Below are 42,290 nucleotides of genomic sequence, written 5' to 3'. Positions count from 1 at the left end.
TATTTCGCTTTCCTCTCGCTGACCCGGCGGCTTGTCAGTCGTTGTTCCCGGTCAGTGGAGGCGCATTATAGGGAGTTATCGGCGGGCCGCAACCCCTAAATGCAAAAAACTTTTCAAGCGCGCTTTTTTTCAACAAAAGGGCGAAAAAGCGACGAATTTATGTCACTTTTTCCGGCAAACAGCCATAAAAGCTGGCGATCGCTGGAGTAAAATAGAAATAACGATGTCAGTAAGGACCCGCAGCCATGCCGCTAAATGCACAACAACAGGCCGCCCAACGCAATCTTTCTTATCTGCTTGCAGAGAAACTCGGCCAACAAATTCTGGCGGGCGATTATCAGGCCGGCAGCATCCTGCCCGGTGAAATGGAACTGGGCGAGCAATTCGGCGTCAGCCGCACCGCAGTACGCGAAGCGGTAAAGATGTTAGCCGCCAAAGGCATGTTGTTGCCGCGCCCGCGCATCGGCACCCGCGTGATGCCGCAAAGCCAATGGAATTTTCTCGACCAGGATTTACTGACCTGGTGGATGACGCGGGAAAACTTCGATCAGGTGATGCAACACTTCCTTATCCTGCGCACCTCGCTGGAGCCGCAGGCCTGCGCGTTGGCGGCAAACCACGCCAGCCAGCAGCAAACCAAGCTGCTGGCGGAGCTGATGGCGGAAATGCGCGCGCTGCATACCCAGTTTGATCGCGAGCGTTGGATCCAGGTCGATACCCAATTCCACCAGCTCATCTACGAGGCCAGCGGCAACCCGTTCCTGACCTCGTTCGCCAACCTGTTCAGTTCGGTGTACCAAAGCTACTTCCGTGCCATCACCGGCAATGAAGTGATCAAGCTGCGCCATCATCAGGCTATCGTCGATGCGATACTCGCCGGAGACAGCGCCGGCGCGCTCGTCGCCTGCCAGGTGCTGCTGAAAGAGAAAGACTAGACACGCTCCCCGCTTATATATAGAAGAAAGAGACGAGGGACAGACGACCATTTAACCAGGACCGACCATGACCCAATCCGCGCGCAGTATGGCAGGACTACCGTGGATCGCCGCAATGGCGTTCTTTATGCAGGCGCTGGACGCCACCATCCTTAACACCGCGCTGCCGGCGATCGCCCAAAGCCTAGGGCGTTCACCGCTGGCGATGCAATCAGCCGTCATCAGCTACACGCTGACGGTGGCGATGCTGATCCCGGTCAGCGGCTGGCTGGCGGACCGCTTCGGCACCCGCCGCGTGTTCATCTTCGCCGTGACGTTATTCACCCTCGGCTCGCTGCTGTGCGCCCTGTCCCCTACGTTAAGCGTGCTGGTCGCCTCTCGCGTGCTGCAAGGCATCGGCGGCGCGATGATGATGCCGGTTGCACGGTTGGCGCTGCTGCGCGCCTACCCGCGCAGCGAACTGCTGCCGGTGCTGAACTTCGTCACCATGCCCGGCCTGGTCGGGCCGATTCTCGGGCCGCTGCTGGGCGGCTGGCTGGTCACCTACGCCACCTGGCACTGGATTTTCCTGATCAATATCCCTATCGGCCTGCTCGGCATCTTCTATGCGCGCAAGTACATGCCGGACTTCACCACGCCCAAGCGCCGCTTCGATTTCCTTGGCTTCATACTGTTCGGCCTGAGCCTGGTGCTGATCTCTACCGGGCTGGAGCTGTTTGGCGAGCGGGTGCTGGCGAGCTACGTTTCGCTGGGCATTCTGCTCAGCGGCTTCGTGATGCTGTTCGGCTATATCGCGCACGCACGCCGCCATCCTCAGCCGCTGATCGGTCTCGACCTGTTCAAAACCCGCACCTTCTCGGTCGGTATCGCAGGCAACGTCGCCTCCAGGCTGGGAACCGGCTGCGTGCCGTTTTTAATGCCGCTCATGCTGCAGGTGGGATTCGGTTATACGGCGATCGTCGCCGGCTGCATGATGGCGCCGACCGCCATCGGTTCGCTGATGGCGAAATCCACCGTCACTCAGGTGCTGCGCTGGTTCGGCTACCGTAAAACGCTGGTCGGCATCACCGTTATTATCGGGGTGCTGATCGCCCAGTTCGCCCTGCAAAGCCCGGGCATGCCGCTGTGGCTGATGATCCTGCCGCTGTTCGTGCTGGGCATGGCGATGTCCACCCAGTTCACCGCCATGAACACCATCAGCCTGGCGGATTTGAACGACGCCAACGCCAGCGCCGGCAACAGCGTCCTGGCGGTCACCCAGCAGCTGTCCATCAGCTTCGGCGTGGCAATCAGCGCGGCGGTGCTGCGTTTTTACGAATCCCTGTCGTTAGGCACCATGATCGACCACTTCCATTACACCTTTATCACCATGGGGATCGTCACCGTGGCGTCGGCGCTGGTGTTTATGTTGCTGAGAAGGAAGGATGGCCGCAATTTGATCAGCGGCCAGGAAAGCAAGAAAGAAGCGAAGGCGGCCAGTTAACGGCGGCCCACCGAGGCGCGTTCCACCAGCTCGGGCGTCAGCACCAGCACCTGGGGCGCGCGCTCCGGGTTTTGCAGGCGATTGATCAGCGCATCGATCGCCAGTTCGCCCAGCGAATCCTTCGGCTGATGAATGGTGCTCAGCGGCGGCGCCAGATAACGCGCCAACTCAATGTCATCGTAGCCCATCACCGCCATATCCTGCGGCACGGAAAGCCCGGCCTGATATAGCGCCTGATAAACGCCCACCGCCACCGCGTCGTTACCGGCGAACACCGCATGCGGCGGCTCGTCCAGCGCCAGCAGTTGGCGCATGGCGTTCACGCCGCCCTCAAACTCAAAGTCGCAATGCACTTCATACCCTGGCGGAACCGGCAATCCGGCGCGCCGCATCGCGTTGCGATAGCCTTCCAGTCGGTGACGGGCGGTGGTTTTATCCTGCGGGCCGGCGATGCAGGCGATCTTGCGGTAACCGCAGGCGATCAGATGATCGGTCGCCATCTCGCCGCCCAGCAGCGAGTTATCCTGAATAATGTCGTTGGCGCCCTCGAACGGCGCCCAGTCCATCATGACGATCGGCAGTGACGGGTAGCGGCTCAGGGCATCTTGCGATGGCCGGTGGTTTTCGGTGCACATCAGCAGCAAACCGTCGACGCGCTTTTGCAGCAGCGTCTCCATACTGCGGTTCATGCGCGCGGCGTCTTCTTCGGTGTTGCACAGGATCAGGCTGTAGCCGCGTTCATAGCAGCTGCGCTCCACGCCACGCACCACTTCGGCATAAAACGGGTTGTTACTGGCGGTCACCAGCATGCCGATGGTGCGCGTCTGATTGAGCTTCAGGCTGCGCGCCAGCGCGGAAGGCGCATAGTTCAGCTGTTCCACGGCCGCCATGACCTTGTCGCGCACGCTGTCGCTGACAAAGCGATTGTTGTTGACCACATGCGAAACGGTAGAGGTTGAAACGCCCGCCAGGCGGGCGACATCTTTCATGGTGGCCAAAGGATCACCCCTGCTGCTGCAAGAAGGCGTCGATCTCTTCACGCCACGGCACCGAAGGCTGCGCGCCAGGGCGGGTCACGGCGATCGCCGCCGCCGCATGGGCGAAACGCACCGCGTCGGCCATGATCTTGCCTTCCAACAGAGCTGTGACCAGCGCACCGTTAAAGGTATCGCCGGCGGCGATGGTATCCACCGCTTGCACCTTGAAGCCGGGCACCAGTTTGCCGTTGCCGTTTTCGCTCAGCCACACGCCGCGGCTGCCAAGGGTGATGATCACCGTCGCGATGCCCTTGTCGTGCAGCGCCTGCGCCGCGCGCGCCGCATCGGCGTCGTTGTCCACGGCGATGCCGGTCAGGCGCTGGGCTTCGGTTTCATTCGGAGTGATCATATCGATCATGCCCAGCAGCTCGTCCGGCAGCTCACGCGCCGGGGCCGGGTTGAGGATCACTTGCGTGTGATGCTGCTTCGCCAGGCGGGCGGCGGCGATCACCGTATCCAGCGGCGACTCCAACTGCATCAGCAAAGCGTCGGCATCGATCACTTTTTGTTGGTAGCGCGCCAGGTAATCCGGCGTCACCGCGGCGTTGGCGCCGGCATCGATGCCGATCACGTTCTCGCCTTCGGCGTTGACGAAGATCAGCGCCACGCCGGTGGTGCTGTCGGCGATGGCTTCAATCGGTTGGGTATCAATGCGATCGCTCGCCAGCTGCCGGCGGACACGTTCGCCGATGTCGTCAGCGCCCACGCAGGCGATAAAGGCGATCTCCGCCCCGCTGCGCCCGGCCGCCACCGCCTGATTCGCGCCCTTGCCGCCAAACGCCACCTTATACTGTTTCCCGATCACCGTTTCGCCCGGGTGGGGGAACTGTTCAATATTGAGGATATGGTCGGCATTGATGCTGCCAAGAACCACCAGCTTACCTGTTTCCATCGCATTGATTCCTGAATTGCGCGCCATCGTAAACGCCCCGTTCCGATGGCGCTGGTATGACTTACTGAGTGACCAGTTTCAAATCGACCGGGATGGTCGCCGGCACTTTTTCGCCTTTCAGCACTTTATCGGCGGTTTCCACACCGATCACGCCGATCTGATCGGGACGCTGCGCCACGGTCGCCGCCAGCTTACCGCCTTCGACCGCTTTCACGCCGTCAGCGGTGCCGTCGAAGCCTACCACGATCACGTCGGTTTTACCGGCGGTTTGCAGCGCGCGCAGCGCACCCAGCGCCATTTCATCGTTCTGAGCGAACACCGCCTGCACATCCGGGTGCGCAGTCAGCAGGTTCTGCATCACGTTCAGGCCCTTGGTGCGATCGAAATCGGCCGGCTGGCTGGCCAACAGTTTGAATTTATTCTGATCCAGCGACTGTTTGAAGCCTTCACCGCGTTCACGCGCGGCGGAAGTGCCGGCGATGCCTTCCAGCTGAATCACCTTGGCATCGGCACCCACTTTCTTGGCGATGAAGTCGCCGGCCATTTTGCCGCCCACGCGGTTATCCGAAGCGATGTGGCTCACCACGTCACCCTTGCTCGCCACGCGGTCCAGCGTAATGACCGGGATCTTAGCCTGGTTGGCCATCTTGATGGCGTTGCCTACCGCGTCGGAGTCGGTCGGGTTGATCAGCAGCAGCTTGGGCGCGCGCACCATCAGATCCTGCACGTTGGCCAGCTCTTTCGCCGGGTTGTTCTGGGAATCCAGCACCACCAGGTTGTAGCCCAGCTTGTTGGCCTCTTGCTGCGCACCGTCCTTCATCGAGACGAAGAACGGGTTGTTGAGGGTGGACACCACCAGCGCGATGGTGTCTTTGGCCATGGCATTGGCGCTCAGGGTGGCGCTCAGCGCGATGGCGGAAGCTAAGGTTGCCAGTTTTTTCATTTTCATCATCGTGATTCCTGTAGGGGGAGGTTACTTGTTGCTTTTGTTATCTACCAGAACCGCCAGCAGTATCACCACTGCCTTCACGATCATTTGGTAGTAGGAAGAAACACCCAGTAAATTCAGGCCGTTGTTCAGGAAGCCGAGGATCAGCGCCCCGATCAGCGTGCCGACGATGCGGCCCTTGCCGCCGGCCAGGCTGGTGCCGCCCAGCACCACGGCGGCGATGGCGTCCAGCTCATAGCCGGTGCCGGCGGTCGGCTGCGCCGACGACAGGCGCGCCACTTCGATCACCCCGGCCAGCGCCGCCAGCAGGCCGCACAGCGAGTAGACGATAATCTTCACTTTATCGACGCTGATGCCGGAGAGGCGGGTCGCCGCTTCGTTGCCGCCCAGGGCATAAATATAGCGGCCCAGGCGCGTATGATGCAGCATATACCAGGCGGCGATGAACACGATCGCCATGATCCAGATCGGCGTAGGCACGCCCAGCGGGCGGCCGATGCCGAACCAGCCGAAGGTGTCGGCCACGTCGGTGAAACCGGTGTTGACCGGGCTGCCATTGGTGTACACCATGGTGACGCCGCGCAGCAGCAGCATCATCACCAGCGTGGCGATAAAGGCCTGCACTTTGCCTTTGGCGACGATCACCCCGGTGCAGGCGCCAACCGCGGCGCCCAGCGCCAGTGCCGCCGCCACCGCCACCAGCGCGTTGACCTCAAAGCCGACGATCGACGCCGCCACCGCGCCGGTCAGCGCCAGCAGCGATCCTACCGACAGATCGATGCCGGAGGTGAGGATCACCAGCGTCATCCCCACCGCCATGATGGCGTTCACCGAGGTCTGCTGCAGAATATTGAACAGGTTGTTCAGGGTGAAGAAGTTCGGGCTCATGGAAGAGACCACGGCGATCAGCACCAGCAGCGCAATCAACGACTTCTGCTCTAACAGCCACTCTTTACTGAACCAGCGCTTAGCTGCGATAGTCTGGGAACTCATATCTGATTACTCCTGCTTTACGCCGTATTGCTTGCCGACGGCTGCCGCCATCAACGCTTCCTGGGTGGCCTGTTCAATCGGGAACTCGCCGCTGAGATGCCCTTCGTGCATCACCAGAATGCGATCGCTCATGCCCATCACCTCCGGCATTTCCGAAGACACCAGAATGATGCTCAGCCCTTCCTGCTTGAACTGGTTGATTAACTGATAGATCTCTTTTTTGGCGCCAACGTCGACGCCGCGCGTCGGCTCATCGAGGATCAGTACCTTCGGCCGGGTCATCAGGCCGCGGGCGATCGCCACTTTTTGCTGATTGCCGCCGGAAAGCAGACCGATCGGCTGCTCCATCGACGGCGTTTTGATATTGAACAGCCGGATGAAATCCCCCACCGCCTGCCGCTCGTCGGCCTGTTTCAGGCTGCCGTCGGCGCGGCTGAAATAGCGCAGCGCGGTCAGCGACATGTTTTCCTTCACCGACATGCCCAGCACCAGGCCGTCGCGTTTGCGGTCTTCCGAGATATAGACGATGCCGTTCGCCAACCCGTCCTGCGGCGAATGGGTGACCACGTCGCGACCGTCCAGGCTGACGGAGCCGGCCTTGCGCGGGGCGGCGCCGTACAGGATTTTCATCAATTCTGTGCGCCCGGCGCCCATCAGCCCGGCCACGCCGAGGATCTCGCCGCGGTACAGCGTAAAGCTGACGTCTTCAACGCCGGGGCCGGAAAGGTGGCTGACGTCCAGCCGTTTTTCCCCGCGCGGCAAATCCAGGCGCGGGTACTGCTCTTCCAGCTTGCGGCCGACCATCATCTCAATCAGCGAATCTTCCTGCAGCTCGCTCACCGGCCGCTCGGCGATAAACTGCCCGTCGCGGAATACGGTCACGTCGTCGCAGATTTCAAAAATCTCTTTCAGGCGGTGCGAGATATACACGATGCCGCGCCCTTCGGCCTTCAGCTCGTTGATCACCTTGAACAGCGAGGCAGTTTCGGTGTCGGTCAGCGCATCGGTCGGTTCATCCATGATGATCACTTTCGATTCGAAGCTCAGCACCTTGGCGATCTCCACCATCTGCTGATCGCCGATCGACAGTTCGCCCACCAGTCGGTGGCTGCTGTAGCGCAGATTGAGACGCGCCAACAAGCGATCGGCCTCGGCGTACATGCGCTTCCAGTCAATGCGGCCGAAACGGTTGACGAACTCGCGGCCGAGGAAGATGTTTTCCGCAATCGTCAGCTGCGGGATCAGGTTCAGCTCCTGATGGATAATGCCGATGCCCGCTTCCTGCGAATCCTTAGGCCCGTTGAACGCCACCTCTTTACCGAGAAAATACTGGCTGCCGGCGTCTTTCTGGTAGATGCCGGTCAGCACTTTCATCATGGTGGACTTCCCGGCGCCGTTTTCTCCCACCAGCGCCATCACCTTGCCGGGATAGACGCTGAGGGCAGCGCCGGAAAGCGCCTTCACGCCGGGAAAGGCTTTATCAATCCCTTTCAGTTGCAGTAAAGGTTGCATACGCGCCTCAGAAAGTTACGCCGGCGCACAGGATCACGTTCGCATAAGGCGAACACTCCCCGCTGCGGATCACCGCCCGGCTGTGCCCGGTTTGCGCTTTAAACGCCTGATGGCTGATATAGCGCACGCTGATGGTATTGCCCTGGCGTTGACCCAATGCGGTCAGTTCAGCCAACAGTGCCTCGTGGAGCGACGGATTCTGTTTCACGATCTCTTCCGCCAGGATGGCGCTTTCTACCTGCATCTCTTGCGTGACCGCCGCGAACACCTGCATGAAGGTCGGCACGCCCTGCGTCAGCGCCAGATCGATGCGCTGCGTTTCCGTCGGTATCGGCAGGCCCGCATCGCACAGGGTGAGCTGGTCGGTATGCCCCAGCCGGGCAATCACGGCAGACACGTCGGAATTCAGTAATACGCCTTTTTTCATCTTCTCACTCCGCTAGCGAAACGTTTCGCTCTCTGGGGGAGTTTAAAAAAACGGCAGGGGAAGGCAACCGGGACAATGCAGAAGTGTGATCGCTATCGAAACGTTTCGTTCACGCCCGGACAATGCACAAACAAAAGGGGCTCAGCCATGCTGAGCCCCTTATCAGGCGGGTTAAATCTCGACCTGCGTGCCGAGCTCGATCACCCGGTTCGGCGGGATCTCAAACTGATCCGGCGCGCGCAGCGCGTTGCGGCTCAGAGCGACGAACAGTTTACCGCGCAAATAGAGGTACCACGGCCGCTTGGTGAGGATCAGCGATTCATGGGACATGAAGAACGAGGTCTCCGACATGCGGCACGGCAACCCTTCCAGCCCGCAGCGGTGGAACACTTCCTCGACGTTCGGCGTTTCACGCCAGCCGTAGCTGGCCACCACCCGCCAGAAGGTCGGCGACAGCTGTTCGATGGTCACCCGGCGCACGTTGTGCACGTAAGGCGCATCTTCGGTGCGCAGCGTCAGCAGCACCACCCGCTCATGCAGCACCTTGTTGTGCTTCAGGTTGTGCAGCAGCGCAAAAGGAATGACGTTGGTGGCGCGCGACATGAACACCGCGGTACCCGGCACCCGCACCGGCGGCGATTTCTCCAGCGAGGCAATCATCGCCTCCAGCGAGTTGCCGTGTTCATGCAGGCGGCGTAGCAGGCGGAAGCGCTCGCTCTTCCAGGTGGTCATAATGATGAACATCACCAGCGCCAAGGTCAGCGGCAACCAGCCGCCGGAGAACAGCTTCAGGGCGTTGGCGGAGAACATCGGCACGTCGATGATCAGCAAGATGGTCACGATGCCGATCGCCAGGAAGCGATTCCAGTGCCAGTTGTTGATCGCCACCGAGGTGACCAGAATGCTGGTCAGCACCATGGTGCCGGTGACGGCGATGCCGTACGCCGCCGCCAGATTGCTGGAGTGTTCGAAGCCGATGATCACCAACACCACCGAGATGTACAGCGTCCAGTTGATCACCGGAATATAGATCTGGCCGGATTCCATTTCCGAGGTGTGAATGATACGCATCGGCGACAGATAACCCAGACGCACCGCTTGGCGGGTCAGCGAGAAGACGCCGGAAATCACCGCCTGCGAGGCGATAACCGTCGCCAGGGTCGCCAGAATCAGCAGCGGGATCAGCGCCCAGTCGGGCGCCAGCAGGAAGAACGGGTTTTTGATCGCCTCCGGGTTTTTCAGCAGCAGTGCGCCCTGGCCGAAGTAGTTGAGCACCAGCGAAGGCAGCACCACGGTGAACCAGGCCAGGCGAATCGGGAACTTGCCGAAGTGCCCCATATCGGCATACAGCGCCTCGACGCCGGTGATCGACAGCACCACCGCCCCCAGCGCGAAGAACGACACCTTCTTATATTCCATGAAGAAGTTGAGCGCCCATTTGGGATTCAGCGCCTGTAGCACTTCCGGATTCGAAATGATGCTGCGCGCGCCCAGCACCGCCAACACGATGAACCACAGCAGCATCACCGGAGCGAACAGCTTGCCGACGCTGCCGGTACCGTGCTTTTGAATGGCAAACAGCAGCGTCAGTACCAGAATGGAGAGCGGCACGATATAGGCGTCAAGCGCAGGCGCGGCGATTTCCAGCCCCTCGATCGCCGACATCACCGAGATAGCCGGGGTGATCACCACCTCGCCATAGAAGAAGCTGCCGCCGATCAGGCCCAGTATCACCAGCACCGCGGTAGTGCGCGCCGAGGTGTTGCGCCCGGCCAGCGACATCAGCGTCAGGATACCGCCCTCGCCGGCGTTGTCCGCGCGCATCACGTAGGTGAGATATTTGAGGGAAACGATCACGATCAGCATCCAGAAGATCAGCGACAGGAAGCCGAAAACCACGTCTGGACGAACATCGAAGCCGTAATGGCCGGAAAAACACTCTCTCAGCGTATAGAGAGGGCTGGTGCCGATATCACCGTAGACCACGCCGATGGCCGCCAGGGTTACCGCCGATAAGGACTGCTTATGCTCTGCGCTCATAATTCGTTTCTTTATCAGAACATCCGTTAGCGATGCATCCGCATCAGGCAAAATACGGGCTCAAAGATCCGTCACGCCCACCAGAAAGCCGCACAGTATGCACCATTTATACGCCTTGCCTACCCTTATATCAGAGCCGAAAAATAAACAAAATGTGAATCGGATATCCGGCACAGCTTAGAAAAATATTACTAATCAATAAGCTATACCACTAAAAATAATGGTGGTGTATCATCGGATTATCGACCAAGATTGGCTAACTCTCGGACAATGCGACAATTATATGACGCCATCATCCCTTCTGGCAGAACGAATTTCCCGCCTCAGCAGCGCGCTGGAGAGCGGTCTTTATGAGCGGCAAGAAGCGATCCGCCTGTGCCTGCTCGCGGCGCTGAGCGGCGAAAGCGTATTCCTGCTCGGCCCGCCCGGCATCGCCAAGAGCCTGATCGCGCGCCGGCTGAAGTTTGCCTTCCGCAACGCCCGTTCCTTTGAATACCTGATGACGCGATTTTCCACGCCGGAAGAGGTCTTCGGCCCGCTCTCTATTCAGGCGCTGAAAGATGAAGGGCGCTATCAGCGCCTGACAACCGGCTACCTGCCGGAAGCGGAGATCGTGTTTCTGGACGAAATCTGGAAGGCCGGCCCGGCGATCCTCAACACCCTGCTGACGGCGATCAACGAACGGCGCTTTCGCAACGGCAACAGCGAAGAACCGATCCCGCTGCGCCTGCTGGTCACCGCCTCCAACGAACTGCCCGAAGCAGACAACAGCCTCGAAGCCCTGTATGACCGCATGCTGATCCGCCTGTGGCTGGACAAGGTGCAGGATAAACAGAATTTCCGCTCGCTGCTGGTCAACCGCCAGAACGAGAGCCAAAACCCGGTGCCGGCGGCGCTGAGCGTCAGCGATGAAGAGTTTCTGCAGTGGCAACCGCAGATCGACAAGGTGGCGCTGCCGGAAGCCTGCTTTGAGCTGATTTTCCAGCTGCGCCAGCGGCTGGACGCGCTGGAACAGGCGCCGTACGTCTCCGACCGACGCTGGAAAAAGGCCCTGCGCCTGCTGCAGGCCTGCGCCTTCTTCAGCGGGCGCGACGCCATCGCCCCGCTCGACCTGATGCTGCTGAAAGACTGCCTGTGGCACGATCTCACCTCGCTGAAACTGCTGCAACAGCAGATCGATCAGCTGCTGACCGAATCGGCCTATCAGCAGCAGTCGATGTTGATCCAACTGCAACAAATCCACACCCGCTGGCTGCAGGATCAGCAACAACAAAGCGACCGGCAGGCCATCAGCCTGGTGAAAAAGGGCGGCATGTTCAGCCGCAAACCGCAATACGCGCCGGCCACGCCGTTCGCCGGCGGCACTCTCACTCTGCTGCTGCAAAAACCGCTGCAGCTGCATGACATTCAGGTCAACCATCTGAGCATCGAGAGCAGCGTGCTGGATAACTGGCTGCAAAAAGGCGGCGACGTGCGCGCCAAGCTGAACGGCATCGGCTTCGCGCAGCCGATCGATTTGGAGGTCGACGACCAACTGCACCTGACGGTGCTGGACGTCAGCCGCCAGCCTTCGCTGCTGGCGCTGCCGGGCAAACAGGCCACCGCCACGCCGCAGGCGCTGCTGGATGAAATGGACGCGTTGGCCCAGCGCCTGGCGGAGCAGCGCCGCGCCTTCAGCCAGCATCAGCCCTGTCTGTTCACCCCCGCCGCCGGCCTGGCCAAGATCGAAGCCAGTCTGCTGCAGGTGGCAGAGCAGGTTAAACAGCAACTGCAGCAAATGCGCGGCCAGTAACCATGCTCAGTCTGGAGACGCTCGATCTGCTGCTGGCGATCACCGAAGGCGAGATGATCGAGGAGATGATCGTCGGCATGCTGGCGGCGCCGCAGCTGTCGGTGTTCTTTAAAAAGTTTCCGGCCATTCGCCGGGCGCTGGATCGCGATCTGCCACGCTGGAAACTGCAGCTCAAGGAGCGTCTGCAGGAGGCCATGGTGCCGCCGGCGCTGGCGCAGGAATTTTACCGCTACCAACAGTGCCAGCTGGAGAATAACACCCAGTTCTATCACAACCTCAACGACACGATGGAGCTGCTGCGCCAGCTGGTCTCGCCGTTTTATGAACAGGCGCGCGCGCTGGTGGACGCCGCCGATCTGCCCAATCATCCGCTGGACGACAGCTTCCAAACCCTATTCTTGCAGCGCTGGCGCATCAGCCTGACGCTGCAGGCCACCATGCTGCACCACCAGCTGCTGGAACAAGAGCGCGAGCAGCTGATGGCGGAACTGCAGGAGCGCCTGGCGCTGAGCGGCGCGCTGGAGCCGCTGCTGTCGGAGAACGACACCGCCGCCGGCAGGCTGTGGGACATGAGCAAAGGCCAGCTGCAGCGCGGTGATTACCAACGGCTGGTAGAGTACGGCAACTTTTTGCAGCAGCAGCCAGAGCTGAAAAAGTTGGCGCAGCAGCTGGGCCGCAGCTATCAGGCCAAGGCAGTGCAGCAACAGGACGCGCAGCCCGAACCGTTCAGGGTCATGGTACAGGTGCCGGCCACGCTGCCGGAAGAAGTGAGCGGCATTCATCAAAGCGATGACATCCTGCGCCTGCTGCCGCCGGAGCTGGCGACGCTGGGGATTGAAGAGCTGGAGTTCGAGTTTTATCGCCGCCTGTTGGAAAAGCGGCTGCTGAGCTACCGCCTGCAGGGCGACGTTTGGCAGGAACAGATCCTGATCCGCCAGGTCACCCACCAGCAGCAGGATCAACAGCCGCGCGGGCCGTTTATCGTCTGCGTGGACACCTCAGGATCGATGGGCGGCTTCAACGAACAGTGCGCCAAGGCGTTCTGCCTGGCGCTGCTGCGCATTGCGCTGGCGGACAACCGCCGCTGCTACATCATGCTGTTCGCCAACCAGATCGTGCATTACGAACTCACCGCCGCCAGCGGCATCGAACAGGCGGTGCGCTTTCTCGGCCAGCAGTTTCGCGGCGGCACCGATCTGGCGGCCTGCCTGAACGCCACCGTCACCAAAATGGCGGAAAGCGGCTGGTTCGACGCCGATGCGGTGATCATTTCCGATTTTATCGCCCAGCGATTGCCGGAGGAGGTAATAAAGAAGGTAAAACAGCAGCAGCAAAGCCACCAGCAGCGTTTCCATGCGGTGGCGATGTCCGCCTACGGCAAACCCGGCATCATGCGCATCTTCGATCATATCTGGCGCTTTGATACCGGGCTGAAAAGCCGTTTGATGCGCCGCTGGCGGCGCTAGGCGGTTAGAGCAGGCCTTCGACCGCCCCGCGCACTTCCGGCGACCACACGCCGCACTGCACCTGGCCGATATGCGACAGTTGCAACAGTAGCATCACCAAACGCGACTGGCCGATACCGCCGCCGATGGTCTGTGGCATATCGCCGCGCAACAACGACTGGTGCCACTCCAGCTTCATGCGCTCTTCGTCACCGGTCAGCGCCAGCTGATGTTTCAGCGCGGCGGCGTCGACGCGGATGCCCATAGAGGACAGCTCGAAAGCGTCCTGCAGCACCGGGTTCCACACCACGATGTCGCCGTTCAGGCCCGCCAGGCCATCCGCCGCCGGCGTGGTCCAGTCATCATAATCCGGCGCCCGCACATCGTGCGATTTGCCGTGCGACAGCTTGCCGCCGATGCCGATCAGGAATACCGCGCCCAGCTCTTTGGCGATCGCCCGCTCGCGCCCTTTGGCGTCCAGATCCGGGTAGCGCTGCAGCAGGGTTTCGCTGTGCACAAAGTGGATCTGTTCCGGCAGGAACGGAGTCAGACCATGCTCGCGGCTGACTTCCGCCTCCGTCGCCTTGATGGCGGCGTAAATGCTGCGCACGGTGCTTTTCAGGTAGTCCAGGCTGCGCTCACCATCGCCCATTACCCGCTCCCAATCCCACTGATCGACGTACACCGAGTGGATAGGCGTCAGGCGATCTTCATCCGGGCGCAGCGCCTTCATATGGGTGTACAGGCCTTCGCCGGCGCCGAAATCGTAACTCCCCAGGGTTTTGCGTTTCCATTTCGCCAGTGAATGCACCACTTCGAAGGTGGCGTCCGGCAGGGTTTTGACCTTAACCTGCACCGCTTTCTCGCTGCCGGAGAGGTTATCCTGCGTGCCATCGCCCAAACGGCTGAGGATCGGGGCCTGCACTTCGATCAGACCGAGCTGTTGCTCCAGCTGGCGGGAGAAGAAGGATTTGACCTGGCTGATTTGTTGTTGTTTTTGGATAAACTGTTTATTCATTGCCGTATCTCTTGTAAACCTGTCTCTGTTGCCATCGATTAAGCAACAAAATGATACGCCAATTCAATATCCACTAATCAATATTGCCTTTTCACTTTTAATCGTTCATTTTTACCCGGACAGAATTCAACAATCGTTAATTAATGGGGGATTAAATGGCGGAAATTTATCAGATCGATAATCTCGATCGCGGCATCCTCAACGCACTGATGGACAACGCGCGCACACCGTACGCCGAACTGGCGAAAAACTTCGCCGTCAGCCCCGGCACCATTCATGTGCGGGTAGAGAAGATGAAACAGGCCGGGATCATCACCGGCGCGCGCATCGACGTCAGCCCCAAACAGCTGGGCTATGACGTGTGCTGCTTTATCGGCATCATATTAAAGAGCGCCAAAGACTATCCTTCGGCGCTGAAGAAGCTGGAAAGCCTGGAAGAAGTGGTGGAAGCCTATTACACCACCGGCCACTACAGCGTCTTTATCAAGGTGATGTGCCGATCGATCGACGCGCTGCAACAGGTACTTATCAACAAGATCCAGACCATCGACGAGATCCAGTCTACCGAAACGCTGATCTCGCTGCAGAACCCCATTATGCGCACCATCGTGCCGTAACCCGCCAAATTGCATACCCACATTATCCACAGGTAGATCCCAGCCGATTCACAGCGTACAATGCAGCCACTTTGAGTGAGAAGGTTGGGATCGTTGGTTCATGGCAGACATTACTCTGATCAGTGGCAGTACGCTTGGCAGCGCCGAATACGTGGCTGAACATTTGGCTGAAAAGCTGGAAGACGCGGGTTTCTCTACCGAGATGCTGCACGGCCCTGAACTGGATGAGCTGCCGTTGACCGGTCGCTGGCTGGTGGTCTCTTCCACGCACGGCGCCGGCGAACTGCCGGATAACCTTCAGCCGTTGCTGGAGCAGATCGCCGAACAACAGCCGGATCTTTCCGAGGTGCAGTTCGGCGCCGTCGGTTTGGGCAGTTCGGAATACGACACCTTCTGCGGTGCGATCAAACAGATCGACGATCTGTTGATCGCCAGAGGCGCGAAAAGGATCGGCGATCGTCTCGAGATCGACGTGACCGAACATGAAATTCCCGAGGATCCGGCCGAGGAATGGGTAAAAAACTGGATTAATTTACTCTAATTCGCCTAAAGATCGTGCGAATGATTGTGGATAACTATACTTAAAAGCAGGGTAAAAGCCGTAGTTATCCCAATAACAACCGTAGTGCGCTTTTTGTCCTGTGCATAACAAGCCTTTTAGATCCCAGCTTATCTGCGTCGGGATCACCGATCATTCACAGCAAACGATCCTCCTTAATCTGCTGATCTTCATCGTGAATAGTCACTTATCCACAGAGGATCGCGATCCTAATAAGAGATCTAATAAAGAGATCTTTAAATAAAAAAGATCTTCTTTTAATTACCTACGATCCTGACCACTTGGTCGATCGTCTAAACTTGAGTAGAATCCCCCACCCCAGGGCAAATAACGATCGTTCGCAATACGGCGAGGTGCAGTTCCATGTTTTATCCAGATCAATTTGACGTCATCATCATCGGTGGTGGCCATGCAGGGACCGAGGCCGCCATGGCCGCGGCACGCATGGGACGTCAGACTTTATTATTGACACACAATATCGATACGCTGGGACAGATGTCCTGCAACCCGGCGATTGGCGGTATTGGTAAAGGGCATCTGGTTAAGGAAATTGATGCACTCGGCGGCCTGATGGCCACGGCGATCGACCATGCCGGCATCCAGTTTAGGATACTAAACGCCAGCAAAGGCCCGGCCGTTCGCGCCACGCGCGCTCAGGCGGATCGCGTACTGTATCGCCAGGCGATCCGTACCGCGTTGGAGAACCAACCCAACCTGATGATCTTCCAACAACCCGTTGAGGATCTGATCGTCGAAAACGATCGCGTAGTGGGCGCCGTCACCCAAATGGGCCTGAAATTCCGCGCCAAGGCGGTGGTATTGACCGTCGGCACTTTCCTGGACGGTAAGATCCATATTGGCCTGGAGAATTACAGCGGCGGCCGCGCCGGGGATCCTCCTTCAATCTCGCTGTCGCAGCGCCTGCGAGAACTGCCGCTGCGCGTTAACCGCTTGAAAACCGGTACGCCGCCGCGCATCGACGCTCGCACTATCGATTTCAGCGTACTGGCGCCACAACACGGCGATACGCCGGTGCCGGTATTCTCGTTCTTGGGCGATGCTAGCCAGCACCCGGAACAAATGGCGTGCTACATCACCCATACCAATGAAAAAACCCATGACGTGATCCGCAATAACCTCGATCGCAGCCCGATGTATGCCGGGATCATCGAAGGGATCGGCCCACGTTACTGCCCGTCGATCGAAGACAAGGTCATGCGCTTTGCCGATCGCAACGCGCACCAGATCTTCCTCGAACCGGAAGGCCTGACCAGCAACGAGATTTACCCTAACGGGATCTCCACCAGCCTGCCGTTCGACGTGCAGATGCAGATCGTCCGTTCGATGGAAGGCATGCAGAACGCGCGTATTATTCGCCCTGGTTACGCCATCGAGTACGATTTCTTCGATCCGCGCGATTTGAAGCCGACGCTGGAAAGCAAATTCATTCAGGGGCTGTTCTTCGCCGGCCAGATCAACGGCACTACCGGGTATGAAGAAGCCGCTGCGCAGGGCCTGCTGGCCGGTTTGAACGCCGGGCGCTTCGCCGACGAACAGGAAGGCTGGGCGCCACGTCGCGATCAGGCTTATCTGGGCGTGCTGGTGGACGATCTCAGCACCCTCGGCACCAAAGAACCGTACCGGATGTTTACCTCACGCGCCGAGTATCGTCTGATGCTGCGCGAAGACAACGCCGATCTCCGCCTGACGGAAAAAGGCCGTGAACTGGGCCTGGTGGACGATGTGCGTTGGGCGCGTTACAGCGAGAAGCTGGAGCGAATCGAACGCGAACGTCAGCGCCTGCGCGACATCTGGATGCACCCGCACGCCGAGAACGTCGAACAGGTCAATGCGCTGCTGAAAGCGCCGTTGTCGCGTGAAGCGAACGGCGAAGAGCTGCTGCGCCGCCCTGAGATGGATTACGTGCAGTTGACCGGCACCGACGTCTTCGCGCCGCCGCTGGACGACGTACAAGCTGCCGAACAGGTCGAGATCCAGGTCAAATACGAAGGCTACATCGCTCGCCAGCAGGAAGAGATCGAAAAACAGCAGCGCAACGAGAATACCGTGCTGCCGTTGGATCTCGATTACCGTCAGGTTTCGGGGCTGTCGAACGAGGTGATCGCCAAGCTGAACGATCACAAACCGAACTCCATCGGCCAGGCTTCGCGTATCTCCGGCATTACGCCGGCGGCGATCTCGATTTTGCTGATCTGGCTGAAAAAGCAGGGACTGCTGCGCCGCAGCGCATAAATCTCGCATCCAGGCGGCCGTTTGTTCATCCCGTAGCCAAACGGCCGCTGACATCACTTGCGCCCTGAATTATCATAGTCGCCTCATTGCGCCAGCTAACCATCCGCTGGTCGTTCAGCGCCTGCCAGAGGATCCGTTGTGCAAAAAAAATTAGACTCGCTGCTTGCGGCAGCAGGCATTGAGCTGCCCGATCAGCAGAAACAGCAGCTGCTGGGCTATGTCGGCATGCTGGATAAATGGAACAAGGCTTATAACCTCACGTCGGTGCGCGATCCGCAGCAAATGCTGGTGCGCCACATCCTCGACAGCATCGTGGTCAACCCGCATCTGCAGGGCTCGCGTTTTATCGATGTCGGCACCGGCCCCGGGTTGCCGGGCATTCCGCTGGCGATCGTGCGCCCGGACGCGCATTTCACGCTGCTCGACAGCCTGGGTAAGCGTGTGCGTTTCCTGCGTCAGGTGCAGCATGAGCTGGGCCTGAACAATATCGAGCCGGTGCAGAGCCGCGTTGAGGAGTTTCCGGCCGAGCCACCGTTCGATGGCGTGATCAGCCGCGCGTTCGCTTCGCTGCAGGATATGCTGTCCTGGTGCCATCATCTGCCGGCGAAAGGGCAGGGGCGTTTTTACGCGTTGAAAGGCGTGCGCCCGGATGAAGAGCTGACGCAGCTGCCTGCAGGCGTTAGCCTGGAGTCTATCGTGCGGCTGCAGGTGCCTGAACTGGAAGGCGAACGCCATCTGGTGATTCTTAAGGCAAACTGAGTTTGCTTTTGATCAAACAAGCGTGAATTAAAGGCAGTACCAGGCAGAAAGGTAAGCAGGCTAATTAGTTGGCCGCTTTTTTTAGTTAATTTACTTCCTATTAACACAAAAAACGCGGCTAATTAGCGACAATAGAGTAATTGCATTTGGAAATAGTCACGTTAGCAATCATGTGCGAAAGATTGGCGTTTGCTGCTAATGTTAATTGGCTGTTGGAATATTGCCCCGCTGCTTGTCAATAAAAGGTTTTCATCGGGTATACGGATTGTTTTTGAACAGTTAACTGATAATGTTTTGATTTATATAATCTTTTGATCGCTCAAATTGCTAAAGACGGTTTGGTTGACCATCGGCTATAAATCAGGAAGGGACATTACTGTGATCGGCTTCGCGTTTCTAAACGCAACGCTGGAATAATCAGACAATTAAATGCGCCCTATTATTCCGACCGTTTTCTTGTGAAAATAGGCTGGAATAGGGAAATTTAAATAATTGTTCACCTTTTCGCTACTTATCGATTGAATTCGTTGGTATGCCCCGTATAATTTGCTCGTTTTTTGCTGCTTGACTCAGGACAGCAAAAACAGTTGTATACGTCACTCAGCATACCCCCTCTGGGGTACGGAGAGAACAAACGTCATGTCTGTGTCCCTTTACAGCGGGAAAGTCGCACGCAAACTGCTGTTTTTGCAGTTAATGACTTTTGTTTTGATCAGCGTTGCTTTCTGGCTGAAAAGCCCGGAATGGAGCGCTTCGGCGCTGGCAGGCGGTCTCGCCGCCTGGTTGCCGAGTGCAATGTTTATGCTGTTTGCCTTGCGCCATCAGGCGCAAACGCCGGCGCCCGGTAGGGTTGCCTGGTCGTTCGCCATCGGCGAGGGGCTAAAGGTCGTGATCACCATCGTTTTGCTGATCGTGGCGCTGGGGGTGTTCAAGGCGGAGTTTATACCGCTTGGCCTGACCTATTTAGCGGTGTTAGTGGTGCAGATAGTGGCACCGGCCGTGATTAACAGTTACCGAAATTAACTAAATAAAGGGTAGAGGCATCATGTCTGCAGAGGGATACAACAGTCCACAGGAGTATATCGGTCACCACCTGACGCAGCTTCAGGTCGGGACTGGGTTTTGGTCGATTAACCTCGACTCGATGTTTTTCTCCGTCGTCCTCGGGGTTCTGTTCCTAGTTATTTTCCGCAAAGTGGCCAAAAACGCCACCAGCGGCGTGCCGGGTAAACTGCAAACCGCCGTGGAGCTGGTGGTCGGTTTCGTCGACAGCAGCGTGCGCGACATGTACCACGGCAAGAGCAAAGTGATTGCGCCGCTGGCGCTGACCGTGTTTGTCTGGGTGTTCCTGATGAACCTGATGGACCTGATTCCGGTAGACTTCCTGCCGTTCATCGGGGCTCATCTCGGCTTGCCTGCGCTGCGCGTCGTGCCTACCGCCGACGTGAACGTCACGCTGTCGATGGCGCTGGGCGTGTTTATCCTGATTCTGTTCTATAGCATCAAAATGAAAGGCGTTGGCGGGTTCGTTAAAGAGTTGACCATGCAGCCGTTCAACCACCCTGTATTCATTCCTATCAACCTGATTCTTGAAGGTGTCAGCCTGCTGTCCAAACCTGTTTCACTGGGTCTGCGACTGTTCGGCAACATGTATGCGGGTGAGTTGATCTTCATCCTGATTGCCGGCCTGTTGCCGTGGTGGTCACAGTGGGTCCTGAGCTTGCCTTGGGCTATCTTCCACATCCTGATCATTACGCTTCAAGCCTTTATTTTCATGGTTCTGACGATCGTCTATCTGTCGATGGCGTCTGAAGAGCACTGATTTTCTTAAAACACTTGCACTTTTAAACTGAAACAAACTGGAGACTGTCATGGAAAACCTGAGTATGGATCTGCTGTACATGGCTGCCGCTGTGATGATGGGTTTAGCGGCAATCGGTGCTGCGATCGGTATCGGCATCCTGGGTGGTAAATTCTTGGAAGGCGCTGCTCGTCAGCCTGACCTGATTCCTCTGCTGCGTACACAGTTCTTTATCGTTATGGGTCTGGTCGACGCCATCCCGATGATCGCTGTAGGTCTGGGTCTGTACGTGATGTTCGCCGTCGCGTAAGTAGAGTAACCCTCTACGACGTAACCAAACTATTAACTTTTAAAGAGGCATTGTGCTGTGAATCTTAACGCAACAATCCTCGGCCAGGCCATCGCGTTCGTTCTGTTTGTCTGGTTCTGCATGAAGTACGTATGGCCGCCGATCATGGCTGCCATCGAGAAACGTCAGAAAGAAATCGCTGACGGCCTCGCTTCTGCAGAGCGTGCCAAAAAAGATCTGGACTTAGCGCAAGCCAATGCGACCGACCAGCTGAAAACTGCTAAAGCAGAAGCTCAGGTGATCATCGAGCAAGCGAACAAACGCAAAGCTCAGATCATGGATGAAGCGAAAGCCGAAGCCGAGCAGGAACGTAACAAAATCGTGGCGCAGGCTCAGGCTGAGATCGAAGCCGAACGTAAGCGCGCTCGTGAAGAGTTGCGTAAGCAAGTCGCGATGCTGGCAATTGCCGGCGCCGAGAAGATCATCGAACGTTCCGTGGATGAAGCTGCTAACAGCGACATCGTTGATAAACTGGTCGCTGAACTGTAAGGAGGGAGGGGCTGATGTCTGAATTTGTAACTGTAGCTCGCCCCTACGCCAAAGCAGCTTTTGACTTTGCCGTTGAGCACCAAAGCGTAGAGCGCTGGCAGGAAATGCTGGCGTTTGCGGCTGAAGTCACTCGCAATGAACAGATTTCTGAACTGCTGTCTGGCGCGGTCGCGCCAGAAACGCTGTCCAAGACGTTCATCGCGGTTTGTGGCGATCGGCTCGACGAACATGGCCAGAACTTTATCCGTGTAATGGCCGAAAATGGACGTTTACTGGTTCTTCCTGCCGTGCTGCAGCAGTTCATCGAACTGCGCGCCTCGCTGGAATCCACCGTCGAAGTCGAAGTGCTCTCTGCGAGCGCGCTGAGCGACGAACAGCAGGCGAAAATCGCCGCTGCGATGGAAAAACGTCTGTCACGCAAAGTTAAGCTGAATTGCAAAATTGACAAGTCTGTACTGGCCGGCATCGTTGTTCGCGCCGGCGATATGGTGATTGATGGCAGCGTTCGCGGTCGTCTTGAACGCCTGACAGACGTCTTGCAGTCTTAAGGGGACTGGAGCATGCAACTGAATTCCACCGAAATCAGCGAACTGATCAAGCAGCGCATTGCTCAGTTCAATGTAGTGAGCGAAGCTCACAATGAAGGTACTATCGTTTCCGTCAGCGACGGGATCATCCGCGTACACGGCCTGGCCGAAGTTATGCAGGGCGAAATGATCGCGCTGCCTGGCAACCGTTACGCAATCGCATTGAACCTGGAGCGCGACTCCGTAGGTGCCGTGGTTATGGGTCCGTACGCGGATCTGGCCGAAGGCATGAAGGTTAAATGCACCGGCCGTATCCTGGAAGTTCCAGTCGGTCGTGGTCTGCTGGGTCGCGTAGTTAACACCCTGGGCGCACCAATCGACGGCAAAGGCCCGATTGAGAACGACGGCTTCTCTCCGGTAGAAGCTATCGCACCAGGCGTTATCGAGCGTCAGTCCGTTGATCAGCCGGTTCAGACTGGCTACAAATCCGTTGACGCCATGATTCCAATCGGCCGTGGCCAGCGTGAGCTGGTGATCGGTGACCGTCAGACCGGTAAAACCGCGCTGGCGATCGATGCGATCATCAACCAACGCGACTCCGGCATCAAATGCGTTTACGTGGCTATCGGCCAGAAAGCGTCCACCATCGCTAACGTGGTGCGCAAACTGGAAGAGCACGGCGCACTGGCCAACACCATCGTGGTGGTGGCGACCGCTTCCGAATCCGCTGCACTGCAATACCTGGCGCCATACGCCGGTTGCGCAATGGGCGAATACTTCCGTGACCGCGGTGAAGATGCGCTGATCGTGTACGATGACCTGTCCAAACAGGCCGTTGCTTACCGCCAGATTTCCCTGCTGCTTCGTCGTCCGCCAGGTCGTGAAGCTTACCCAGGCGACGTATTCTACCTGCACTCCCGCTTGTTGGAGCGGGCAGCGCGCGTTAACGCCGAATACGTTGAAGCCTTCACCAAAGGTGAAGTTAAAGGCCAAACCGGTTCACTGACCGCTCTGCCGATCATTGAAACCCAGGCGGGTGACGTTTCCGCGTTCGTTCCGACCAACGTAATCTCGATTACCGATGGTCAGATCTTCCTGGAATCCAACCTGTTCAACTCCGGTATTCGTCCGGCAGTTAACCCGGGTATCTCCGTATCCCGTGTTGGTGGCGCCGCGCAGACCAAGATCATGAAAAAACTGTCCGGTGGTATCCGTACCGCGCTGGCGCAGTATCGTGAATTGGCTGCGTTCTCCCAGTTCGCCTCCGATCTGGACGACGCGACCCGCAAACAGCTGAGCCACGGTCAAAAAGTGACCGAGCTGCTGAAACAGAAACAGTATGCGCCGATGTCGGTTGCACAACAGTCTCTGGTGCTGTTTGCCGCAGAACGCGGTTACCTGAACGACGTCGAAGTCGCCAAAGTGGTGAGCTTCGAAGCCGCGCTGGTCGCCTATGCGGACCGCGAGCACGCCGAACTGCTGAACCACATCAACCAAACTGGCAACTTCAATGATGAGATCGAGGGCAAGTTGAAAGACATCCTCGAGACCTTCAAGAAAACCCAGTCCTGGTAACGCCGAACGGTCCTGCTGTTGAAAGACAGCAGGCCGTCTGGCACTGAGGAGAAGCAGAGATGGCCGGCGCAAAAGAGATACGTAGTAAGATCGCTAGCGTGCAAAACACGCAAAAGATCACTAAAGCGATGGAAATGGTCGCCGCCTCCAAAATGCGTAAATCGCAGGATCGCATGGCGGCCAGCCGTCCTTATGCAGAGACCATGCGCAAAGTGATTGGTCACCTTGCGTTAGGGAATCTGGAGTACAAGCACCCGTACCTGGATGAGCGTGACGTTAAGCGCGTCGGGTATCTGGTGGTGTCTACTGACCGTGGTCTCTGCGGCGGCTTGAACATCAACCTGTTCAAAAAGCTGCTGGCGGAGATGAAAGCCTGGTCCGAAAAAGGCGTCGAAACCGATTTGGCGCTGATTGGCTCTAAAGCGGCCTCTTTCTTTGGTTCCGTGGGCGGCAACGTGGTTGCCCAGGTGACCGGCATGGGGGACAAACCTTCCCTGTCGGATCTGATCGGGCCGGTGAAAGTGATGCTGCAGGCCTACGACGAAGGTCGTTTGGACAAGCTGTACATTGTCAGCAACAAATTTGTTAATACGATGTCCCAAGAGCCACAGGTGCTTCAGCTGCTGCCGTTACCGCCAGCCGATGACGAAGAGCTGAAGAAAACGCCTTGGGATTACCTGTATGAACCCGATCCAAAAGTGCTGCTTGATACCTTGCTGCGCCGCTATGTGGAGTCGCAGGTTTATCAGGGCGTCGTGGAAAACCTGGCCAGCGAGCAGGCCGCACGAATGGTCGCGATGAAAGCCGCAACCGATAACGGCGGTAGCCTGATCAAAGAGCTGCAGTTGGTATACAACAAGGCGCGTCAGGCCAGCATCACTCAGGAACTCACCGAGATCGTTTCGGGAGCCTCCGCGGTTTAAGCTAGGTTTACGAATTACGTAGAGGATTCAAGATGGCTACTGGAAAGATTATCCAGGTAATCGGCGCCGTGGTGGACGTCGAGTTCCCTCAGGATGCCGTACCAAAAGTGTACGATGCCCTTGAGGTAGAAAACGGCACCGAAAAACTGGTGTTGGAAGTTCAGCAACAGCTGGGCGGTGGCGTGGTTCGCTGTATCGCAATGGGGACTTCCGACGGTCTGCGTCGCGGTCTGAAAGTGAACAACCTGGACCACCCGATTGAAGTGCCGGTGGGTAAAGCTACCCTGGGCCGTATCATGAACGTATTGGGTCAACCGATCGACATGAAAGGCGACATCGGCGAAGAAGAGCGTTGGGCGATTCACCGCGCGGCGCCAAGCTACGAAGAGCTGTCCAGCTCCCAGGAACTGCTGGAAACCGGTATCAAGGTAATGGACCTGATTTGTCCATTCGCCAAGGGCGGTAAAGTCGGTCTGTTCGGCGGTGCGGGCGTGGGTAAAACCGTAAACATGATGGAGCTGATCCGTAACATCGCGATCGAGCACTCCGGTTATTCCGTGTTTGCGGGCGTGGGCGAGCGTACTCGTGAGGGTAACGACTTCTACCACGAAATGACCGACTCCAACGTTCTGGACAAAGTATCCCTGGTTTACGGCCAGATGAACGAGCCACCAGGTAACCGTCTGCGCGTTGCGCTGACCGGTCTGACCATGGCGGAGAAATTCCGTGACGAAGGCCGTGACGTTCTGCTGTTCGTTGACAACATCTACCGTTACACCCTGGCCGGTACCGAAGTGTCCGCACTTCTGGGCCGTATGCCATCCGCGGTAGGTTATCAGCCAACGCTGGCGGAAGAGATGGGCGTTCTGCAAGAACGTATCACCTCGACCAAGACCGGTTCCATCACTTCCGTACAGGCCGTTTACGTTCCTGCGGATGACTTGACTGACCCGTCACCAGCCACCACCTTTGCGCACTTGGACGCAACCGTGGTACTGAGCCGTAACATCGCTTCTCTGGGTATCTACCCGGCCGTTGACCCGCTGGATTCCACCAGCCGTCAGCTGGATCCGCTGGTTGTTGGCCAGGAGCACTACGACGTAGCGCGTGGCGTGCAGTCCATTCTGCAACGCTACCAGGAACTGAAAGATATCATCGCGATCCTGGGTATGGACGAGCTGTCTGAAGAAGACAAACTGGTCGTATCCCGTGCGCGTAAGATCCAACGCTTCCTGTCTCAGCCGTTCTTCGTGGCAGAAGTCTTCACCGGTTCTCCGGGCAAGTTCGTATCGCTGAAAGACACCATCCGTGGTTTCAAAGGCATTATGGACGGCGACTATGACCACCTGCCGGAGCAGGCGTTCTACATGGTTGGCACCATTGAAGAAGCAGTGGAAAAAGCCAAGAAACTGTAACGCCTTGAGAGGAGGGTGATATGGCTATGACTTACCATCTGGATGTAGTCAGCGCGGAAAAACAGATGTTTTCCGGCCTGGTGCAGAAGATCCAGGTGACAGGCAGCGAAGGTGAACTGGGGATCTTCCCTGGCCATGCGCCGCTGCTGACTGCCATCAAGCCTGGCATGGTGCGTATTGTTAAGCAGCACGGTGAAGAAGAGTTCATCTACCTGTCCGGCGGCATCCTAGAGGTGCAGCCGAGCGTGGTTACCGTGCTGGCGGACACTGCTATCCGTGGTACTGACCTCGACGAAGCGAGAGCGTTGGAAGCTAAGCGTAAAGCTGAAGAACACATTCGCAGCTCTCATGGCGATGTCGACTATGCTCAGGCATCCGCTGAACTGGCGAAAGCGATCGCAAAACTGCGCGTTATCGAGCTCACCAGAAAAGCGATGTAATGTTTGGGTGCCTGGCACCCAACTTTAAGAAAGCGGCCTATAGGGTCGCTTTTTTTTTACTTTAAAATAAGCATTTCAGCCCGGCGGACAGTGTGGTGTATAACCCCTGATATTGGGAAGGAAACGTCGCCGATCGCCGACAGTTTTTTCGTCCTGAAGCCGAATCGGCCATGATGGCGGCAGGCCAAGAGCCGTGCGGCCTGTGCCGGGTTCGTGATGAGAAATATGTAGTAATATCGTCGCTAAACGGTTTTACTTTCGTCTATCAAAATGGAGTTATCAGGTTGCTTATGTCGAACAGCGCAATGAGCGTGGTCATCCTCGCCGCGGGCAAGGGTACGCGCATGTATTCCGATCTTCCCAAAGTGTTGCATCCGTTGGCCGGCAAGCCGATGGTGCAGCACGTCATTGATGCCGCGATGAAACTGGGCGCGCAACATGTCCACCTGGTATACGGCCACGGCGGCGATCTGCTGAAGAGTACGTTGACTGACGGCGCGCTGAACTGGGTGCTGCAGGCCGAGCAATTGGGTACCGGCCATGCGATGCAGCAGGCCGCGCCGCACTTTGCCGACGATGAAGACGTGCTGATGCTGTACGGTGACGTGCCGTTGATCTCCGTGGATACGCTGCAACGCCTGCTGGCGGCCAAGCCGCAGGGCGGTATCGGGCTGCTGACGGTCAAGCTGGACGATCCGAGCGGTTACGGCCGCATCGTGCGCGAGCAGGGCAACGTGGTGGGCATCGTCGAACACAAGGATGCCAGCGAGGCGCAGCGCCAGATTAACGAGATCAATACCGGCATCCTGGTGGCGAACGGGCGCGATCTGAAGCGCTGGCTGGGGATGTTGAATAACGACAACGCACAGGGTGAGTTCTACATCACCGATATCATTGCGTTGGCCCATGCCGACGGCAAGAAAATCGAAACCGTGCACCCGTTGCGCCTGAGTGAAGTGGAAGGCGTGAACAACCGCCTGCAGCTGGCGACCCTGGAGCGCGTCTTCCAGTCGGAACAGTCTGAAAAGCTGCTGTTGGCCGGCGTGATGTTGCTGGATCCGGCGCGTTTCGATCTGCGCGGGGAACTTGTTCACGGCCGCGACATCACTATTGATGCGAATGTGATTATCGAAGGTCACGTCAAGCTGGGCGACCGGGTGAAAATCGGCGCCGGCTGCGTGCTGAAAAACTGCGTGATTGGCGATGACTGCGAGATCAGCCCTTACAGCGTGCTGGAAGACAGCGTGCTGGAGGCTGACTGCACCGTGGGGCCGTTCGCCCGCCTGCGCCCAGGCTCGGAGCTGGCGGCAGGGGCTCACGTCGGCAACTTCGTGGAAATGAAAAAGGCGCGTCTGGGTAAAGGCTCCAAGGCCGGCCACCTCAGCTATCTGGGCGATGCCGAAATCGGCGATGACGTGAATATCGGCGCCGGCACCATCACCTGCAACTACGATGGCGCCAACAAGCACAAGACGGTGATCGGCGACGGCGTATTCGTCGGTTCCGATACACAGCTGGTGGCGCCGGTGTCGGTCGGCAAAGGCTCCACCATCGCCGCCGGCACCACGGTGACGCGCGATATAGCCGAGAACGAACTGGTGCTGAGCCGCGTCAAGCAGGTGCACATTCAGGGCTGGCAACGTCCGGTGAAGAAGAAGTCATAGTGTGTTTTGCGTTGGGCTCCGTTCACGAGCCCAATACAAAACATAATAACCCCCACCATCTACAGGCTCGGGGGACGCACGGTAAAAACCGGCAAAAATCAGGTCAAGGCATCGAAAGCGCCCATGAAGGGCGTTCATTAGGAATATAACTGATGTGTGGAATTGTAGGCGCAGTAGCGCAACGTGATATCGCAGAAATCCTGTTGGAAGGTTTACGTCGTCTCGAGTACCGCGGTTATGACTCCGCCGGTCTGGCAGTGGTCGACGAAAAAGGCAACGTCAGCCGCCTGCGCCGCGTAGGCAAGGTGCAAAAACTGGCCGAAGCGGCGGAGCAGACCGATCTGCACGGCGGTACCGGCATCGCTCACACCCGTTGGGCAACGCACGGTGAACCGACCGAGGCGAACGCGCACCCGCATGTTTCCGACTACATTACCGTGGTGCATAACGGCATCATCGAAAACCACGAACCGCTGCGCGAACTGCTGATCGAACGCGGTTATCGCTTCAGCTCCGAAACCGACACCGAAGTGATTGCGCACCTGGTGCACTGGGAACAACTGCAGGGCGGTACGCTGCTGGAAGTGGTTCAGCGCGTGATCCCTCAGCTGCGCGGCGCCTACGGCACCGTGGTGATGGACAGCCGCGATCCGAGCGTATTGGTCGCGGCGCGCTCCGGCAGCCCGCTGGTTATCGGCCGCGGCGTCGGGGAAAACTTCATTGCTTCCGATCAGCTGGCGCTGCTGCCGGTCACCCGCCGCTTCATCTTCCTAGAAGAAGGCGACGTGGTGGAAGTGACGCGCCGCACCGTCAACATCTTCGACAAGCAGGGCAACGCCATCGAGCGCCCTGAAATCGAATCCCAGGTGCAGTATGACGCCGGCGACAAGGGCGCTTACCGTCACTACATGCAAAAAGAGATCTACGAACAGCCGCTGGCGCTGAAAAACACCCTGGAAGGGCGTTTCAGCCATGGCCAAATCAACCTGAGCGAGCTGGGCCCGCGCGCCGATGAGCTGTTGGCCAAGGTGCAGCACGTGCAGATCATCGCCTGTGGCACTTCTTACCACTCCGGGATGGTGGCGCGTTACTGGTTCGAAGCGCTGGCCGGCGTGCCGTGCGACGTCGAGATCGCCTCCGAGTTCCGTTACCGCAAATCGGCGGTGCGCCCGGGCAGCCTGATCATCACCCTGTCGCAGTCCGGCGAAACCGCCGACACCCTGGCGGCGCTGCGCCTGTCCAAAGAGCTGGGTTATCTCGGTTCGCTGGCCGTTTGTAACGTTGCGGGCTCTTCGCTGGTGCGCGAATCCGATCTGGCATTGATGACCAAGGCCGGCACGGAAATCGGCGTAGCCTCGACCAAAGCCTTCACCACGCAGCTCACCGTGCTGCTGATGCTGGTGGCGCGCTTGGGCCGCCTGAAAGGCATGGCGGAAAGCGTGGAGCAGGAGATCGTGCACGGCCTGCAGGCGCTGCCGGCGCGCATCGAGCAGATGCTGTCGATGGATAAAGAGATCGAAGCGCTGGCGGAAGGCTTCTCCGACAAGCACCATGCGCTGTTCCTCGGCCGCGGCGATCAGTATCCGATCGCCATGGAAGGGGCGCTGAAGCTGAAAGAGATCTCCTATATTCATGCCGAAGCTTATGCGGCGGGCGAGCTGAAACACGGCCCGCTGGCGCTGATCGACGCCGATATGCCGGTGATTGTGGTGGCGCCGAACAACGAACTGCTGGAAAAGCTGAAGTCCAACATTGAAGAAGTGCGCGCGCGCGGCGGCCAGCTGTATGTGTTCGCCGATCAGGACGCTGGCTTCGTCAGCAGCGAAGGCATGACCATCATTCCTCTGCCGCACGTCGAGGAAATCGTGGCGCCGATCTTCTACACCGTGCCGTTGCAGCTGCTGTCTTACCACGTGGCGCTGATCAAAGGCACCGACGTTGACCAGCCGCGCAACCTGGCGAAGTCTGTCACCGTAGAGTAATCTGCCGCAGGTAAACTGCAAAAGCCGGCCTTAGCGCCGGCTTTTTTCATGAGTAACGCGAAAGATGACAGCGGCGCCGATTCAGGGATAAACGTTGTCATATTCAAGCGGATAGGGCGTGGCCAAACGGTTTTTTTATTGCTTGGCTATTGCGCTGTTTTTTATTTAACAAGTTGATTTTTATATAAATCATCACCCCTTAAATGCATTGTAATATAACTGTCATATTGCGTACATTTTTCTGTCACCAAACTGTCCTATTTTCCCTCCTGCAGCAATACTTACTCTGATTAAAACGACTCGAAGTCGATTTTAAATATCCCATTAGGAGGGATTATGAAACTGATGCGTACCACCGTCGCCAGTATTGTGGCAGCGACCTTCTCCCTGACCGCCGTGTCCGCGTTCGCTGCTGCCAGCCTGACCGGTGCAGGTGCGACATTCCCCGCTCCGGTTTACGCCAAGTGGGCAGATTCTTATCAGAAAGAAACCGGCAACAAAGTTAACTATCAGGGCATCGGCTCCTCTGGCGGCGTGAAGCAAATCGTGGCCAACACCGTTGACTTTGGCGCCTCCGACGCCCCGCTGTCTGACGACAAGCTGGCGGCCGACGGCCTGTTCCAGTTCCCGACCGTGATTGGCGGCGTGGTGCTGGCCGTGAATATCCCGGGCATTAAATCCGGCGAACTGACTCTGGACGGTAAAACCCTGGGCGATATCTACCTGGGCAACGTCAAAAAATGGAACGACCCGGCTATCACCAAGCTGAACCCAGGCGTGAAACTGCCTGACCAGAACATCGCCGTGGTGCGCCGCGCCGATGGTTCCGGCACCTCGTTCGTGTTCACCAGCTATCTGTCCAAGGCCAACGCGCAGTGGAAAGAAAAGATTGGCGCCGGTTCTACCGTTAACTGGCCGACCGGTCTGGGCGGCAAAGGCAACGACGGCATCGCCGCCTTCGTTCAGCGTCTGCCAGGCTCTATCGGCTACGTAGAATACGCTTACGCCAAGCAGAACAACCTGGCTTACACCAAGCTGGTTTCCGCCGACGGCAAACCGGTCAGCCCGACTGAAGAGAGCTTCAGCAACGCGGCCAAAGGCGTGGATTGGAGCAAGACCTTCGCTCAGGATCTGACAGACCAGAAAGGCGACAACGTGTGGCCAATCACCTCCACCACCTTCATCCTGGTGCACAAAGAGCAGAAAAACCCTGCTCAGGGCGCCGAAGTGTTGAAGTTCTTCGACTGGGCTTACAAAACCGGCGGCAAACAGGCTAACGAGCTGGATTACGCCACCCTGCCGAAAGAAGTGGTTGAGCAGGTGCGCGCGGCCTGGAAAACCAACGTAAAAGACAGTTCAGGTAAAGCGCTGTACTAACAACGCAGGGGCGCGGGCTCGCCGCGCCCCACACAGTTCTTCAGGCTCCGATCCCGGTTGGGGCTGCCAGGGTTCAAACAGAGAGTAATCTATGGCTGAGTACAAGCCGACCATCAAAGCACCGGGCAAAAACGGTGACATCATTTTCAGCGCGCTGGTGAGACTGGCTGCGCTGATTACCCTATTGTTGCTGGGCGGCATTATCGTTTCGCTGATCTTCGCCTCCTGGCCAAGCATGCAGAAATTCGGCTTCGCTTTCCTGTGGACCAAAGAGTGGGACGCGCCGGCGGAGCAGTTCGGCGCGCTGGTGCCGATCTACGGTACCGTGGTCACCTCGCTTATCGCGCTGATCATCGCCGTGCCGGTGAGTTTCGGCATCGCGCTGTTCCTGACCGAACTGGCGCCGAACTGGTTGAAGCGGCCGCTGGGCATCGCCATTGAGCTGCTGGCGGCCATCCCGAGCATCGTCTACGGCATGTGGGGCCTGTTCGTGTTCGCCCCGCTGTTCGCCGAATATTTCCAGACGCCGGTGGGCGAAGTGCTGTCGGGCATTCCGATCGTCGGCGAGCTGTTCTCCGGGCCGGCCTTCGGCATCGGCATTCTGGCCGCCGGGGTGATTCTGGCGATCATGATCATTCCTTACATCGCCGCGGTCATGCGCGACGTGTTCGAACAGACGCCGGTGATGATGAAAGAGTCGGCCTACGGCATCGGCTGCACCACTTGGGAAGTCATCTGGCGCATCGTGCTGCCGTTCACCAAAAACGGCGTCATCGGCGGCGTGATGTTGGGCCTGGGCCGCGCGCTGGGGGAAACCATGGCGGTGACCTTTATCATCGGTAACACCTACCAGCTCGACAGCGCTTCGCTGTACATGCCAGGCAACAGTATCACCTCGGCGCTGGCCAACGAATTCGCCGAAGCCGAGTCCGGCGTGCACACCGCCGCGTTGATGGAGCTGGGTCTGATTCTGTTTGTTATCACCTTTATCGTGCTGGCGCTGTCGAAACTGATGATCATGCGTCTGGCCAAGAATGAGGGGCGTTAACATGGCGACGATGGATATGCAAAACGCAGTCGTTCTGGCGGAAAGCCGCCGCAAAATGCAGGCCTGGCGCCGGCAGAAAAACCGCCTCGCGCTATTCCTGTCGATGGCGACCATGGCGTTCGGGCTGTTCTGGTTGATCTGGATCCTGATCGCCACCGTCACCAAAGGCTTCGACGGTATGTCGCTGGCGCTGTTCACCGAAATGACCCCGCCGCCGAATACCGCGGGCGGCGGCTTGGCCAACGCCATCGCCGGCAGCGGCCTGTTGATCCTGTGGGCGACCATCTTCGGTACGCCGCTGGGCATCATGGCCGGCATCTACCTGGCGGAATACGGCCGTAAATCCTGGCTGGCGGAAGTGATCCGCTTTATCAACGATATCCTGCTGTCCGCACCGTCGATCGTGGTGGGCCTGTTCGTTTACACCATCGTGGTGGCGAAGATGGAACACTTCTCCGGCTGGGCCGGCATCGTGGCGCTGGCGCTGCTGCAGGTGCCGATCGTCATTCGCACCACCGAAAACATGCTGAAGCTGGTACCGGATACGCTGCGCGAGGCCGCGTATGCCCTGGGTACACCGAAATGGCGCATGATTTCTGCCATCACGCTGAAGGCGTCGGTGTCCGGCATCATCACCGGCGTGCTGCTGGCGATTGCGCGCATCGCGGGGGAAACCGCACCGCTGCTGTTCACCTCGCTGTCGAACCAGTTCTGGAGCACCGACCTGATGCAGCCGATCGCCAACCTGCCGGTGACCATCTTCAAATTCGCCATGAGCCCGTTCGCCGAATGGCAACAGCTGGCCTGGGCCGGGGTGCTGTTGATCACCCTGTGCGTACTGTTACTGAATATCCTGGCGCGCGTGATTTTCGCCAAGAAAAAGCATTCATAAAATTTTGAGCGCCGCTTTGGCGGCGCTGATGAAAAGAGAGAAGTCTTGATGAGTATGGTTACTGACGCTTCCAGCAGCAAAATTCAGGTACGCGATCTGAACTTCTACTACGGCAAATTCCATGCGCTGAAGAACATCACGCTGGATATCGCCAAGAACAAGGTCACCGCGTTTATCGGCCCGTCCGGCTGCGGCAAATCCACCCTGCTGCGCACCTTCAACAAGATGTATCAGCTGTACCCGGAACAGCGTGCGGAAGGCGGCATCCTGCTGGACGGCCAGAACATCCTCACCGACAACTCGGATATCGCGCTGCTGCGCGCCAAGGTCGGCATGGTGTTCCAGAAGCCGACGCCGTTCCCGATGTCGATTTACGACAACATCGCCTTCGGCGTTCGCCTGTTTGAAAAGCTGTCGCGCGCCGATATGGACGAGCGCGTGCAGTGGGCGCTGACCAAGGCGGCGCTGTGGAACGAAACCAAGGACAAGCTGCACCAGAGCGGCTACAGCCTCTCCGGTGGCCAGCAGCAGCGTCTGTGCATCGCCCGCGGCATCGCCATTCGTCCGGAAGTGCTGTTGCTGGATGAGCCTTGCTCGGCGCTGGATCCGATCTCCACCGGCAAGATTGAAGAGCTGATCAGCGAGCTGAAGGCCGACTACACCGTGGTGATCGTGACGCACAACATGCAGCAGGCGGCGCGTTGCTCCGACTCTACCGCATTTATGTATCTGGGCGAGCTGATCGAGTTCAGTGATACTGATAACCTGTTCACTGCGCCGCAGAAAAAGCAGACTGAAGACTACATCACTGGCCGTTATGGTTGATAGGAAGCATCATGGATAACCTGAATTTAAATAAACACATTTCCGGCCAGTTCAACGCAGAGCTTGAGCATATCCGCACCCAGGTGCTGACCATGGGCGGGCTGGTGGAGCAGCAGCTGACCGACGCCATCACCGCGATGCACAATCAGGATGGCGAGCTGGCCAAGCGCGTGATCGAAGGCGACGCCAAGGTCAACATGATGGAAGTGGCGATCGACGAAGCCTGCGTGCGCATCATCGCCAAGCGTCAGCCGACCGCCAGCGATCTGCGCCTGGTGATGGCGATCATCAAAACCATTTCCGAGCTGGAGCGCATCGGCGACGTGGCGGACAAAATTTGCCGCACCGCGCTGGAAAAGTTCTCGCACCAGCACCAGCCGCTGTTGGTCAGCCTGGAATCGCTGGGGCGCCACACCGTGCAGATGCTGCACGACGTGCTGGACGCGTTTGCGCGCATGGATCTGGACGAGGCGATCCGTATCTACCGTGAAGATAAAAAGGTCGACCAGGAGTATGAAGGCATCGTGCGTCAGCTGATGACCTACATGATGGAAGACTCACGCACCATTCCCAGTGTGTTGACCGCGCTGTTCTGCGCCCGTTCCATCGAGCGCATCGGCGACCGCTGCCAGAACATCTGCGAATTTATCTTCTATTTCGTCAAAGGGCAGGACTTCCGTCATTTGGGTGGTGATGCCCTGGAAAAGCTACTCTCTCCGGGCGGTAAAGACGAAAAGGCCGACTAACCCTTTCCGGGTAATATCCTTCAAAGGCGCGGTTTCCCGCGCCTTTATTCCATCTTAAGCGCGTAAAGATAAAAAGGTTATAAATATAGCTTTTTATATTATTTCCTGACCTATGTGGCGCTTGCTAGCTTATCCGCCAGCAGGACATCAACCACTTAGGAGCTTTCTATGAAACATCGCGCTTTGGCCTTAACGTTGTTAGCCAGTCTGACCGGCCTCGCCGCCGGCGCCGCGCACGCGGACAAACTTGACGATATCAAGCAAGCCGGCGTGGTGCGTATCGCGGTGTTCGACAGCAACCCGCCGTTCGGCTACATCGATCCGCAGAGCAAGAAGCTGGTGGGCTACGATGTGGACGTCGCCGATGCGATCGGTAAAGCGCTGGGCGTGAAAGTGGAGCTGCGCGCCACCAACCCGGCCAACCGCATTCCGTTGCTGGTGTCGAAGAAGGTTGACCTGATCGCCGCCAACTTCACCATTACCGACGAGCGCGCCAAGGAAGTGAACTTCAGCGTGCCATATTTCGCTACCGGCCAGAAATTCATCGCCCGCAAAGGCGTGCTGAAAACCCCGGAAGACATCAAGAAGCTGCGCATTGGCGCGGACAAGGGCACGGTGCAGGAAATCACCCTGCGCGAACGTTTCCCGACGGCGAAGGTGATCTCTTACGATGACACCCCGCTGGCGTTTGTGGCGCTGCGCAACGGCAACGTGCAGGCGATCACTCAGGACGACGCCAAGCTGGTCGGCCTGCTCGGCAACCTGCCGGCGGCGCAGAAGGCGGAGTTTGAAATTTCACCGTTCAGCCTGACCAAAGAGTACCAGGGCGTCGGCATTCCCAAGGGCGAAGATCGCCTGACCGCCGCGGTGAACGAGACGTTGATCAAGCTGGAAAAAGACGGCGAAGCGGTTAAGATTTACGATCGCTGGTTCGGGCCGGAAACCCAATCCGCCCAACCGCGCGGTGATTTCAAAATCGCGCCTTTGGATCAGCAACCGAAAGCCTGATTTAACCGCTCGCGCTGAGATCGGCACGGAGGGGCGCAGCTTGCTGCGCCCCTGATGCATTCTGCAAGACAAGGATTGAACATGAACCTGGACTGGCTGCTGGCGCCGCAATACCTGAGCTGGCTGTGGCACGGCTTTCTGCTGACGCTGTGGCTTTCCGCCTGCGCGGGCCTGGCGGCCACGCTGCTGGGCTTTGTGCTGGCGGCGATGCGGGACAGCAGCCTGCGGCCGTTGCGCTGGCTGGCGATGGGGTACAGCTCGCTGTTTCGCAATACGCCGCTGCTGGTGCAGCTGTTCTTCTGGTACTTCGCCGCCGGGCAGATCCTGCCGTCCGCCGCCATGCAGTGGCTGAACAGCTCGCATCAGGTCGGCCCGCTTGAGTGGCCGTCGTTCGAGTTTCTCGCCGGTTTCTTCGGCCTGACGCTCTACTCCACCGCCTTTATCGCCGAAGAGATCCGTTCCGGTATTCGCGGCGTCGCCGGCGGGCAGAAATATGCCGCCCAGGCGCTGGGGCTGACCGGCTGGCAGGCGATGCGCTACGTGGTGCTGCCGCAGGCGCTGAAAATCGCGCTGCCGCCGCTGCTCGGGCAATACATGAACGTGATCAAGAACTCGTCGCTGACCATGGCGATCGGCGTTGCCGAACTCTCTTACGCCTCGCGTCAGGTCGAAACCGAAACGTTGCGCACCTTCCAGGCGTTCGGCGTGGCGACGGTGCTGTATATCGCCATCATCGCGCTGCTGGAAGGCTGGGGCATGTGGCGCCAACAGCGTAAACCGCTGGGAGGGCATTGAGATGGATTTCAGCGTAATTCACGATAACCTGGGCTACCTGCTGTGGGGCACCTGGCCGGACGGGCCGCTGGGCGGCGCGGCGCTGACGTTGGCGATCAGCCTGATGGCCGGCGTGGCTTCGGCGGTGCTCGGCACGTTATTCGGCGTGGCGCTGGCGATGTCACGCGGCGTCGCTGCCGGATTGCTGGCGGCGGTGCTGGGCTTTTTCCGCGCCATTCCGGTCATCATGCTGATCTTCTGGACCTATTTCCTGCTGCCGATGGTGTTTGGCGTCGAGATCCCGGAAATCACTACCGTGGTGTGCGCGCTGGCGCTGATCGCTTCGGCCTATTTGGCCCATGCGGTGAAGGCCGGCATCGCCGCGATCGGCCCCGGCCAGTGGCAGGCCGGGCTTTCTCTGGGGCTGACCCGTTGGCAGACGCTGCGCATGATCGTGCTGCCGCAGGCGCTGCGCATGATGGTGCCGTCGTTCATTAACCAGTGGATCTCCCTGATCAAAGACACCTCGCTGGCTTATATCGTCGGCGTTGGTGAACTGACCTTCCTGGCGACCCAGGTCAACAACCGCAGCATGGTTTACCCGATGGAAGTGTTCCTGTTCGTGGCGCTGGTCTATTTCGTGTTCTGCCTGGCGCTCGATCTGCTGGCCAACGCGGTTAACCGCCGCTTCGGCGCGCAAACCCGCGCGCTGAAACGGTCCTGGCGCTGGTGGCGCAACAAGCCGCCGTTGCCGGCCAGTTAATCGGCCGTGAGCCGCCAGCCGCGTTCGCGCCACAGCGCGGGCAGCTGGGCCAGGTCGTCGAACGTCGTCACCAGCGGGTGGTCGATCGGCGGGTTATGCGGATCGGCGCAGAAGTAAAAGACCGGGATGCCGGCGTTGATGCCGGCCTGGGCGCCGGCGGGCGAGTCGTCCACCAGGATGCAGCGCGCCACCGGCACCTGCATCCGTTCGGCGGCGTGAAACACGATCGCCGGATCCGGCTTCCAGCGCTGAATGTCATAGCCGCTGAACAACCGGTCATCAAAATAAGGCAGCATGCCGGTCAGGCCGAGCGAGTGCTGCATCTTGCTGACCGGCCCGTTGGAGACGGTGCAGACAGGCACCGTCACCTGCGCCAGCAGCTCGCGGGCGCCGGCAATCTGCTGTAATTCGCTGTCGAACAGCCGCGCCACCTCCTGCCGATACAGCGGTTCCAGCGCCTCTTTTGCCAGGTTAGTGCCCTGCTCGGCGTTGACCCGATCGATGATCTCGTACAGCTTCACCCCTTTGTATTTCTTGAACACCTCTTCCAGCGACAGGTGAATGCCGTAGCGGGCGAACATGTGCACATAGGCTTTGCTGCACAGCACTTCGCTGTCCACCAGCGTGCCGTCGCAGTCGAACAAAATGCAGTCAATCTGATTCATGCGGGACAGGTTCCTTCGGGTTAACGCCGCTGAGGCCGCTCAGCGATCACTTGATCAGGTTACGCGCCTTAAGATCGTGCAAAATCAGCGCGGCGACGTGTGAGCAGTGCGGTAAATCGCGGCTGTCGCACCACCTGAGTTCGGCGATTTCGGCGGCCGGCTGCAGCTGCCCGGTAAAGTCGGCCTGATAGCAGCGAATGCGCACCTGGGTGCCGTCCTGCTTGCCGTCCGCCGGGCCGGTGAACTCGCCGTAAAACGCGATGGAGCTCGGCAGCAGCGCAACGGTCAGCTCTTCGTCGATTTCGCGGCACAGCGCCTGTTCGTCGGTTTCACCCGCTTCGCGTTTTCCGCCTGGGACATAAAACAGCGTCTTATTGTGTGAACGCACCAGCGCCACTTTGTCATCTTTCAGCGTAATTAACGCGAGCTTATCGATAAAGGTCGAAGACATGCGGATTCCTGTTTTTTTTAGCGGGTAGGGTAAGAGATGCGATAGGCCATTTTATCGGCCGTGCCGGCAAACGGCAACGCAGCGGGCGGGAACGGGGGATGAAAGCCTGTAAATACAAGCCGTTGACGCGTTTAGCCGTAAAGACGGCGAAAAAAACCTGTGACCGGCGTCAAAAGCCCCACTTTTTGTTATAGGATAGCCGGCGACTGTCCATTCCCATTTTCGGAATTCTGATAATGACCAAACCAGTATCTGGCCTTGACGCTGAGCAAGGCTTGCTTGGGCGCGTGTTTAAACTCAAGCAACATGGCACGACGGCGCGTACGGAAACGATTGCCGGTATCACCACCTTCCTCACCATGGTGTATATCGTGTTCGTTAACCCTCAAATTTTGGGCGCGGCGGGCATGGATACCCAGGCGGTATTTGTCACTACCTGTTTGATCGCCGCCTTCGGCAGCATCTTTATGGGCCTGCTGGCGAACCTGCCGGTGGCGCTGGCGCCGGCGATGGGCCTGAACGCCTTCTTCGCCTTCGTGGTGGTCGGGGCGATGGGCATCTCCTGGCAGGTGGGCATGGGCGCCATCTTCTGGGGAGCGGTCGGCCTGCTGCTGCTGACCATTTTCCGCATCCGCTACTGGATGATCGCCAACATTCCGGTCAGCCTGCGGGTCGGCATCACCAGTGGCATCGGTCTGTTCATCGGCATGATGGGGCTGAAAAACGCCGGCATCGTGGTGGCCAACCCGGACACGCTGGTGACCATCGGCAGCCTGACCTCGCACAACGTGCTGCTGGGCGCGCTCGGCTTCTTCATCATCGCCGTGCTCTCTTCGCGTAACTTCCACGCGGCGGTGCTGGTGTCGATCGTGGTCACCACCCTTATCGGCTGGATGCTGGGCGACGTGAAATACGGCGGCCTGTTCTCCCTGCCGCCGAGCATCACCTCGGTGGTGGGCCAGGTCGACGTGGCCGGTGCGCTGAACATCGGGCTGGCCGGGGTTATTTTCTCGTTTATGCTGGTGAACCTGTTCGACTCTTCGGGCACCCTGATCGGCGTTACCGATAAAGCCGGCCTGACCGATAGCCAGGGCAAGTTCCCGCGCATGAAGCAGGCGCTGTACGTCGACAGCATCAGCTCGGTGGCCGGTTCGCTGGCGGGCACCTCTTCCGTGACCGCTTACATCGAAAGCTCTTCCGGCGTCGCCGTCGGCGGCCGCACCGGTTTGACGGCGGTGGTCACCGGCCTGCTGTTCCTGCTGGTGATCTTCCTGTCGCCGCTGGCGGGCATGGTGCCGGCTTACGCCGCCGCCGGCGCGCTGATCTACGTCGGCGTGCTGATGACCTCCAGCCTGGCGCGGGTGAAGTGGGACGATCTGACCGAAGCGGTACCGGCGTTTGTTACCGCGGTGATGATGCCGTTCAGCTTCTCGATCACCGAAGGTATCGCGCTCGGCTTTATCTCCTACTGCGTGATGAAGCTCGGCACCGGCCGCTGGCGTGAAATCAGCCCGTGTGTGGTGGTGGTGGCGCTGCTGTTCGTGCTGAAGATCGTCTTCGTCGACGGCCATTGACCGCCAAAGGGCCGGCGCCTGCCGGCCCTGAACCCCTAGACGCCCGGCGTCGCATCCGGCGCCCGATCCAACACCCACTGCAACGGCCGCCTGAAGCGCGCCTGCCAACTGCCGGCGGCATCCTCTCCTTGGGCGAAGTGCAGCGTCTGCACCTGATTATCCTCCCCGAACAGATTGGCGAAGTGCAATGCCAGCGCCTGCTCGCTGAAGTTCTGCCGATCGTAATACGCCATCACGATTTTCTTTTGCGCCGCCAGCGACTGCTGGGCCGGCTTGATCTCCCCGTTGGGGGCGATCAGGAGTGCACCGGCGTAAAACTGCGGGTACTTCGCGATCAGGTTGGCGGCGTGCAGTGCGCCCTGGCCGCGGGCGCTGAGGTAAATCCGTTGGGTATTCAGCTTTAGCTGGGGAGCCAGCTGTTGCAGCGTACGCTGAATGGCGGTGTGGGTGCTCTCGTCGCTGTAATTCGACCAGCGGAAGCTGTTTTCCGACAGCATCTGCGTGCCGTTGATCTCGATGTACGCCACGCCCATTTCGCCGAACAGCAGCCGTTCTTCGGGGCTGATGGCGGCGGCTTTGCCGTAGGTATGCAGGAAGATCACCGTTGGCCAGCCTTCGGGCGGCGCTTCGCCGTCCGGCATCGCGTAGCTGGCCTTGCCTTCATAGTGACGGGCGTGCTGCAGATAGCGCGCTTTGGTGGCGGCCAAGATCGATTGGTAGGTGGCGGAGTGCTGGATGCTGTTGAAGGCGTCGTCCTCCAGCAGGTTGTAGTAGTACCACAGGCCGCGGTCGGCGCTCAGCTGCAGGTAGCGCTCCGCCAGCTCGGTTTGGCCTTTCTCCGCCGACGATACCGCCAGCTGGTAGGGCGCCCAGACGTTGCGGCCGTCTTCGCGCATCAGCGTCAGGTACAGCAACATGGCGCCCAGCTTTTTGTCTTCCTGGTTTTGCGCGGATCGCGACAGCTGGGCGTTGAGCGCGCTGTGTGCCGGCAGCTCCAGCGGCTCTTCACCGGCGGGATAACGCATGTCTGCGGCGAAAGCGGGACTGGTGATGGAAACAAAAAATAACGCTAAAATGAAAAAATACATGATGCTATGGCTTTAATTTTCAATGAATTGACGGACTTCATGTCCTGTTGCGGTGCCCCGCGGGCACCGCGAGACGGTCACTCCACGCGGCGAATAAAATCGCTGAACGCGGACAGCTGGCCGGTCAGGAAATCCAGCGTTCCCTGATCGCTCAGTTCACCGGCCTGTTCATCGACCTTGCTCTGGATCACGCCGCCCATAAACTCAGGCTTGTTCATTACCATCGCATCGAGGAACACCAGGATCTGGCGCAGATGGTATTGGCAGCGCGCGCCGCCGATCGGCCCCATCGAGCTGGTTTGAATGGCGACCGGCTTGCCGGCCAGCGGCTGATTCGGCAAGCGAGACAGCCAGTCGATGGCGTTCATGGTTAGGAAACTCAATCGCCCCTTTTTGAGTTTCCTAACCATGAATCGGGGCGAGAAAGAGTCGCATGTGGTGGGGGATTTAGTGCGGTAATACGAAAAAATGCCAGTTTTGCCGTGTTTTTAAGCTAAAACCCATTTTTCAGGCGCACTTATCCAAAGGCGGTGCCTGAAGCCATCGTTTTTTTGCCATCCGATACAGCCTGTCAGAGAGCATTTTTGTGGCATGCTCGCCCGCCATGGCGCCGGCAAAACGCAACCGGCCTTTGCAAAGAATGCACTGATACGGATCGGTGCCCAGGAACGCTCTCATCAGCACAGCGAACCCTGGCTTCTGCGGTTTTTCGCGTGGCGTCATCTCCAATGCTGCGTAGACTTTCGGCAGCAACGAGCCACGTTTGCGGTTGGCCAGGAAGCCGTAGTAGCGCACCATTTTAAAGTGTCGTGCCGGGATATGGCTGACGTAACGCCACAGCATCTCCTCCTGGCTCAGCTTCTGCCGTTTATGCTGCTGCGTGTTGTGGTCGTAGTACTGGTGCACCACCGAGCCGCCGCGGTAATGACGGAGCTGCGACGCCGCCACCGGCGGGCGTTTTAGATACCGGCCCAGGTATTTTACGCTGCGCCAAGCACCGCGGGTCTTTTTGGCGAAGTGGACCTTCCAGTGGCGCTGATATTGCGCCTGCAGGTAGCGCTTCCACTGTTTCTCATCGCGGATATGGCCGTGACCCGGCAGGGATGCAGGGTTAACGCGATCGTAGCTGGCACGCAGCAGACGGATAACGGCACCGCGCCAGATGGCTTCAACCTGCTGTTTTTTGAAGAACAGATCGCGCCA

40 protein-coding genes and 1 pseudogene are annotated in these 42,290 nt (G+C 58.5%); 28 read left to right on the top strand and 13 right to left on the bottom strand.

Features of this window, described 5'->3' with window-relative positions:
- Window positions 1-245 precede the first annotated feature (245 nt).
- Together AC4PR2_RS23280 and mdtD are read left to right on the top strand one after the other, a co-directional pair.
- A complete protein-coding gene (locus AC4PR2_RS23280) occupies window positions 246-935 on the top strand; it encodes a FadR/GntR family transcriptional regulator (RefSeq protein WP_048232258.1) in 690 nt (229 codons plus the stop codon).
- A 67-nt stretch (window positions 936-1,002) separates the two neighbouring features.
- Entirely contained in the window at window positions 1,003-2,418 is a 1,416-nt protein-coding gene (mdtD, locus tag AC4PR2_RS23275; RefSeq protein WP_126192374.1) for a multidrug transporter subunit MdtD, read from the top strand.
- Here the strand turns inward: mdtD and rbsR are convergent.
- The 7 genes from rbsR to kup all read right to left on the bottom strand — a co-directional run bounded on the left by rbsR (window position 2,415) and on the right by kup (window position 10,268).
- The gene (rbsR, locus tag AC4PR2_RS23270) at window positions 2,415-3,416 is read right to left on the bottom strand and encodes a ribose operon transcriptional repressor RbsR (protein WP_016929629.1); all 1,002 of its coding nucleotides are present in this window, start codon (window positions 3,414-3,416) and stop codon (window positions 2,415-2,417) included. The two genes, mdtD and rbsR, sit on opposite strands and share 4 nt — an antisense overlap.
- A 4-nt stretch (window positions 3,417-3,420) precedes the next feature.
- Window positions 3,421-4,347 carry a ribokinase gene (gene rbsK / locus AC4PR2_RS23265; RefSeq protein WP_084827032.1) on the bottom strand — a complete coding sequence of 309 codons (927 nt, stop codon included), beginning with the start codon at window positions 4,345-4,347 and terminating at the stop codon, window positions 3,421-3,423.
- Window positions 4,348-4,408: 61 nt separating this feature from the next.
- Complete coding sequence (gene rbsB / locus AC4PR2_RS23260; protein WP_025160300.1) at window positions 4,409-5,296, bottom strand: ribose ABC transporter substrate-binding protein RbsB; 888 nt, start codon at window positions 5,294-5,296, stop codon at window positions 4,409-4,411.
- 24 nt (window positions 5,297-5,320) lie between these two features.
- Window positions 5,321-6,289 carry a ribose ABC transporter permease gene (gene rbsC, locus AC4PR2_RS23255; RefSeq protein WP_019455467.1) on the bottom strand — a complete coding sequence of 323 codons (969 nt, stop codon included), beginning with the start codon at window positions 6,287-6,289 and terminating at the stop codon, window positions 5,321-5,323.
- A gap of 6 nt (window positions 6,290-6,295) precedes the next feature.
- A complete protein-coding gene (gene rbsA / locus AC4PR2_RS23250) occupies window positions 6,296-7,801 on the bottom strand; it encodes a ribose ABC transporter ATP-binding protein RbsA (RefSeq protein ID WP_060441272.1) in 1,506 nt (501 codons plus the stop codon).
- 7 nt (window positions 7,802-7,808) lie between these two features.
- Window positions 7,809-8,228 carry a D-ribose pyranase gene (gene rbsD, locus AC4PR2_RS23245; RefSeq protein WP_060441271.1) on the bottom strand — a complete coding sequence of 140 codons (420 nt, stop codon included), beginning with the start codon at window positions 8,226-8,228 and terminating at the stop codon, window positions 7,809-7,811.
- Between the two features lie 171 nt (window positions 8,229-8,399).
- Window positions 8,400-10,268 carry a low affinity potassium transporter Kup gene (gene kup, locus AC4PR2_RS23240; RefSeq protein WP_038876047.1) on the bottom strand — a complete coding sequence of 623 codons (1,869 nt, stop codon included), beginning with the start codon at window positions 10,266-10,268 and terminating at the stop codon, window positions 8,400-8,402.
- A 283-nt stretch (window positions 10,269-10,551) separates the two neighbouring features.
- Here kup and ravA point away from each other — a divergent pair, with 283 nt between their 5' ends.
- Together ravA and viaA are read left to right on the top strand one after the other, a co-directional pair.
- Window positions 10,552-12,060 (top strand): ATPase RavA, encoded by a 1,509-nt coding sequence (ravA, locus tag AC4PR2_RS23235; protein WP_087762477.1) that lies wholly within the window; start codon window positions 10,552-10,554, stop codon window positions 12,058-12,060.
- Between the two features lie 2 nt (window positions 12,061-12,062).
- Window positions 12,063-13,526, top strand: coding sequence for an ATPase RavA stimulator ViaA (viaA, locus tag AC4PR2_RS23230; protein WP_049200559.1), 1,464 nt, complete (start codon window positions 12,063-12,065; stop codon window positions 13,524-13,526).
- Window positions 13,527-13,530: 4 nt separating this feature from the next.
- Here the strand turns inward: viaA and asnA are convergent, their stop codons facing one another.
- Entirely contained in the window at window positions 13,531-14,523 is a 993-nt protein-coding gene (gene asnA / locus AC4PR2_RS23225; RefSeq protein ID WP_492175538.1) for an aspartate--ammonia ligase, read from the bottom strand.
- 155 nt (window positions 14,524-14,678) lie between these two features.
- Between asnA and asnC the strand changes: the two genes are divergently transcribed.
- The 23 genes from asnC to AC4PR2_RS23110 all read left to right on the top strand — a co-directional run bounded on the left by asnC (window position 14,679) and on the right by AC4PR2_RS23110 (window position 37,309).
- On the top strand, window positions 14,679-15,140 hold the full coding sequence (gene asnC / locus AC4PR2_RS23220) for a transcriptional regulator AsnC (protein WP_004933786.1): 462 nt from the start codon (window positions 14,679-14,681) through the stop codon (window positions 15,138-15,140).
- A gap of 100 nt (window positions 15,141-15,240) precedes the next feature.
- On the top strand, window positions 15,241-15,681 hold the full coding sequence (gene mioC / locus AC4PR2_RS23215) for an FMN-binding protein MioC (protein ID WP_016929621.1): 441 nt from the start codon (window positions 15,241-15,243) through the stop codon (window positions 15,679-15,681).
- A gap of 381 nt (window positions 15,682-16,062) precedes the next feature.
- Window positions 16,063-17,952: a tRNA uridine-5-carboxymethylaminomethyl(34) synthesis enzyme MnmG gene (mnmG, locus tag AC4PR2_RS23210; protein ID WP_443014790.1), complete on the top strand. Its 1,890-nt coding sequence runs from the start codon at window positions 16,063-16,065 to the stop codon at window positions 17,950-17,952.
- 138 nt (window positions 17,953-18,090) lie between these two features.
- Window positions 18,091-18,711, top strand: coding sequence for a 16S rRNA (guanine(527)-N(7))-methyltransferase RsmG (gene rsmG / locus AC4PR2_RS23205; protein WP_047729585.1), 621 nt, complete (start codon window positions 18,091-18,093; stop codon window positions 18,709-18,711).
- A gap of 639 nt (window positions 18,712-19,350) precedes the next feature.
- On the top strand, window positions 19,351-19,734 hold the full coding sequence (atpI, locus tag AC4PR2_RS23200; protein ID WP_025304739.1) for a F0F1 ATP synthase subunit I: 384 nt from the start codon (window positions 19,351-19,353) through the stop codon (window positions 19,732-19,734).
- Between the two features lie 22 nt (window positions 19,735-19,756).
- Window positions 19,757-20,533: a F0F1 ATP synthase subunit A gene (atpB, locus tag AC4PR2_RS23195; protein ID WP_025304740.1), complete on the top strand. Its 777-nt coding sequence runs from the start codon at window positions 19,757-19,759 to the stop codon at window positions 20,531-20,533.
- Between the two features lie 49 nt (window positions 20,534-20,582).
- A complete protein-coding gene (gene atpE, locus AC4PR2_RS23190) occupies window positions 20,583-20,822 on the top strand; it encodes a F0F1 ATP synthase subunit C (RefSeq protein WP_004093904.1) in 240 nt (79 codons plus the stop codon).
- Between the two features lie 57 nt (window positions 20,823-20,879).
- Entirely contained in the window at window positions 20,880-21,350 is a 471-nt protein-coding gene (atpF, locus tag AC4PR2_RS23185; protein WP_004933804.1) for a F0F1 ATP synthase subunit B, read from the top strand.
- Between the two features lie 14 nt (window positions 21,351-21,364).
- Window positions 21,365-21,898, top strand: coding sequence for a F0F1 ATP synthase subunit delta (atpH, locus tag AC4PR2_RS23180; protein WP_033649565.1), 534 nt, complete (start codon window positions 21,365-21,367; stop codon window positions 21,896-21,898).
- Window positions 21,899-21,910: 12 nt separating this feature from the next.
- The gene (gene atpA / locus AC4PR2_RS23175; protein WP_004933808.1) at window positions 21,911-23,452 is read left to right on the top strand and encodes a F0F1 ATP synthase subunit alpha; all 1,542 of its coding nucleotides are present in this window, start codon (window positions 21,911-21,913) and stop codon (window positions 23,450-23,452) included.
- 59 nt (window positions 23,453-23,511) lie between these two features.
- On the top strand, window positions 23,512-24,375 hold the full coding sequence (gene atpG / locus AC4PR2_RS23170) for a F0F1 ATP synthase subunit gamma (protein ID WP_004933811.1): 864 nt from the start codon (window positions 23,512-23,514) through the stop codon (window positions 24,373-24,375).
- 32 nt (window positions 24,376-24,407) lie between these two features.
- Window positions 24,408-25,790 (top strand): F0F1 ATP synthase subunit beta, encoded by a 1,383-nt coding sequence (gene atpD, locus AC4PR2_RS23165; RefSeq protein ID WP_004933813.1) that lies wholly within the window; start codon window positions 24,408-24,410, stop codon window positions 25,788-25,790.
- Between the two features lie 20 nt (window positions 25,791-25,810).
- A complete protein-coding gene (locus AC4PR2_RS23160; RefSeq protein ID WP_004933814.1) occupies window positions 25,811-26,230 on the top strand; it encodes a F0F1 ATP synthase subunit epsilon in 420 nt (139 codons plus the stop codon).
- A 290-nt stretch (window positions 26,231-26,520) separates the two neighbouring features.
- Window positions 26,521-27,894, top strand: a complete 1,374-nt coding sequence (gene glmU / locus AC4PR2_RS23155) for a bifunctional UDP-N-acetylglucosamine diphosphorylase/glucosamine-1-phosphate N-acetyltransferase GlmU (RefSeq protein ID WP_197803889.1) — start codon at window positions 26,521-26,523, stop codon at window positions 27,892-27,894.
- Between the two features lie 152 nt (window positions 27,895-28,046).
- The gene (gene glmS / locus AC4PR2_RS23150; protein ID WP_049200563.1) at window positions 28,047-29,876 is read left to right on the top strand and encodes a glutamine--fructose-6-phosphate transaminase (isomerizing); all 1,830 of its coding nucleotides are present in this window, start codon (window positions 28,047-28,049) and stop codon (window positions 29,874-29,876) included.
- A gap of 336 nt (window positions 29,877-30,212) precedes the next feature.
- Window positions 30,213-31,253 (top strand): phosphate ABC transporter substrate-binding protein PstS, encoded by a 1,041-nt coding sequence (gene pstS / locus AC4PR2_RS23145; RefSeq protein WP_038876034.1) that lies wholly within the window; start codon window positions 30,213-30,215, stop codon window positions 31,251-31,253.
- A 91-nt stretch (window positions 31,254-31,344) separates the two neighbouring features.
- A complete protein-coding gene (gene pstC, locus AC4PR2_RS23140; protein ID WP_004933822.1) occupies window positions 31,345-32,301 on the top strand; it encodes a phosphate ABC transporter permease PstC in 957 nt (318 codons plus the stop codon).
- A gap of 1 nt (window position 32,302) precedes the next feature.
- Window positions 32,303-33,193: a phosphate ABC transporter permease PstA gene (pstA, locus tag AC4PR2_RS23135; RefSeq protein WP_019455481.1), complete on the top strand. Its 891-nt coding sequence runs from the start codon at window positions 32,303-32,305 to the stop codon at window positions 33,191-33,193.
- A 54-nt stretch (window positions 33,194-33,247) separates the two neighbouring features.
- Window positions 33,248-34,018 (top strand): phosphate ABC transporter ATP-binding protein PstB, encoded by a 771-nt coding sequence (gene pstB / locus AC4PR2_RS23130; RefSeq protein WP_016929614.1) that lies wholly within the window; start codon window positions 33,248-33,250, stop codon window positions 34,016-34,018.
- An 11-nt stretch (window positions 34,019-34,029) separates the two neighbouring features.
- Window positions 34,030-34,764, top strand: a complete 735-nt coding sequence (gene phoU / locus AC4PR2_RS23125) for a phosphate signaling complex protein PhoU (RefSeq protein ID WP_016929613.1) — start codon at window positions 34,030-34,032, stop codon at window positions 34,762-34,764.
- 168 nt (window positions 34,765-34,932) lie between these two features.
- On the top strand, window positions 34,933-35,772 hold the full coding sequence (locus AC4PR2_RS23120) for an ABC transporter substrate-binding protein (protein ID WP_019455482.1): 840 nt from the start codon (window positions 34,933-34,935) through the stop codon (window positions 35,770-35,772).
- An 81-nt stretch (window positions 35,773-35,853) separates the two neighbouring features.
- Window positions 35,854-36,567 carry an amino acid ABC transporter permease gene (locus AC4PR2_RS23115; RefSeq protein ID WP_025304748.1) on the top strand — a complete coding sequence of 238 codons (714 nt, stop codon included), beginning with the start codon at window positions 35,854-35,856 and terminating at the stop codon, window positions 36,565-36,567.
- Between the two features lies 1 nt (window position 36,568).
- Window positions 36,569-37,309: an amino acid ABC transporter permease gene (locus AC4PR2_RS23110; protein WP_049200565.1), complete on the top strand. Its 741-nt coding sequence runs from the start codon at window positions 36,569-36,571 to the stop codon at window positions 37,307-37,309.
- Here the strand turns inward: AC4PR2_RS23110 and yieH are convergent.
- Both yieH and AC4PR2_RS23100 read right to left on the bottom strand, forming a co-directional pair.
- A complete protein-coding gene (gene yieH, locus AC4PR2_RS23105; RefSeq protein WP_060424370.1) occupies window positions 37,306-37,974 on the bottom strand; it encodes a 6-phosphogluconate phosphatase in 669 nt (222 codons plus the stop codon). The two genes, AC4PR2_RS23110 and yieH, sit on opposite strands and share 4 nt — an antisense overlap.
- Window positions 37,975-38,020: 46 nt before the next feature.
- Window positions 38,021-38,425, bottom strand: coding sequence for an NUDIX hydrolase (locus tag AC4PR2_RS23100; protein ID WP_060424368.1), 405 nt, complete (start codon window positions 38,423-38,425; stop codon window positions 38,021-38,023).
- 236 nt (window positions 38,426-38,661) lie between these two features.
- Between AC4PR2_RS23100 and AC4PR2_RS23095 the strand changes: the two genes are divergently transcribed.
- Window positions 38,662-39,999, top strand: a complete 1,338-nt coding sequence (locus AC4PR2_RS23095; RefSeq protein WP_028128066.1) for an NCS2 family permease — start codon at window positions 38,662-38,664, stop codon at window positions 39,997-39,999.
- A gap of 35 nt (window positions 40,000-40,034) precedes the next feature.
- Here AC4PR2_RS23095 and AC4PR2_RS23090 read toward each other — a convergent pair whose 3' ends face one another.
- From AC4PR2_RS23090 to AC4PR2_RS23080, 3 genes and pseudogenes are all read right to left on the bottom strand, one after another.
- On the bottom strand, window positions 40,035-41,087 hold the full coding sequence (locus AC4PR2_RS23090) for an alpha/beta hydrolase (RefSeq protein WP_492175537.1): 1,053 nt from the start codon (window positions 41,085-41,087) through the stop codon (window positions 40,035-40,037).
- A 77-nt stretch (window positions 41,088-41,164) separates the two neighbouring features.
- A pseudogene (locus tag AC4PR2_RS23085) lies at window positions 41,165-41,452 on the bottom strand (NADPH-dependent FMN reductase); the annotation flags it as partial.
- Window positions 41,453-41,594: 142 nt separating this feature from the next.
- Window positions 41,595-42,290: IS91 family transposase (locus AC4PR2_RS23080; protein WP_492175536.1), on the bottom strand; the 696-nt coding region annotated here is incomplete at its 5' end.

The sequence above is a fragment of the Serratia sp. A07 genome, from assembly GCF_058725505.1.
Note: the sequence above shows the minus strand (reverse complement) of the source record. Positions and strands in the feature narration are given on the sequence as shown.

What these genes read in the sequence shown, in the direction of transcription:
- AC4PR2_RS23280 (WP_048232258.1), top strand. Translation starts at nt 246, where the DNA reads ATGCCGCTAAATGCACAACAACAGGCCGCCCAACGCAATCTTTCTTAT.
- mdtD (WP_126192374.1), top strand. Translation starts at nt 1,003, where the DNA reads ATGACCCAATCCGCGCGCAGTATGGCAGGACTACCGTGGATCGCCGCA.
- rbsK (WP_084827032.1), bottom strand. Translation starts at nt 4,347, where the DNA reads ATGGAAACAGGTAAGCTGGTGGTTCTTGGCAGCATCAATGCCGACCAT.
- rbsB (WP_025160300.1), bottom strand. Translation starts at nt 5,296, where the DNA reads ATGAAAATGAAAAAACTGGCAACCTTAGCTTCCGCCATCGCGCTGAGC.
- rbsC (WP_019455467.1), bottom strand. Translation starts at nt 6,289, where the DNA reads ATGAGTTCCCAGACTATCGCAGCTAAGCGCTGGTTCAGTAAAGAGTGG.
- rbsA (WP_060441272.1), bottom strand. Translation starts at nt 7,801, where the DNA reads ATGCAACCTTTACTGCAACTGAAAGGGATTGATAAAGCCTTTCCCGGC.
- rbsD (WP_060441271.1), bottom strand. Translation starts at nt 8,228, where the DNA reads ATGAAAAAAGGCGTATTACTGAATTCCGACGTGTCTGCCGTGATTGCC.
- kup (WP_038876047.1), bottom strand. Translation starts at nt 10,268, where the DNA reads ATGAGCGCAGAGCATAAGCAGTCCTTATCGGCGGTAACCCTGGCGGCC.
- ravA (WP_087762477.1), top strand. Translation starts at nt 10,552, where the DNA reads ATGACGCCATCATCCCTTCTGGCAGAACGAATTTCCCGCCTCAGCAGC.
- viaA (WP_049200559.1), top strand. Translation starts at nt 12,063, where the DNA reads ATGCTCAGTCTGGAGACGCTCGATCTGCTGCTGGCGATCACCGAAGGC.
- asnA (WP_492175538.1), bottom strand. Translation starts at nt 14,523, where the DNA reads ATGAATAAACAGTTTATCCAAAAACAACAACAAATCAGCCAGGTCAAA.
- asnC (WP_004933786.1), top strand. Translation starts at nt 14,679, where the DNA reads ATGGCGGAAATTTATCAGATCGATAATCTCGATCGCGGCATCCTCAAC.
- mioC (WP_016929621.1), top strand. Translation starts at nt 15,241, where the DNA reads ATGGCAGACATTACTCTGATCAGTGGCAGTACGCTTGGCAGCGCCGAA.
- mnmG (WP_443014790.1), top strand. Translation starts at nt 16,063, where the DNA reads ATGTTTTATCCAGATCAATTTGACGTCATCATCATCGGTGGTGGCCAT.
- atpI (WP_025304739.1), top strand. Translation starts at nt 19,351, where the DNA reads ATGTCTGTGTCCCTTTACAGCGGGAAAGTCGCACGCAAACTGCTGTTT.
- atpB (WP_025304740.1), top strand. Translation starts at nt 19,757, where the DNA reads ATGTCTGCAGAGGGATACAACAGTCCACAGGAGTATATCGGTCACCAC.
- atpE (WP_004093904.1), top strand. Translation starts at nt 20,583, where the DNA reads ATGGAAAACCTGAGTATGGATCTGCTGTACATGGCTGCCGCTGTGATG.
- atpH (WP_033649565.1), top strand. Translation starts at nt 21,365, where the DNA reads ATGTCTGAATTTGTAACTGTAGCTCGCCCCTACGCCAAAGCAGCTTTT.
- atpA (WP_004933808.1), top strand. Translation starts at nt 21,911, where the DNA reads ATGCAACTGAATTCCACCGAAATCAGCGAACTGATCAAGCAGCGCATT.
- atpG (WP_004933811.1), top strand. Translation starts at nt 23,512, where the DNA reads ATGGCCGGCGCAAAAGAGATACGTAGTAAGATCGCTAGCGTGCAAAAC.
- atpD (WP_004933813.1), top strand. Translation starts at nt 24,408, where the DNA reads ATGGCTACTGGAAAGATTATCCAGGTAATCGGCGCCGTGGTGGACGTC.
- AC4PR2_RS23160 (WP_004933814.1), top strand. Translation starts at nt 25,811, where the DNA reads ATGGCTATGACTTACCATCTGGATGTAGTCAGCGCGGAAAAACAGATG.
- glmU (WP_197803889.1), top strand. Translation starts at nt 26,521, where the DNA reads ATGTCGAACAGCGCAATGAGCGTGGTCATCCTCGCCGCGGGCAAGGGT.
- glmS (WP_049200563.1), top strand. Translation starts at nt 28,047, where the DNA reads ATGTGTGGAATTGTAGGCGCAGTAGCGCAACGTGATATCGCAGAAATC.
- pstS (WP_038876034.1), top strand. Translation starts at nt 30,213, where the DNA reads ATGAAACTGATGCGTACCACCGTCGCCAGTATTGTGGCAGCGACCTTC.
- pstC (WP_004933822.1), top strand. Translation starts at nt 31,345, where the DNA reads ATGGCTGAGTACAAGCCGACCATCAAAGCACCGGGCAAAAACGGTGAC.
- pstA (WP_019455481.1), top strand. Translation starts at nt 32,303, where the DNA reads ATGGCGACGATGGATATGCAAAACGCAGTCGTTCTGGCGGAAAGCCGC.
- pstB (WP_016929614.1), top strand. Translation starts at nt 33,248, where the DNA reads ATGGTTACTGACGCTTCCAGCAGCAAAATTCAGGTACGCGATCTGAAC.
- phoU (WP_016929613.1), top strand. Translation starts at nt 34,030, where the DNA reads ATGGATAACCTGAATTTAAATAAACACATTTCCGGCCAGTTCAACGCA.
- AC4PR2_RS23120 (WP_019455482.1), top strand. Translation starts at nt 34,933, where the DNA reads ATGAAACATCGCGCTTTGGCCTTAACGTTGTTAGCCAGTCTGACCGGC.
- AC4PR2_RS23115 (WP_025304748.1), top strand. Translation starts at nt 35,854, where the DNA reads ATGAACCTGGACTGGCTGCTGGCGCCGCAATACCTGAGCTGGCTGTGG.
- AC4PR2_RS23110 (WP_049200565.1), top strand. Translation starts at nt 36,569, where the DNA reads ATGGATTTCAGCGTAATTCACGATAACCTGGGCTACCTGCTGTGGGGC.
- yieH (WP_060424370.1), bottom strand. Translation starts at nt 37,974, where the DNA reads ATGAATCAGATTGACTGCATTTTGTTCGACTGCGACGGCACGCTGGTG.
- AC4PR2_RS23100 (WP_060424368.1), bottom strand. Translation starts at nt 38,425, where the DNA reads ATGTCTTCGACCTTTATCGATAAGCTCGCGTTAATTACGCTGAAAGAT.
- AC4PR2_RS23095 (WP_028128066.1), top strand. Translation starts at nt 38,662, where the DNA reads ATGACCAAACCAGTATCTGGCCTTGACGCTGAGCAAGGCTTGCTTGGG.
- AC4PR2_RS23090 (WP_492175537.1), bottom strand. Translation starts at nt 41,087, where the DNA reads ATGTATTTTTTCATTTTAGCGTTATTTTTTGTTTCCATCACCAGTCCC.